Below are 57,671 nucleotides of genomic sequence, written 5' to 3'. Positions count from 1 at the left end.
GTGACCACCGGCGGCTGGGGCTGGGACTGGGTCACCGGGACGATGGCGACCTTCCCCGTGGCGCTGGAGGTGCCGTTGGTGACCGTGTACTCCACCGTCAGGTTGGCTGGCACGGTGCTGGCCGCACTGATCTGCAGCAGGGAGTGGTCCACGACCGTGACGGTGACCCCGGAGTCCGGCGGGGTCTTGACCGACTGCAGGACCAGGATCCCCCCGGAGGGGTCGAAGTCGTTGGTGAGCGGGGCGATGGTCGTCGAGCCGCCGTTGCGCAGCAGGGCGGTGTCGTTCTCGACCTCGGGGGGCACGGTGGCGTCGGCCTTGGGCGTGACGTCCACGCGCACGATGCCCTGGGCCGTGTTGGCGCCGTCCATGACGTCGTAGGTGAGGTAGTAGGTCTGGGCCTGGGCGTTGGGCTCGGTGGAGAAGGTGAAGACACCGGCCTGCTGGTCGACGCTGATCGAGGTCCCGGCCGGGGCCTCCTGCACCGCGGCCAGGCGCAGGGTCCCCCCGGAGGGGGAGGTGTCGTTGTCCAGGGGCGAGACGACGGCCTTGGAGCCGGCGACGACGCGCACGTGGTCGGCGTTGGCGATCGGCTTGGCCGACTGGGCCGGCTGCACGTCGACCTTGACCACGCCGGAGGTGGTCTCCCGGCCGTCGGAGACGGTGACGGTCAGGTCGCGGGTGCCGGTGCCGGCGCCCAGCTCGCGCACCGTGACGGTGCCCTCGTTGGAGACCTTGGTGTCCAGGCCCTCGCCCTGGGCGGAGACCAGGTAGAGGTCGTCCCCGTCGGGGTCCAGCCAGTGGCCCAGCACGTCCAGGGAGCCGGAGGCCTTCTCGGCGACGGTGAGAGTGGGGGTGGTGATCTGCTTCGGGGCGCCGTTGACGTCCCAGCCGTGGACGTCAACGGTGGCGACGGCGGAGTCGCTCATCCCGCGGCCGTCGTCGGCCGTGTAGGGCACGGAGAAGCTGCCGGAGGCGTTGTCCGGAACGTCCATGCGCAGGGCCAGTCCGCCCTGGGCCTTGGTGGCCTTGAGCGAGCCTCCGTTGTCCTGGGGGGTGGCGGTGAGGACGTCGCCGTCGGGATCGGAGTCGTTGGCCAGCACCGGCAGGAGCGCGGAACGGCCCGGGCGCACGCCGAAGCTGTCATCGGCCGCCTTGGGGGGATGGTTCTCCTCGGTGCGCTCCGGCGGGGTCTGGGAGTCCGAGGTGTTGGCTGAGTCGTCCTTCTGATCGGCGTTGTCGTCGGTCTGGGCGGTCTTGTCCGTCCAGTCGTCGATGAGGACGAGGTCCTCGTTGGGCAGCCACACCGAGCCCGTGTCCAGGTCGTTGAGCACGATGGCGTCGCGGTTGACCCGGAAGACCGGGGCGGAGGAGGCGGCGAGCTTGTCGTCATGGGCGGTGTCGGTGCCGCCGCCGAACAGCCCCGAGCAGCTGCGCACGAACTGGCCCGAGCCGGACCAGGCCGCGTAGACGCACTTGCCCAGGCGCACCGGCTGAGCGGGCACGCCCTCGGGGGCGGAGCCCTCCTTGGCCGACGGCGTCCTGGTGACCTTGCCCCCGTCCATGGGGACGGAGATGAGCTCGTTGCGGGAGGCGACCAGGACCGAGTCGGCATCGGGGCCGGGCTGCTGGAGCACCAGACCGGAGGTCCCCAGGCTGACGGACTTGCCCTCGGGCAGGTGGAGGATGCCGGTGCCGCGCTCCAGGACCACGGGCTGGTCACCGACGGCGGTGATCGCCAGATCGGTGCCGGCGGTCAGCTTCAGGGAGGTGTTCGTGGCCTCCTTCCAGCCCTTGTCGCTGGTCTCCAGGGAGACCAGCGACTTGCTGGTGGCCGAGACGGCGTGGATGGCGCCGTCCTTGCCGATGGCGGCCACGACGTCGGGCATGCCGGTGACCACGGGCGCGGCTGCGGTCAGGGAGCCGGCCTCCTTGGCCTTGGCGGCGCGGATGGTGCCCTGGACCTTGTCGACCGCCATGACCCGGTCCCCGCCCTGGGCGATGGTCACGCCCTTGGTGAGCTGGGTGCGCCCGGAGAAGGCGACCTGGGAGGGGTCGACCGAGGAGACGGAGGCGTCGCCGGAGTCGGGGACTAGGACGTCCTCGGCGTTCTGGGTGACGTCGAAGGAGGACGAGGAGGTGCGGATCGCGCCGTCGACCTCGCGGGAGGGGTAGTTGAGGCGGGCCACCAGGTGCTTGGAGGTGGAGGTGACCCACACGCCGCCGTCATTGAGGTGCAGGTCGGCCTGGGCCACGCCCTCGTGGAGCCAGGCGGCCGTTCCCAGGGCGGTGACGCAGACGACGGCGGCCAGGGTCGACAGGCGCTTGCGCAGCCTCACGCGCTGGGCGCGCGACTGGGGGATGCGGAAGGTCGCGGCCAGCCGGGAGGTGGTGGTGCCGGAGGTCAGACCCGAGTCGACGTCCTGAACGTCGTCGGACCGGGAGGTCCGGCTGCGCCGCCGGGGGCGCAGGGCGCCGGCGGCACGGGTGAGCAGACCGGGACGGTCCGCGGCGGACAGTTCGGTCTGAGCGGTGCCGGAGTCGGATCGGTTGCTTCCGCCGTCACCGGCACCGGAGGTGGCTGCGGCGGAGTCGATGCTGCTCGACGGGGTGTCGGGCGTCTCGAAGTCGTTACGTGAAGTGGTCACTTGGCCCCTTGGGGACTACGGGATGCGACCTCCTGGACGAGGGTGCGGCGCAGCATCGTCGAGGAGGTGGTGGGTGTGTAGGGCAGGTAGATCACCGAGGCCCCGACCTCGGCCATCTCGGCCTCCAGACGGCGGCCCTTGTCGGTGCCCTCCCAGTCGGTGCCCTTGAACAGCACGTCGAAGGGGGAGCGCTTCCAGGCCAGGCGCTTGTCCTGGTCATAGTCGGGGACCACGGAGTCCACCATGCGCAGGGCGGCCACCATGGCCATGCGCTCGGCCAGGGGCACGATGGGACCGCGTCCCTTCATCCGCTCCAGCGACTCGTCGGTGGCGACCCCCGCGATGAGGTGGTCGCAGCGCTTGGCCGCCTCGGTGAGGATGTTGAGGTGCCCCACGTGCAGCATGTCGAAGCCGCCGGGGACGTAGCCGGTAATCATCAGTAGGCTCCCTTTCCGCCGATGACCGCGCGCAGCGTTCCGGCGAAGATCTTCGCGTCCAGGGCTCCGCCCCGGTTCTCCACGTAGTGACGGTCCAGGGCCACGGTCGAGGCCCAGGACAGGTCCGAGCGTCCGGAGATCTGCCACAGGCCGGTCAGCCCGGGCTTGACCAGGAGACGACGCAGCGCCTCGGCGTCGTACTTGGCGACCTCGACGGGAAGTGCGGGGCGGGGCCCCACCAGGCTCATGTCCCCGCGCACGACGTTGATGAGCTGGGGGAGCTCGTCAATCGACAGGCGGCGGATCCAGCGGCCCACGCGGGTGATGCGCGGGTCCTGACGGTCCTTGAACATGACCTCGTTGCCGGCGTCGCCGCCGGCCTTGACCACCGAGGCGCGGCGCGCGTCGGAGTCGATGTACATGGAGCGGAACTTCCACATGGTGAAGGGCTTGCCGTCCTGGCCCACGCGGGTCTGGGTGTAGAAGACCGGGCCGGGGGAGTCGATGCGGATGGCGAGCGCGGTGGCCGCCAGCAGCGGCGAGATGAGGGTCAGCCCGATGGCGCCGGCGAGCCGGTCGAACAGGGCCTTGCCCGCGGCGCGGGTGCGGCGGGTCTTGACGGCGATGAGACCGGTCCAGCCGTGCGTGACGGTCAGGGCCCGCATGCGCCCGGGCACGACGTCCTGCAGCCCGGGGGCGACGACGAGGCGCACCTGGGTGCCCTCCAGTCCGCGCATGAGGGTGACCAGGTCCTCGGGGATGACCGAGCCGACCGTCATGACGGCGTCGATGCGCTCGGCGTGCAGGGTCTGGGCGATGTGCTGGGGGCTGCGCACGGGCTCAGCCGAGTGGAAGGCCCGGTCCTGCCCGGAGGACAGGTAGCCCACGATGAGGAAGCCGTCCATGGGGTGGCGGCGCAGCTGGGTGAGCATGGGCTGGGAGCCCGAGCCCATGACGATGAGGGTGCGACGCAGGGCGTGCCCCTCGAGGCGGCGGCGACGCAGCCACCCGGCCTCGATGGAGCGTCCGGTGACGGCCAGGAGGAGCTGGGCCGCCAGAGTGGCCAGCAGGGTGGTCCGGGCGACTCCGGACAGGTCGGCCAGCAGCAGGGCCACCGGGACGCTCACGGCGGCCGCGGCGACGAAGCGGCCCGTACCGGGGCCGGCCTGCTCGACGGCGTCGATACCGAGCGCTCCCAGGAACCAGGCGATGAGCACCATCGTGATGCCCACGGTGGTCGCGGACCAGACCAGTGGCAGGTGGCCGCCCAGGAGGGCGAGCCAGAAGGGGACGGCGACGGCGAAGAGGTCGGACAGGACGAGCCAGATGACGAGGTCATGGCGCGTGCGTGCCCAAGGACTGCGCGGAGCGGTGGGGGAGGTGGCGTCGGCTGCTGCTGTCGAGGGACGCCGGTGCTGCTCGCGCTGGGGCAGTGTCAGGGTCGAACTAGACAAGGTGGACTCCGCAGGGATGATCGTGGGTGGGCAATAACTGGTCGGCTAGTGCTGACGGGACGTCGTGAACAGCAGCGTTTTAGAATGCTACTAAGTCTTGCGGACGTTATTTGTGGGAAGTGGCCAAGATCGCAGGGGCAAGATGAGGAGTCGAGAGGTTTCTGAGATGTCCGTATGTTACAGGTGCACAACGATATGGGGGTGTCAATGCGCCTCTGAGGGACCTTTCAGGGTTCTTCCAGCAGGCGGCATTGTTGCAGGTCAGGGCCGGTTTGCTGGGGTTGTGCCAAGGAGGGTGGGTGGGGGACCGTCTATGTCACAAGACGATAAACAAAAGATACCAGGTCGCCGGCCTTGATGCGTCTACTCTCGTGCCTGTCTTCAGGTGTCTTTCCGATGCCGGATTGTGACCTTCCTACAACATCAGGAGTGCTACGTGACCCAGTCGAGTTCTTCGGCGTCCCGGTCGGCTTCCGGGCCGGCCGAGGCGCAGTCGGCGGACGGCGCTGCCCCGACGGGCGCCGTTGAGTGTGGGCGACCTGCCGATAGCTCAGTTGCCGCAAGCCTCTCGGCGGTTGAGGTGAGTGATGGGGCGGCCGCGTCCCAGGGCTCTCGACGTTCTCCGCTGCGGCGGCTCGGCGGGGTCCTCAGGCGGGGGTCGTCGTCAGGCGCCAGCTGGTCGTCTGTGGGAACCACAGCCGTGGCCAAGGTGGTGGTCATGGGGGTGTCCGGCGTCTTCGGTCTGGTCAACACCAGCCTCATCATCAGGCACTTCGGGGCCGATGCCTTCGCCCAGTACGGCCTGCTGGCCACCTTCCCCACCCTCATGCCCTTCACCGACCTGGGGATCGGCGCGGTCATCCTCAACACGGTGGCGAGCTCGAACGACCCGGCCCACGACTCGACCGTGCGGCGCACGATCACGACCGCCGTCCGGGTGCTGCTCGGCTCCGCCCTGGTCATCAGCACCGTCGGCGTCGTCATCCTGCTGCTGGGCGCCTGGCCCGGGCTGCTGGGGGGCAAGCTCATGGAGGGCGGCGGACTCACCGCCACCGTCTGCCTCATCATCTACGCCACGGCCCTGCCACTGTCCGTGGGGCAGCGGGTCATCATCGGGCTGGGGCGTTCGACCACCCAGGTCATCAGTCAGGGGGTCGTCTCCCCGGCCATGTCCTGCTTCCTGCTGCTGGCCATCGTCACCGGGCTGGGGCGTGGCAACGCCGTGTCCATCTACTCCTACATCGCCAACGCCCTGGTGTCGGTCATCTGCATCGTCGTCGCCTGGCGCGCCACCCGCCCCCTGTTCAAGGGTGCCCTGAGGGACGTACCGCGGCTGCGCAGTGTGCGCGGCGTGCGCATCGTCAACACCGCGGGCCCCCAGCTGCTGCAGTCCCTGGCCATCCCGATCGCCTTCCAGACCGACCGCCTCCTCCTGTCCCACCTGGGGCAGTCTCAGGCCCTGGCCGAGTACAACCTGGCCAACAACCTGTTCAACATGCTCACCCAGACCGTCATGGCGGCCGGCGTCGCCATGTGGCCCATGTTCGCCAGGGCTCGGGCCGACAAGCGCATCGAGAGCCCCTTCAAGCCGGCCATCGCCTTCAGCGGGGGCGGTCTCCTCCTGGCCCTGGCCCTGGTGGCCATCACCCCCTGGGCCGCCCGAGTCATGTCCCACGGCAAGATCGTCCTGCCGGCCGCGCTCGTGTGGGCCTTCGCCGCCTACGTCGCCGTCGAGGCCGGCAAGCAGCCGCTGGGCATGTACATGACCGACCCGCGCGGCCTGCAGTTCCAGGTCATTCCGGTGCTCATCCTGGTGCCGATGAATCTCGCCATCTCCTGGGTCCTCATTGGGCCCTTCGACGCCGCCGGGCCTATCCTGGGATCGGTGATCTCGGTGGTCCTGTGCCAGATCCTCCCGTATGCCTGGTGGGTGCGCCGGGACGTGGCCAGGCGTCGTCGAGAACTGGCCCAGCAGTGAGCCCCTCCTCGTCGGCCGTCGGTGCTGAGCCGGCTCACGCAGCCCGGGAGCCGACGCCGCGCCCCCACGCCCGACCGCTGCCCCACGTCCCCCGACTCCCTCATCTCGCCGTTCCTCATCTGTCCAACACCCGGCCCGGTTCCCCGGGCCCCGCTCAAGGAGAAGCCTCATGAGCTCCCCTGCTGGTTCCCCCACCATCGCCGAGAACATCAGGGCCCTGTCCCGGGCTCAGAAGTCCAAGGCCGGTGCCCCCCTCTACTCCCGCATCATCAACCGCCCCGCAGGCCGGGTCCTGGCCGCGATCGCCCACCGGCTGGGCGCGACCCCGGACCAGGTAACGGTCCTGTCGGCACTGTGCACCTACAGCGGCATCGCCCTCATCGCCCTGTGGCGTCCCACAGTCGTGTCCGCCGTCGCCACCGCCCTGCTGCTCATGTTCGGTTACGCCCTCGACGCCGCTGACGGACAGCTGGCGAGATTGCGAAACGGTGGTTCCAAAGCCGGTGAATGGCTCGATCACGTTGCCGACGTCATCAAGCTCTCGACAATTCACGGGTCCATTGCGATCTCACTGTTCCGTTTTACGGAATTACCGTCCCCGGTCCTGCTTATTCCGCTGGCTTTCGGAGCGGTTCAGAATATTCACTTCTTCAGTTACATCCTGACGTATCAGCTGCGTTATCACGGTGGGACGCCTTTGGCTAAGGACGAGTCCCGACCGGGCATTCTCAAGTCGGTTCTGTCGGCCCCCACGGACTACGGGCTCATGTGCTTCGTGCTCATGACCCGTTTCGCGCCCACGGTCTTCCTGTGGGTGTACGGCATCATGCTCCTGGGCTACGCGGGTTACGTGGCGCTGGCTCTGCCCAAGTGGTACCGCGACCTGCGCAACGACCTCCAGTAGGCCCTCGTCGTCGGCCCTCATCGGGCCTGGGGAGGCCGACCCGTGACGGGCTGCGGCGAACCGATCACCGGCACTCCCGCTGAGATCTCCCTCTATTCCCCCTCATATCTGTTAAGGAATCTTATGGCTCTGCTAACCGGACGCAAGGCGCTACTGGTCTATACGGGACGCAAGGACGGGTTGGGCAACCGTGTGCGTGCGCTGCTGTCCGCCCAGGAACTCGCTCGGGTCGAGGACCGCGACCTCTACTACGTGTGGAGCACCGACGAGTACTTCGGCCCCCGGATGGATGAGCTCTGGCGATTCGAAGGGGGCAGTGCCGTATCGCGCCTGACCTCCCGGGCGCTCCTGCCCGTGGCCCGGTACCGTCAGCCCAAGGGGGTCCGGATCACCTCCGATCTGCGCCGCCGCCACCTGTGGCAGATTCACTCCCACGGCCTGCCCGTCACCTGGGAGGACCCGGCCTGGAAGGGGGGCGCCGCGGAGGGGACGGCGCCCGCTGGGCCGCGCCCCTGGACCGAGCGGCTGCGCGAGCTGACCCCGGTTGACGAGATCGCCGATGAGGTCCGCTCCCTCTACGACGCCCACCTGCGGGGACGCCCCTACGTCGGCATCCAGGTACGCACCCACGCGGTCTCCCACGCTAAGACCATCGAGTCCTCACCGGTGGAGTGGTTCGCCAACCGGATGCGCCAGATCCGCGCCGACCACCCCGACGTCCCCTTCTTCCTGTCCTGCGACACCCCCGAGGCCCAGGAGCATCTGGCCGGGGAGTTCGACGGCTGCGTCTTCCTGACGGACAAAGGTGGTTACAACACCGTCAAAGGTGTGCGCTCGGGCCTGGTCGACCTTTACCTGCTGGCCAGCTCCCAGCACCTCATCGGGGCCTCCTTCTCCAGCTTCGTGGAGATGGCCGTCTTCCTGTGCGACGGCGTCGTCCCCTTCGAACGGCCCGACCAGCCCCTCGACGGCGAGTTCAGCCTCTCCCTGGGGCTGGCCGAGGACCCGCTGCGCCCCGCCCAGCGCTGACGCCGCCCCGCACCTCGATCAGCCGGCAGGACGCCTGCCGGCGGGGCCGGGCGGGAGGGGTGCTCCCGCCCGACCCGGTGGAGCGGGGGCCTCAGGGCCTGACGAGCTCGTCGATGATGCGGGTCATGGTGGCGCGGTACCCGGCCACGGAGAAGCGCTCGGCGGCCTCGCGCTCACCCTGCGCGGCGAGTCGGGCTGCCAGGTCTGGGTCGGCCGCCAGGGATCCCAGGGCGTCGGCCAGGGCCTGCGCGTCGTCGGCGGGCACGAGCAGGCCGGTGGCCGAATCGGTGACGACCTCGGCCAGCCCCTGGACCCGGGAGGCCACCAGCGGCCGGGCCGCGTGCATCGCCTCGATCGCCGTGTTCCCGAAGGGCTCGGCCCGGGAGGGCACGACGACGGCGTCGGCGGTCTCTAGCACCGGCCAGGTGGGGTGCACGTAACCCAGCAGCTCGACGTGCCCCTCCAGGTCCGGCCGACCGGCGCGCTCACGCAGCTCGGCCTCGTACCACTCGTAACCGGGGAAGACCGAGCCGCACACGCTTAAGGAGGCATCCACCCCCGAGCGGCGCAGCAGCCCGACGGCGTCGAGGGCCACGTCCACACCCTTGCGCGGGGACAGTCGCCCCACCATGGCGATCCGGAAGGAGTCCCCGGGCCGCCTGGAGCGCAGGGGCTCCATAGGCCGGTCCGGTCCGGCGACCCCGTTGTGGACCACCTCCGTGCGTGAGGCCAGTCGCGGCTGGGCGTCCAGGAGCGCGTCGCGGGCCGCCCCGGAGTTCGCCACGATCCGGGAGGCCGTCAGCAGTGGGGCGTTGAGTCCGGCGCGGATGATCCGGCGCTGGGTGTCCTCGGCCTCGTGCACGTGGGCCAGCACCGGGACGCCGGCCGCGCTCGCGGCCACTGGCCACCAGGGGATGGTCACCGTGTTGCTGAGAACCACGTCGGCGCGGCTGGCACGGATGACCGACCGCAGGCGGGCGATCTCCGGGGCGGCCTGAGCGGAGAGCCTCGCCAGGCCGGAGGGGCTGAGCAGGGCCTTGCGCAGGACCGTGAAGGGCATGACGGCCACGCGGGCGCCGGCGTTGCGCAGCACCGCCACCAGGGGGCCGTCCTGGGGCAGGGCTACGAGGACCTCGTGGCCGGTCTCGGTGAGTCCGTGAATGGTCTCCACCAGCTGCCAGTCCGAGCCGTACAGGTCGGGGGAGGGGTGGGCCACGAGGACTCGGGCGGCACCGGTGCGGGCGCCGGCCGCCCCGCCCCGGCTCACCAGCCCGCCTTCCCGGTGCGGCGTCCGGAGGGACGACGGCGGACCGGGCCCTCGAGCGCGAGGCGTCGGGCCAGGGCCTCATAGCCGGAGGCCACCTCGTCCCAGTCGTAGAGGGCCGCACGCTTGCGGGACTCCTCGCCGCGCGCGGTCTGGGCCTCCACGTCGGACTCGGCGGAGACGACCAGGGCGGCCACCTCGTTGGGCGTGGTCCAGTAGCGGCCGGCCTCGCCCAGGACCTCCCGGTTGAAGGAGACGTCGAAGGCGTCCACCGCGGCCCCGGCACCGATGGCGCGCAGCAGGGAGGGGTTCGTACCGCCCACGGAGTGGCCGTGGAAGTAGACCAGGGCGCCGGAGTAGAGGGCGTCGAGCAAATCCTGGTCCCACAGGCCGCCGAGCAGGCGGACCCGGCCGTCGGCCAGGGACTCGATGCGGGCGGTGTAGTCGTCGGCGTAGGGGGCCGATCCGACGACGACCAGGGGAAGCGTCGCCCCGGAGCGCACGTAGCCCTCCACGATGACGTCGACGTGGTTCTCCACCTCGAAGCGGGCCACCACCAGGTGGAAGCCCTTGGGGCTCAGGTCCAGCTCGGCCAGGCGCGAGGTGTCGGCGCTGATGCGGGGCGCCCCGTAGGCGAGAAGGTCGGTGGGGGCGTTGAACTCCTCGGTGTAGTAGTCGGCGATGCCCTGGGCGTCGGCGATGAGTGCGTCGGAGTAGCGCACGGCCAGGGCCTCGGCGGCGCGGTAGTAGCGCTTGCCGGTGGGGCCCCACTTTCCGCGACGCCACTCCAGGCCGTCGACGTGCGTGGCCACCGGAATGCGTGCGGCGCGCAGGGCCGGCAGGAAGGGGGAGTTGGCGGCGTTGAAGACGAAGGCCGCGTCCGGGTGGGTGCGGCGCAGCAGGTGGGCCACTGACAGGGCTGTGTGTGACAGGGTCTCCAGGCTGCGGTTCTTCACTGAGGGCAGCTCAACCAGTCGCATCCCCAGGTAGGTGTGGGGCAGCGGGGTGCCCGGCTCAGGGTTGCGGCAGTAGACGAGGACCTGGTGGCCGCGGTCGGCCAGGCGCCGGCCGACCTCCTCGATGGCGGTCTCGAAACCTCCGTAGCGGGCGGGGACGCCTCGCGTCCCGATCATGGCGATACGGAGCCTGTCCGGGTTCACAGCAGTCAACGGAGTCCTTTCGAAGGGCGGCGGGGCCGCTCAGGGATGGGAACCAAAGGTCCTCTTCGATGCGACTGCCAGTCACGGTGACGGCGGAGGATCATCGACGAGGCGGATGGGGAGGCAGTGATGATGGTGGTGATCATGGCGATGAGGCAACGGGCGAGGAGGTGGAGGCTTGGGCTCTTGCCCTTGAGGTCGCAGGTTCCCGCGGAGCGCCTACGAGCTCGTGGTACCGCGCCTGCCCGGTACACCCGGTCAGCAGTCTAGGGGCAGTCGACCGCGGGCATGTGCCGAAGGGAGCGTCACGTGAATATCTCCGGTGCACTGGAGCGTGGGCTCGGGGTGCCGCACTGGTGATGCGCCAGAACTATGGTGGAGGGATGGCGTCCGACTGGTCCACACCACCTGGGCGTGCGCTGAGCATTCCAGCCAAGAATCGGGTGTGGAACTGCGCGGCGGTTAATGAGAGTCTATCTGTGAGAAAAGTGGGTGGGGTGAACCCTGTCGCATGAGAAGTGATTGATTGCACAACAGGAGCTGGAACAAAGGCCCCTGGAGTCGTTATCAAAGCGTTATCGCTGTAATACTCTCGTGACCGGCGCCGGTCTTGCTGAGGCAGGGCCGTCCCGTCATACCGCGCCACTTACCCACGTTCCCTCACGTCTTAAGAACGGAGCACTCGTGCATCCTTTCCGTGCTGCCTCCAGTGTGGGGGCGGTCCTGACCGCCCTCCCCCTCGCCCTCGGTGCGCTCGTCGCCCCTACTGTTGCGCCCCCGGCCGCCGCCGCCCCGGGGCAGGTCGCTCTCGCCTCCCCGCAGCCTCTGCCCACTGCTCAGATGGACGGCATCGTTCTGGACCAGGCGGTGGTGGGCAATACCGTCTACGTCGTCGGAGAGTTCAAGAACGCCCGCCCGGCAGGGGCGGCCGCCGGCGAGAACGAGTCTCCTCGTTACAACGCCATGGCCTTCGACATCACGACCGGTGCGCTGCTGGACTGGGCCCCCAAGGTCAATGGCAAGATCAATGCGGTCGAGGCGTCGGCCGACGGCTCCACCATCTACCTCGGCGGCAACTTCACCTCGGTCAACGATGAGACCGTCTACCGGGTGGCGGCGGTGGACGCTGCAGGCAAGCGCAAGCCGCTGGGGGCCTCGGCCAACGGCGCGGTGATGGATCTGGAGCTCTCGCCCGACGGCTCCACCCTGTACCTGGGTGGTTCCTTCACCCAGATCAACTCCTCCGCGAGGCAGCGCGCCGGTGCTGTGGATCTCAAGACGAACAAGGTCACCAGCTTCGCCCCTCAGGTCGACGACTCCCTGGTTCGTTCCATCACGGTGGCCGCTGACAACTCCGCTGTGGCGATCGGCGGGTCCTTCACCTCGGTGGACGGATCGTCCGACGCCTATGGAATCGCCGTTCTGGAGAAGGATGGTTCGCTGCGGCACACCAACATCTCCAGCGTCATCCGCAACGCGGGCACGAACTCCGGCATCATGAGCCTCAAGTCGGACTCCCGAGGCCTTTACGGCACCGGATACTCCCAGGAGGGGACCTTCGAGGGGATGTTCCGCGCCAGCTGGACCACCGGGGACATCGACCTCATGGCCGACTGCCACGGCGACACCTATGACGTGCTGCCCACCAACGACGTCGTCTACATCGCCAGCCACACGCACGACTGCAGCAACATCGGTGGCTTCTCCGATGGGGAGCAGAGCGGTACCTACCATCACGCCGTCGGCTTCTCAAGCACGGCGACGGGCACCGTGCGCTCCAACACGGCTCGCGGCTACAGCGACTACTCGGGAATGCCCGCCCCCACGCAGTACAGCGGCTTCCTGCCCGGGTTCCAGATCGGCGAGTACAGCGGCCTGAGCCAGGCCGTGTGGACCGTTGAGGGCAACAGCCAGTACATCGTCTACGGCGGTGAGTTCCTCGCGGTCAACGGCACCAAGCAGCAGGGGCTCGTGCGCTTCGCCGCTAGTGGGGGCGACGCCAACGCCGCTGCGCCCGGTGACGAGGGTGGCAACGACAATGGCGACAACGGCAAGGACAACGGCGACAACGGCAAGGACAAGAAGAACAAGGATAAGAAGGACAAGAAGAACAAGAAGAAGAACAAGAAGAAGCAGGACGACTGGGACAACCAGGACGACTGGGACAACCAGGATGGCTGGGGCCAGGGCGGCTGGGGCCAGGATGGCTGGGGCCGGGGCGGCTGGGACAACCAGGACGATGAGTGGTGATGATGGCCATGAGAACCGTTCGGTCTGCGGACCTGCACGGCGTATCTCCTGAATCCTCCGGTTCTATCGGCAGTGGTGGTGTGCTTCCCGACTCAGTGATCGCTGAGGACGGTGCGGCGCGCGACGGAGGTCGTACGCTTCGGCACGTGTCACGAACTCGAATGCTGATCCTCCCCGCTGTCCTGGTGCTGGGTCTGGGGCTGGCCGCCTGCGGAGGCGGAAAGTCTCAGAGCACCGCCAGTCCCTCCGCTTCTACTGCAGCCTCTGCCAGTGGCTCGGCCTCCGCTCAGGCCGTCCCCTCGAACGTCGCCACCCCGACGGTCCAGACCGCGAAGCCGACGGCCGCGCCTGCGTCCCCCTCGGAGGATGTCTCCACTCCGGACGCCTCCTCGCTCGACCCCAAGGCCGTCGAGACCGGTGATCTGTCGAAGGATGAGTACCCCGAGGTGGGCCTGGACAAGTCCGTCCGCGTTGACGGGGACCTGGTGATCTCCCTGGGCCAGATGCAGGCGAAGGACTTCGCCAGTGGGCCCGGCGAGGTGGGGGGTGCTGGAGTCCTGGTTCCGGTGACGGTGACGAACAAGTCCAGCCAGGACCTGCCGCTGGCCAGCGTGCTGTCCACCACCGTCAACTACGGTGAGGGTGCTGGTACGCCCGCCAGCGAGATCGTCTCGGCCTCGGACGCGGTTCCTGCCACGCTCGCGGCCGGTCAGACGGTGACTGTCAATCGAGCCTTCGTCATTCCGGCGGAGGGGCGAGGAAACGTCAAGGTCGTCGTGGACCTGGGGGCGGGCCGTGGGGCCGCCACCTTCCGGGGGTCTGCCGGCTGATCCGGGGCGAGCCTTCCAGGGCTCGACCCCTCTTCGACGGGTCTGTTCCAGGCGCCGTCCGGTACTCATGAAAGTGAGTGTCGGACGGCGCCTTGGCGTGCGGGGTGATCCGCTCGGGCGGCTCGGCTCGGGGGTCTGTGTCGTTGCTTCGCTGTGACATGAGACGAGCCGGTGCCGAAGGCAACCTGAGTCGCGTCTATATAGAAGGCGGCACCAATGTCGGGTACTTATGAGTGTCCCGCAGTCCTTGAAACGCTTGGAGTGTGGCGGGATTTGAACGAAGGGTCAGTGTCTGGCGGATTTGTTCTGCTCTGTGGTGTGCACCAAAACGGGGGCGCGCAAGTTGTCGACGGTGTACGATGAGCGCGCCCGTCGACCTGTGCCGGGCGCGGAATACCAGCCATTCGTAAGGTTGCGTGTCCGTGATCTGAGTATGTTCTGAATGGAATACCTGTGAAGCTCCCCCGCCGACTCCTGAGCGGCCTGCTGGCCGCGGCTCTCGTTCCCCTCGGTGCCGTCACGCTCGCTCCGGCCTCCCCTGCCGCCGCGGACCCGGCCCCTGCCCCAGCCGGCGCCGCCGGTACTCCCAGCACCGTCTCCGCCGATGCCCTGCCCACCGCCCAGATCAATGGCATTGTCTGGGACCAGGTCGTGGTCGGCGACATCGTCTACGCCGTCGGGAAGTTCTCCGCGGTCAGGCCGGCAGGATCGCCGGCCGGCCAGAACGAGTCCCCGCGCGGCAACGCGATGGCCTACAACATCAACACCGGTGAGATCCTCAACTGGGCGCCCACCACCAACGGCACCATCAACTCCATCGCCGCCTCCGCCGACGGCCAGACCCTCTACCTGGGAGGGGAGTTCACCACGCTGAACAACCAGACCGCCTGGCGCGTCGGCGCGGTCAGGGCCTCCGACGGTCAGCGGGCCCCGCTGGGCGCCGCGGCCAACGGCAGTGTCAAGGCCCTGAGCGTCTCCCCCGACGGACAGACCCTCTACATCGGTGGCGCCTTCACCCAGATCAACTCCTCGGCCCGTCAGCGCGTCGCGGCGCTCAACCTGGGCAGCCAGCAGCTGACAAACTTCGCGCCGAAGATCGACAACTACTACGTGCGCAGCATCGTCGAGGCCGTGGACGGTTCGGCCGTGGCCATCGGCGGCGCCTTCGAGTCCGTCGGTGGCAGCGACAAGCCCGGGCACGGCATCGCCATCTTCGAGAAGGACGGCAGCCTGCGCAAGAACAACGCCTCCAGCGTGGTTCGCGGTGCCGGCGCCGAGGCCTCCGTCATGAGCGTCAAGGCCGACGAGCACGGCCTGTACGCGGCGAGCTACTCCCGACTGGGCACCTTCGAGGGCGTCATGCGCCTGAACTGGGTCACCGGCGACATCGACTACATGGCCGACTGCCACGGCGACTCCTATGACGTCCTGCCCGCCGGCGACGTCGTCTACGCCGCCAGCCACTCCCACGACTGCTCCAACATCGGTGGCTTCCCGGACGTCTCGTATCACTACCACAACGCGGTGGCCTATACGAATGCCGCCACCGGAACGGTGGAGGAGAACCACGGCGCGGGCTACAAGAACTACGCCGGCCAGAACGCCACCACGAACCTCAACTTCTACCCCGACTTCACGCCGGGCAAGATCTCCGGCGCCATCCAGGCGACCTGGACCGTTGAGGGCAACGACAAGTACGTCGTCTACGGCGGCGAGTTCCTGGCCGTCAATGGCACCGCCCAGCAGGGACTGGTGCGCTTCGCCCGCCGCGACATCGCCCCGAACAAGCAGGGGCCCATGGACAAGGGCGGTGCCTTCAAGGTCTCCGGCAGCTCGCCGCGCGCCGGGGTCGTCTCCCTGTCCTTCAAGGCCAACTGGGACCGGGACGACAAGACCCTGACCTACAACGTCTACCGTGACGCCATGAACGGTCAGCCGGTCACCAGTCAGACCGCGACCGCCGGCTTCTGGGAGCGCCCCGATCTGAGCGCCACCGACGTCGTCGAGCCTGGAAGCACGCACCGCTACCGGGTCCAGGTAACCGACCAGTGGGGGGCCTCCACGGTCTCGGACTGGGTGACGGTCAAGGCCGCTGAGGGCCAGGGCCTGAGCAAGTACGGCGCCCGTGTCCTGGCCGACGGCGCCGCCCACTACTGGTCCTTCGACGAGACCAGCGGCGACAAGGCCGAGGACTTCGTGGCCCAGCGCAACCTGACGATTCGCGGCAAGGCCTACAAGCGCGGAGCCGGGTCCGTCCTGGGCTCGGGCGCCTCGCTCGGCCTGACCTCGGACAGCGCCAACAAGTCGCACGCCGCGACGCGCGTCGCCTCCCAGGCCCCCACCGCCTTCTCCATGGAGGCCTGGGTCCGCACGACCTCGACCTCGGGCGGCGAGATCATGGGCTACGGCTCCTCCGCGGCCAACCAGTCGTGGAGCCGTGACCGCATGGTGTACATGCGCAATGACGGCACGCTCAGCTTTATGCTCTACCCGGGCAAGCTGACCACCATCACCACTCCCAAGAGCTACAACGACGGGCAGTGGCACCACATCGTGGCCTCCTTGAGCCCGACCGCCGGCGCCATGCTCTACGTGGATGGCAACCTCGCCGCCTTCGACGGCGCCATGACTGCGGGGCAGAGCTACTCCGGTTACTGGCGCATCGGCGGGGACGCCCTCAGCGGTGTCAACGGCCAGCCCTCCAACACCAACATCCAGGCCGACATCGACGAGGCCGCCGTCTACAGCACCCCGCTGTCGGCGCGCCAGATCGGTGAGCACTACACCGCCGCCACCGGCAAGCAGGTCGAGCCGGACAAGGGCGACGACAAGGGCAAGGACAACGCCGGCAAGGACAACGCCGGCAAGGACAAGGACAACGGCAAGGACAAGGGCAAGCAGCCCGAGGGCAAGGCCCTGCTGGACGACACCTTCGAGCGCAGTGTGAACGGCGGCTGGGGCAAGGCCCAGGCCGGCGGTGAGTGGAAGACCACCTGGAACGCCGCGGCATTCTCCGTCGACGGCACCAGCGGCCGGATCGCCATGGCCGGTCCGCGCTCCTCGGCCTCCATCATCTCCGACCCGGTCAAGTCGACCTCCACCGACGCCGTCGTGGACTTCTCCCTGGACGCGGTGCCCACTGGAAACGGAGCCTTCATCTCCTACGCCGCCCGCACCACCAAGGCCGGCCAGTACCAGGCCACGGTCCGCATCGGCAGCACCGGCAACCCGGTGGTCACGGTCTCGCGCGTGGTCAAGGGCAAGGAGACCTCCCTGGGCTCCTACGTGATGAAGCAGCCCTACACGGCCGGTCAGCCGCTCCACCTGCGCATGGTGGTTGACGGCGCGGAGTCGACCAACATCCAGACCAAGCTCTGGGCCGGAGACGCCGAGCCCGCCGAGTGGGGGATCGAGGCCGTCGACAACGACAAGACCCTCAACGAGGCCGGAACCGTCGGGCTGACCACCTACATGTCCGGTTCGGCCGGACCGGAGACCGTCACCCTGTCAGTCGACAAGGTCACCATCAAGCAGCACTGACGCCGTCGAGCGCAGCGCGCATACGGGGCGGGCCGGGAAGAGCTGATCTTCCCGGCCCGCCCCGTTCTGCTCGCGTGCCTCGAGTGGGTGTCGCCGAGGTGCGATACCGCTCGTGTCATACCAAAAACTGGTAGGTTAAGGGCATGTCGGTGAACACCTCCGTCAGCCTCGATGACCACTTCGTCGGATTCATCGCGAGCCAAGTCGGGTCCGGACGGTACCGGTCCGCGAGCGAGGTCATCCGCGCCGGCCTGCGCCTTCTGGAGGACCGGGAGACAGAGATGTCGGCGCTGTGCGAGGCGCTCGCATCCGGTGAGGCGAGCGGACAGGCGGAGCCCTTCGACTTCGACGCCTTCATCGCCGCCAAGTCGGCAAGGACGTCGTGAGCACCTACCGTCTGACCCCGGCTGCGCGCCGCGATCTGTCACGTATCTGGGACTACAGCGAAGAGCGCTGGGGGCTGCAGCAGGCCGAGGTCTATCTGCGTGATCTTCAGACGTGTCTGGAAAGACTCGCAGACGATCCTTGTCGAGAGCATCCCAGAGACAGCACACCAGAGACGAGGTACGTCCCGGCTACCGAAGCCGCGCCGTCGGAAGCCATGTCGTCTTCTACGTCATCAGTGATGGTGGCGTTGACGTGATCCGTGTGCTCCACCAACGCATGGACCCCGACAGGCACGTGTAGCCCTGTCGGTCAGACGGTCACTCCCCGACATGTCACACGCAGGCAACACGGGGCGTCCCTAGGATCATCCTTGTAGTGAGAACCCACTAGGAGGAACCATGCTCAGGGTAGCGATCAACGGATACGGCAACCTCGGCCGCGGTGTCGAGCAGGCCATCACCAAGAACGCGGACATGGAGGTCGCCGTCGTCTTCACCCGGCGCGACCCGGCCACCGTCACCACCCAGGGGGCGCCCGTCGCCCACGTCGACGACATGGCCGCCTGGGCCGACAAGGTCGATGTCTGCCTGAACTGCGGAGGCTCGGCCACCGACCTGATCGAGCAGACCCCGGCCGCCGCCACCCTGTTCAACACGGTCGACTCCTTCGACACCCACGCCCGCATCCCCGAGCACTTCGCCGCCGTCGACGCCGCCGCCAAGGCCTCCGGCCACGTCGCCCTGATCTCCGCCGGCTGGGACCCGGGCCTGTTCTCCATGCTGCGGGTCCTGGGCGAGGCCGTCCTGCCCGACGGCGCCACCACCACCTTCTGGGGGCCCGGCGTCTCCCAGGGGCACTCCGACGCCCTGCGCCGCATCGAGGGCGTCGTCGACGCCAAGCAGTACACCCGCCCGGTGGAGGCCACCGTCGCCGCCGTCAAGGCCGGTGACGACGTCGAGCTGACCACCCGCTCCATGCACACGCGCGACTGCTACGTGGTGGCCGAGGAGGGAGCCGACCTGGCCCGCATCGAGCGGGAGATCGTGGAGATGCCCAACTACTTCGCCGACTACGACACCACCGTCACCTTCATCACCGCCGAGGAGCTGGCCGCCGAGCACGCCGGGATCCCGCACGGCGGCTCCGTCATCCGTCGCGGGCACACCTCCGAGGGCGTGGCCGAGACCGTGAGCTTCGAGCTCCAGCTCGACTCCAACCCGGAGTTCACCGGCTCGGTCCTGGTCGCCACGGCACGAGCGGTGGCCAGGCTGGCCGCCCGCGGTGAGACCGGTGCGCGCACCGTCTTCGACGTGACGCTCGCCGACCTGTCCCCGACGAGCCCCGAGGAGCTGCGCGCCCACTACCTGTGAGGCGGGCGGACAGCCCGAGGCGTCCCGCCGCCGGCACCGCGCCGGTGGCGGGACGCCTCGCCTCCGGCTGAGTCAGTCGCGGATGAGGGGGACGTCGACGTCGGGCAGCTCGCCGCGGCGGGCGGCACGCAGGAGCCTCATCCCGTCACGGGTGGCCTGCGCCGCCGTGATGAGCGGGCGGCGAGTGCTCAGCAGCTGGCGCCTGCCGCCGCGCAGGACGATCTCGCGGGCGGCCCGGCCCGCCGTGGCCACCCACCGGCGCTGTGTGGCCCGATCCAGGTGCAGCCCCGCGTACAGCAGCCGGTTGCGCACGTTGTAGTAGTAGTAGATGTCCGACTTGGCACGGTCGGACTGGTCGTCCTCGGAGTGGGTGCCGCCCTCATCGTGGACGGCCACGGCGTCGCGCACCAGGGCCAGGCTGCCCCCGGCCGCCAGCACCCGGGCCGAGAAGTCCACGTCCTCCCAGTACAGGAAGTAGCGCGCGTCCAGGCCGCCGGCAGCCTCGAACAGGTCCGCCGACAGCGCCAGGCAGGCCCCCGAGAGCCACGGCTGGGTGCCGCCGGGGGGAATCGGGCGCGGTGAGCGGCGCGAGCGCATCGAGCCGTCGGCCAGGCACACGACGATCCCGTCGGAGACGATGCGGCCACTGGAGTCCTTGAGCACCGGCGCCACCAGGGCGAGCCGGTCCGCGTGTGCCCTGGCCGCCAGGCGGATGAGGTCGGCCCGGGCGATGACGGCGTCGGGATTGAGCAGGACCAGCAGGTCGGCGCCGAGCTCGCGCGCCCGGGCCACCCCCAGGTTCATGCCGCCGCCGAAGCCGGTGTTCGTCTCCGGCAGGACCGCCTCCCAGCCCCGCGAGGAGGCCAGCGCCACCAGCTCCTCGCGGGCGGCGGGCGTGGAGTAGTTGTCGACGACGATGATGCGGGCCTCGGGGGATTCCTCGGCCACACGCGCCAGCGTGCGCTCCAGCAGCGCCGCCGAGTCGTAGCTGACGACGATGACCGCCGTGCGTGAGAGCAGCTCGCCGCCGGAGAGAGCCTCGGAGGCCTCGGTGATCTCAATGGCCTGGGCGGGGGCGCCGGTGGCGGGACCGATCGGATCGGCGGCCTCGGGGGTCTCGGCGCCCTGGGCGGGGTCAGGGGTGGAGGTCATCGGAGCAGGAGCCTTCCGGGTGCGGGGCGACGTCGTGGCTCGGGTGCTCCCACCGTGGGGCGCACCCGCTTCGTGATAGTACCGTTAGACCCTGATATCAGGCCGCGATCCGCCGGCAGGCGGGAGGAAGGACGGGGCTGGACGTGCACCTGACCATCGCGATGCTCACCTACCGCCGCAACGACTACCTCGCGCAGGTGATCCCCGAGCTGCTGGCGCAGGCCGACGACGTCTGTGACGCGCAGACGACGGCAAGCGTGCTCATTGTGGACAACGACCCGCAGGCCGGGGCGAGGGCCGTCGTCGAGGCCGCCCGGGCGGCGCTGGCCGGCGGGCAGTTGGAGGCGGCGGAATCGTCCGGGCAGGCAGGGCCCTCCGGGTCAGCTGACTCGGACGCGGTGGCGGCGTCGCGGCTGGTCTACGTTCACGAGCCCGAGCCGGGCATCGTGGCCGGCCGCAACCGGGCCCTGAGCCAGGCCCACGGCTCTGACGCCCTCATCTTCATCGACGACGACGAGATCCCCTCACCGGGCTGGCTCAAGGCCCTCGTGAGCACCTGGCGCGCCCAGGGCTGCGCCGCCGTCACCGGCCCCACCCCGCCGACCTTCGAGGTCGCCCCCTCAGCGTGGGTGGTCGCTTCAGGTGCCTTCGATTCCTGGGAGGCCGCCGACGGCGCCCAGGTCCGCAGTGCCGACACCGGCAACCTGCTCCTGGACCTGGCCGTCGTCGAAAACCTGGGGCTGCGTTTCGACCCGCGCTACGGGCTCACCGGTGGCGAGGACTCCCTGTTCACCCGCCAGCTCACCCGCGCCGGCGGCGTCATCCGCTTCGCGGCCGGGGCGGTGGTCACCAAGCGCGTGCCCGCGGCCCGCGCCCGGCGCACCTGGGTGCTGGAGCGTTCCCTGCGTTCGGGCTCGTCCTGGGCCCGGGTGCGCATCGACACGGCCGGGCCCGCCGACGGCGGTGCCTCCGGCAGGCTCGCGCGCCTCAGGCTGCGCCTGGGCTACGGCGCCAAGGGACTGGCCAAGGCCGGAATCGACGGGGCGCGCGCCGGCGTGGCCCGCATCCGCGGTGACGTGCCCGCCCAGGCCCGCTACGAGGTCTCCTCGCGCGGGGGACTGGGCATGGTCGTGGGCGCTCTGGGCGTCCACGTGCGCGAGTACGGACGCCCCCGGCGCCGGAGGAGCACAGCACGCCCCGGCAGGAGGAACGCATGAACCGGCTGACGATCGCCATCCCCACCTTCCGTCGCCCGCAGGACCTCAAGCGGGCCGTCCGTGGGGTTCTGGAGCAGGCCGGGGAGCTGGTCGGCGGCTCGAGCGTCGAGGCCCGGGAATCCGAGGGTGATGCCACGGGTGCGGCCGACGGGGACGGGGGAACCGGGAGGGGCGTGAGCGACGTCGAGGTCCTCGTCATCGACAACGACGCCCAGAGCACCGGGCGCGAGGCCGCCCTCGCCGCAGCAGCCGACGCCGGGGTACCGGTGCGTTCCTCAGCGGAGGCGCCGGAGGAGCCCGGGGGCGTGGGCCTGCGCTATGTCGTCGAGGAGAGGCCCGGGGTGGCGGCGGTGCGCAACCGTGCCCTGGATGAGACCGGCGGGCGTGACCTGCTCGTCTTCATCGACGACGACGAGGAGCCCGAGCCCGGCTGGCTCGCCGCCCTCGTCGGGCTGTGGGCCTCGACCGGCTGCCAGGCGGTGGCCGGACCCGTCATCCCCGTCTACGAGGTCGAGCCCGAGACGTGGGTGCGTCAGGGCGAGTTCTTCGTGCGCAGGACCTGGCCCACTGGCACGGTCCGCCCGGTGGCGGCCTCCAACTGCCTGCTGCTGGACCTGGGTTTCGTGCGCCGGGCCGGGCTGCGCTTCGATGAGGCCTTCGGCGCCACCGGGGGAGAGGACACGCTCTTCACCCGCCGGCTGAGCGCTGCCGGCGGCGTCATCCGCTGGTGCGATGAGGCGCGCGTGCGCGACCACGTGCCGGCCTCGCGCCTCACTCGTCCTTGGATTCTGCGGCGACAGCGCTCCCACGCCGCCACCTCGGTGCGCGTGGAGCTGGCCCTGGCCGGTGGTGGGGCTCAGCCGGCCATCCGGGCTCGGGCCGCTGCCGGTGGCCTGGTGCGCATCGTCGTCGGCGGCCTGCGAACCGCCGGTGGAACCCTCATCAGGAGTCCTCAGCATGCGGCTAAGGGGGCTCGGCTGCTGGCCCGGGGCCGCGGCATCCTGGCGGCCAGCGTCGGAGGCGGCGTCCACCGCGAGTACGACCACTGAAGGCCGGGGCCCGAGCTCGGCGCGGTGCTGGCTGAAGGGCCCACATCGGGCAGCACCAAAGGCTCGACCTTCGTTTCCCGGACGATCCGCTCCAGCCATCCTTCGAGCACCAACTCTTGGGCGACTTCGGCCGGGATGTGCACGGTGGGCGTCAGGCGGTAGATGGTTCCAGTCTGGTCAACAAGCCGGGCGTCGGACTTAATCGTCTTTGATGCTTGCTGTGGTTGAGGAAAAGGTCAAGGCAGATATCAACGCCGCAAAGCCAATACCAACTCCGCCGAGCACAAAAACGAAAGGCGTTGAAGTAAGATCGGCGACCACGCCTCCCAGGGCCAGGCCCACCGTCGTGCCGAGGCTGACAACCGTACCGATGACCGCATAGACCCTGCCGAGGAAGCGTCGATCGATCGTCAACTGTATCTGAGCTGCCAGCGCGCCGCTCAGCAGCACCAGCGGGATTCCTTGAACGAAGAAGGCCACCGCAGCGACCCAGAAACTGGGCCAGATTCCCGGAACAGCAAGAGTCAGTGCGTAGACTCCAAGAGCCAGGACGGTCACCCAACGAACGCTCACTGTGTCGGGGGTTACTAGCAGTGCAAGTCCACCGACCAGTGCGCCGACGGACGTGATGGCTAGCAGAAGGCCGTAGGTGTCGCCGCCACCTTCCAACGCCTCTATGACGTAAACGACGAGAATAGACTCCGGCATCCAACCGAAGAGGTTCCAGATCCCGAATACCGCCACAATGTTGCGCGCGAAAGGATTTCGCCAAGTCACAACAAGGCCGTCCCGCAATTCCTTCATGAAGGTGCGCGTGCGAGTCTCAATAGTTGCGGCCTTCGGTTGGTTGTTAACTTTCGCTGCGCATTCTTCCCGCGCGTTCTCCTGCCTGCTCTCGTCGTGTTGTCCCTCGGCTGACGACTGGTCGGGCATCAGTACGTGTGAGCGCTGAAGAGAGTGTAGTGCGAGCGCAATGATGAGCAATATTCCCGCACTCAAAGTAAATGGCGTTGTCGTGGACCATCCTACCAAGGTGGCGCCAACAAACGGCCCGATAGCTCCGTTGCCAAGCTCTTGCACCCACCGAACGGTGGCATTTGATTTCAGATATTCGTTAGGTTCTGTTAAATCCGGGACAATCAGTACTGACGCTGCGTCATAGAATTCTTCTAACGTGCCGAAGAATAAGGCGAATGCACAGAGCAGCAGGATTGACCCGGCGCCAAGGTGGAGCGCCACGGCGAGCCCCGCTAGAATGAGTGCGCGGGCTAGGTTGACCAGGTACAGGGTGCGCAACTTGCTCCATCGATCGAGCATGACGCCGATCGGTATGGAGAGGAACGCCTTAGGTAACGTTGCTACGGTGGCAACTAGTGCGACCTCCAGCGCCGAGTCGGCATATGCGGTGGTCAGCACGGCGAAGGCAGCGACTCGGATCCCGTCGACGATGTTCGACCCCAGAGACACTGCGGCGAGCCGCACAATCGGCCCGCGTACTAAGGTTCGTGCGCTCATGAGACTAATTCCTTGCGTATTCAAATACCTGGTACTGCCCGTCCATCCATACAGCGATAGAATTTGGTAGGTCCGGCATGTTCCGGACCGACGCATCGGCATCCTTGAGGTGTCCTCCTTGGAACAATAAAGCCGTGCGGATGTGGGATCAATCCCGGGCGTCGATAGGCGAGCTAGCGAATCTCCCGTGAAGGGGTGGCGACTACCTCGTCGTTCACTGTGCGCGGCATACATGTGCGCCACGGTGGCTGCGTCCACCGCGAGTACGATCACTGAGGGCTCGCGGTCGGGATCACGCCTGCTGGGCGGGCGCCGCAGCGGAGTCGGTGGGCTCATCCCGCGGTGGGGCGGCCGGCTCGTCGTCGATGCCCAGCTGGGCGGCCTCGCGCAGGGGAGGTTGCAGGACGGCGGCCCCCAGCACGATCGGTAGGTAGGCGGGCAGCACCGTCCAGGGCCCCACGAACACGTTCTGCACCACGGTCAGGGCCGCGAAGAACAGCCAGGGCGTGGCCTTGAGGCGCCCCAGGTCGCGCATCATCGCCGCCAGCGCCATTCCCGCAATGAGCAGCAGCAACAGGCCGCCCGGGATCGAGGCCGCCGCCCACATGTCCATGAGACCCGAGTGCAGTTCGATGCGGCCGCCGAACATGAAGTTCTCGACGTAACCGTTCTCCGGGTCGTAGCCCAGGGCGGCCATGCCTTGCTTGGCCACCCATAGATCCTCGAAACGGGGCTTGACGCCGGCGCCGTACCCCCAGGGCCGGTTCTGGAACAGCGCCCAGGAGGCCCCCAGCTCGGGGCGGGCGGACAGGAGCAGGCCCGCCGAGCTGGAGGACTGGGCAATGGTCCGGTTCTGGGCGTCCTCGCCCAGGGTCCCGGACTCCGAGGCCATGACCACCCCAACCATCGCCACGATCCCCACGACCGCCAGAACGAGGATCTGGGAGATCGCCAGGCGCCGGGGAGTGGGCACGTGCCAGCGGGCCCAGGACGCCAGGGCCTGCCAGATGACTGTGCCCAGGATGATGGCCAGGAAGGCCAGGGTGGAGCGCGAGTCGGAGACGAGGAAGACGCCGCTGAGTACCAGCAGGGCCACGATCTGCACCAGCCGGCGCTGGTCGGCCACCAGGCTGAGGACCATGATCGTCACCGCCGCACCGATCCCGAACTTCCACGGGTTGGAGCTGGTCTGCAGCAGGGGCAGCGCGTCCAGGAACATGCCGAAGCCGACTGCCAGGGCCGCGCGTCTCGCGCCCAGCCGGCGGGCCCCCCACACGAAGACGGCCACCGCGCAGGGCACCGCCAGCAGGCTCAAGGTGGTGACCCGGCGGGCCCAGGCCTCGACGACGAAGCTGCTCTCGGCCAGCAGGGACATGATGTAGGCCGTGCCCGACGCCAGGATGGACAGCACGAGCAGTAGCGAGAAGCGGCGCGCCTTGCGCACGGCCGTCCAGGTGATGGGGACCGAGGCGAGTGCGACACAGTCCCCGACACTCAGGGCTGCCGCCAGTTCCCGGCGCACACCCACGCAGACCAGCAGGACGACGGCGATCGCCATCTCCAGCCGCCGCCATGTCGTCCCCGGTTCGCGGCTCGATTCAGGATCAGCGTCCGACGGCGTCCGTGAGTCCTGGTGGGAGGTGCCCTGCGACCATGTCTGGGCCACGGCCGGTCAGGCGTCTTCCCGAGAGCGACGACGCCCGATGATGAGCAGCGGGTCCTCGACCTTGTCCTGCGGGTTCTTCTGACTCAGGAAGTACAGCAGGATCGCCATGATGGCGCCGGCGGCCAGTCCGATGGCGGTCCCGATGAGCGCGGTGGACACGGCCGACAGGCTCGAGGGGGAGGAGGGGGTCGTGGGGGAGTCGACCACCTTGAGGGATGCGGTGGTGTTCCCCGCCTGCCCGGAGCTGGACAGGTCGCGGGCCACCGAGTCCAGGGCGCTCAGCTCGGCCTCGGCGATCCTGTGAGCGCGCTCGGGATCCGTGCTGGTGCCCCGGATCTCCACCAGCGTGGTGCCGGTCTTGCTGGTCACCGACACGGACTTGCGTAGCTCCTCCTGGCTGATTCCTGTGTTCTTGGAGACCTCCGCGAAGGTGCTCTCCGAGGTTCCGATCTCCACCAGCGTCGGCATGACGGAGGTCAGGTAGTTGAAGGTGTTGGGGAGGTTGGCCTCACCGTTCTCCACGTACAGGTTCGCGTTGGCAGTGGAGGTGTACTGCGCCGGCGTCAACAGGCCGAAGACAGTGCCGATGATGGTGCCCAGCACAACGTGCATGACCACCAGGACTGCGTTCTTGCGCAGCGCGATGATGAGGGTTTCCGGGTCCATGGGTTCCGTTTCGGTGATTGCGGGAGCAACAGAATAGCGCGCCGTTTGGGGCGAGAGCCGGGCACGGGAAGTGAATCACCTCCTTCCCGGGCAGTTCTCAGAACTCGTCGGGGCGTTGGGGCTCGAGGATTGCAGGCACGTGCAGGATGATCGACCGGTCGGGTAGTGACCAATGCGACGGGACTGCGCCAGGCGGAGTAGGGCCCACGACGACGCAGGTGTGAATGACTCCTCGGCGGCGCTCAGGGGGCGCCGGGGGGCTCGGTGGCGCTGTGGCGGTGGACGGCGCTCTCGGTGCGCGAGTCGGCTCCCTGCCCCGAGGCGTCCTCGGAGCCGTTTGAGTTGTCTGCGGGGCCGGAGTGGAGGGTGGGCTCGGCCTTCATGCCGCGCAGACCGTTCCAGGCGAGGTTGACCATGTGGGCGGCCACCTCCTCCTTGCTCATCGATCGGTTCTCCAACCACCACTGAGCCGGCATGGCCACGATACCCACCAGCATCTGGGCGTACAACGGGGCCGTGCGCGGGTCCAGGTCGTGAGCGGCGAACTGCGAGGCGAGGATCCCGGAGACCTCGATGGCGACGTCGGCCAGCAGCGTGGAGTAGGTGCCGGCGGCGCGGTCCGAGCCGGCCGAGAGGATGCGGAAACCGTCGGGGGAGTCCTCGATATAGGTCAGCAGGGCCAGGGCGGCCCGCTCGGCGACCCGTGAGGCCGAGCCGGAGGCGCCGGATCCTCCTGTTGCGTGACGCTCGGCCTCGGGCGCCGTTGCGGCGTCCGAGGCCGGGTCTGCGATCGCCGAGGAGATTGCGGCCGAGATCGTGGTGATCTCCCGGTCGACGACGACGGCGTACAGGCCCTCCTTGCCGCCGAAGTGCTCGTAGACCACCGGTTTGGACACCTGGGCGCGGGCCGCCACCTCCTCCACACTCGTGGCGTCGAAGCCGCGCTCGGCGAACAGCCCGCGGGCCACGGCGATGAGCTGCTCGCGCCGCTCGCTGGCGCTCATGCGGGTGCGCTTGGCCGCCATGGCCCTAGCCCCTCTCGCTGTGGTCCGCCGGCCGGGTGGGGCGACGACGCTCGGACCACTGGGCGAAGCGCTCCGAGGCCAGGGCCCCGGTGCGGCGGGCCAGCCGGTGGCTGGGGGCCTCGATGAAGCGCTGGAACAACCAGGTCAGCGGCGCCGAGACCACCGGCGCCAGGATGAGCACCCACCACGGAGACATTGGCTGCGCGAGCAGTCCCTGTGGAACGATGGCAAGTCCTTCCACCAGGTGGAGACCAAGCAGTGCCACCGGGGAGAGGAGGCTGAGCACCCACCACGGCGAGATCGAGTGCGTCAGCAGCCGCAGCGAGACCACGACCGGCTCGTGCACCAGGTACAGGGAGAAGGACATGAGCCCCAGGTACTGCACGGTGCGCGAGCGCAGCAGGCCGCGCAGCGCCCCGGCCCTCACCACGAGGTGGACCAGGTAGGCCGCTGCCGCCAGGGTGACCGCGTTGGCCAGGCGCTGGGCCGTGTGGCTCTCCATCCCCGGCCACCAGGCCAGGGTGATGAGCAGCAGGCACACCAGGGCCTGCGCCGTCGCCCAGGGGCGGGGGCGCTCGGGGACCGGGGCGGGGTTGTGCCCCCAGGCCCAGCCCATGACCGCGCCGACGGTGAAGACCGGCAGGTAGCTGCCCGAGCCGGGGCTGGCGGTGATGACGGGCACCGCCAGGGCCGCCACCACCGGCAGCCAGGAGATCCGCCAGCGGGCGCACAGGGCCACCCCGAGGATCATCAGGGGCAGTACGAAGGAGAAGATCGCCTCGGCGTGCAACGACCACAGGACGGTGTTGCGGTAGGCGTGCTTGGGGATGAGCAGGTACTCCATGAGCATCTGGCGTGCCCCGAGCCCCACGGGGTGGGTGACGGTCATCCAGTGTCCCAGCGCCGGATCCTCCGAGCGCGGCACGAGCAGCATCGCGATGACTGCGAAGGTGGTGGAGGCCGCCGCCGGCAGCCACAGGCGCACGAAGCGCCTCGGGGCGTAGTCGACCCAGTCGAAGCGCCGCCCCTGGGCGTGGCGGCGGGCCACCGGGTAGGTCAGGGCCACGCCGGACAGGACGAAGAAGATGAGGACGGCCTCGTGGCCCGCCCACAGCAGGTGGAGGGGGCTCTGGGTGAGGATCCGGTTGAAGGTGCCGGTGGGGACGGTGCCGGGCCGCGCCCCGACCTCCGCCAGCGCGGGGACGGTCTCCAGGGCGTGATGGATGAGCACGATGACGGCGGCCAGCCCGCGCAGCCCGTCGAGCTCGATGAGTCGCACCGCTGCCGGCTTGCCGGAGGAGGGAGGGGGAGCGGAGGGGGAACTGGACATGCCCCCATCCTGCCCTGTCCTCCCAGCCGACCGCGAAGCCCAAGGAGTGTGGCATACGCCCCGCGCAGGTGGGAGGCTCGGTGCCAGGTCCGGTCCTGGAGGCGACCGGGACGCAACCGGGCGCGACCGGGGCGCGCTGAACCGCCGCGTAAGGTGCCGAGTGCGACCGGGACATGAGAGACTGTCCCGGCGTCTCGCCCCTCGCCGTCGGGCCCGGGTCGGGATGTGTCCTTCCGCCCTGGTGTAGCGGCAGCACGCAGGCCTTTGGAGCCTTGAGGCCCGGGTTCGAATCCTGGGGGCGGAGCGGCGTAGCATGAGCGGCGTTGGGGTTCCCTCGCTCTCACGCCCGACGGCGGTCACCCGGCCGCCGGCGGTATACGCGCCAACCGTCCATCCGTACCTGATTTCAGAAACCGTTGGAGTCCGTCCCCGGCCTCCGCCCGGTCGCGGCCGGAGACGTCGGGAGCCCGGGCGCGAACCTGTGAGAAGAGGACACGTGACGCCAACCGCACCCGCCGCCGTCATCGTCATGGCCGCAGGCAAGGGAACTCGTATGCGATCGGTCACCCCCAAGGTCCTGCACCGGATCGGCGGTCGCAGCCTGGTGGACCACGCCGTCACCGCGGCCAGGGGGCTGGAGCCCCAGCACCTCGTCGTCGTCGTACGCCACGAGCGCGACGCCGTCATCGCCCATCTCGCCGAGGTCGCCCCCGACGCCGTCCCGGCCGACCAGGACGAGGTCCCCGGCACCGGGCGGGCCGTCGCCTGCGGGCTGGCCGCCATCCCCGAGGACCTCACCGGGCCCGTCGTCGTCACCAGCGGGGACGTCCCGCTGCTGGACACCGCCACCCTGAAGGATCTCCTGGCTCAGCACCATGAGCGCGGGGATGCCGTCACCCTGCTGACCACCGAGCTCGAGGACCCCACCGGCTACGGGCGCGTCGTGCGCGAGGCCGACGGCACGGTCTCGGCCGTCGTCGAGCAGCGCGACGCCAGCGAGGCCCAGCGCGCGATCCGCGAGATCAACGCCGGCGTCTACGTCTTCGACGCCGCCCACCTGCGCACCGCTCTGGCGACCCTGGGCACGGACAACGACCAGGGCGAGGTCTACCTCACCGACGTCGTCGCCCACGCCCACCGGGCCGGGCGGTCCACCAGCGCGCTGGTCGCCACCGACCACTGGCTCGTCGAGGGCTGCAACGACCGCGCCCAGCTCGCCGAACTCGGCGCCGAGCTCAACCGCCGCGTCCTGGCCGACTGGATGGCCCAGGGCGTCGGCGTCGTCGACCCCTCCTCCACCTGGGTGGACGTCACCGCCGAGCTCGCCCAGGACGTCACCCTCGAGCAGGGCGTCCTCGTGCGCGGAACCACCCGGATCGGCCAGGGTGCCCGCGTGGGCGCCTACGCGATCCTCACCGACGCCGTCATCCCGGCCGGCTGCGTCGTGGCCCCCTTCAGCCAGCTTGACGCCGACGCCGCCCAGGCCTGACGCATGAGCGCAGCGCAGCTTCGGCCCCGACCGGTCCGGCCGTCCGGGGCGTGCCGGCCGGGGCGATCACTGACCTTCACCTCCGTCTCCAACAGTCACATCGAGGGCCGCACCGGCCGTGAGAAGGGAACCACGTCATGACGGGCATCATTACCAAGGGTGAGAAACGGCTGGTCGTCGTCTCCGGACGCGCCCATCCCGAGCTCGCCCGGGACGTGGCCAGCGAGCTCGGCACCGAGGTGCTGTCCTCCACGGCCTACGACTTCGCCAACGGGGAGACCTACGTCCGCTTCAACGAGTCGGTGCGCGGCTGCGACGTGTTCGTCGTCCAGTCCCACGGCGACCGCGTCAACGACTGGCTCATGGAGCAGCTCATCATGGTTGACGCCCTCAAGCGCGCCTCCGCCAAGCGCATCACCGTGGTCGCCCCCTTCTTCCCCTACGCCCGTCAGGACAAGAAGCACCTGGGGCGTGAGCCCATCAGCGCCCGCCTCGTGGCCGACCTCTACAAGACCGCCGGCGCCGACCGCCTCATGAGCGTGGACCTGCACACCTCCCAGGAGCAGGGCTTCTTCGATGGCCCCTGGGACCACCTGTGGGCCCAGCCGGTGCTCGTGGACTACGTGCGCACCCGCGTCGACCCCGCCAACGCCGCCGTCGTCTCCCCCGACGCCGGCCGCATCCGGGTGGCCGAGCGCTGGGCCAACCAGCTCGGCGGCACCCCGCTGGCCTTCGTCCACAAGACCCGCGACGTCACCCGCCCCAACGAGTCGGTGGCCAACCGCGTCGTCGGAGATGTCGAGGGACGCTCCTGCGTCCTGGTCGATGACATGATCGACACCGGAGGCACCATCGCCAAGGCCGTCCAGGTGCTCCTGGACTCCGGGGCCAAGGACGTCATCGTCGCCGCGACCCACGGGGTGCTCTCCGGGCCGGCCGTGGACCGGCTCTCCACCTGCGGGGCCCGCGAGGTCATCGTCACCGACACCCTGCCGATCCCCGCCGGCAAGCGCTTCGAGCAGCTGACGGTTCTGCCGATCGCGCCGCTGCTGGCGCGGGCCATCAAGGCCGTCTTCGACGACGGCTCAGTGGCGGAGCTCTTCGACACCGTCGGCGTCGCCGGCGACTGAGACAGTCGGGTCCGCTCCTCGCAGGACCCCCATGAGCCGTCGCGCACCGGCTGAGGCCTGTGCACTCCCGCCCTCGTCGGGCCCCTCACCGGGCCCGACGAGGGCGTCTGTCATGGGGCGGGCTCCCCATGACGGCGAGTCGCGCTCGGGGCGTGCAGTAACCTTCAGATAACGATTTCGTTGCAAACCGACCTCACGGTCACGTAGCGTGGCGCCGTCATCGAACTGTGTTCCTTTCGTTGCCTCTTCGTGTTCCGCTTGGTCGGAGGCGCTCCCCGAACCAACAGGCGCTACCAGTTAAATTAATCGTTATCGCAGACATTCAACCGGCGACTCATGTGGGCCTCATCCGACCCGGTACCAGCGATGATCTGTGATCCGCTTGCGCGTTGCTCGCCATATGTACCGGAGGTTTTCGTGCGTCGTCTCTCTACCATCCCCCGTCTTGCCATCATTGTCTCCCTCCTGCCGCTCCTGCTCGCCTCGATGGTTGTCCTGACCCCCGCCGCCCCGGTGGCCACGGCTCAGGAGGCCGAGGCCGATGCCGACGGAGGCGACCGGGGCGACGGCTCCGGCGACGTCGGTGACAATGAGGCCGCCGCTGCCGCTGGTACTGACCCCTCCGGCCAGTCCTCCCGGGAGCCCGCCTACACGGCCGCACCCTTGCCCACGGTGCAGATCGACGGCGTCGCCTGGGGGCAGCTCGTCGTCGGTGACGTGGTCTACGTCGTCGGCAACTTCAATAACGCCCGCCCGGCCGGGGCCCGTGCCGGACAGCAAGAGGTCCCGCGCTCCAACATCCTGGCCTACGACCTCAACACCGGGAAGCTCATCGAGGACTTCGCCCCCACCCTCAACGGCGCGGGACGAAGCCTGGCCCTCTCCGAGGACGGCAAGACCCTCTATGTCGCCGGGGAGTTCGACAAGGTCAACAACGAGTGGCACAGCCGTCTGGCCGCCTTCGACATCTCCCACGGGCACGGCACCCTCATCTCCTCCTTCCAGCCCGTGTTCAGCACCACCGTCAAGGACATCGCGGTGGCCGGCGACACCCTCTACGTCGGGGGCTACTTCACCAAGGTGAACAATCAGCAGCGGACCCGTCTGGCCGCCCTCAAGGCCTCCACCGGTGAGCTCCTGGACTGGACCGCCTCCGCCGAGGGCCCCAACGCCCAGGTCTACGCGATCGAGGTCTCCCCGGACCATTCCAAGGTCGTCATCGGTGGCTCCTTCTCCACGGTCAACGGCTCGAGCAAGCCCGGATACGGGATGGCGCTTCTGAGCGCCTCCACCGGTGAGGTGCTGCCCATGCCGGTCAACGACACCGTGCGCACGGCCGGTGAGAAGGCCGCCATCTTCGACATCGCCGTCGACGAGGACGGTTTCTACGGCACTGCCTACTCCGCTGTCGGGCGCCTCGACGAGGCCAACCTCGAAGGGAGCTTCAAGGCCGACTGGAACGGCAACCTTGTCTGGCTCGAGCCCTGCCACGGTGACACTTATGGGATCGCCCCCACCAAGGACACCGTCTACACGGTGGGGCATGCCCACTCCTGCGAGACCATCTACGGGTTCCCCAACATGCCCGAGGTGCGCAAGGACGGTCAGCACCCCCTGTACGTGCGGGCCATGGCCTTCACTAACAGCCCCGATATCACCATCCGCCACCAGGGGGTGGTCGACGGGTACCAGGACTGGTCGACCTCGGGTCTTAAGAGCCCCACGATCATCGGCTGGTACCCGGACCTGGAAGCGGGGAAGTTCACGAAGACGTCCCAGGCCGCCTTCAAGGTCGACGTCACCGACTCCTACATCCTTATGGTGGGCGAGTTCATCGAGGCCGACGGCAAGGTCCAGCAGGGGATTGTGCGCTACCCCAGGCGCGCGGGCCAGCCCACGCTGCCCCCCGAGGGCAAGGCCGAGACCCTGGCGGCCAAGGCGGAGGTGACGACGTCGGGCACTGTCAAGGTCTCCTTCACCGCCACCTGGGACCGCGACGACCCGACCCTGACCTACAGCCTCTACCGGGATGACGAGACCACGCCGGTGGCCACCGAGAAGATCAGCGACACCCGCTGGGCCCTCAAGAGCCACAGTCTGGAGGACACCACCTGCTCGCCCGGCGATCACACCTACCGCCTGGTGGTCTCCGACCCCAGCGGCAACACCATCACCGCCCAGATCCCGAGCCTCACGGTCCCCAAGACGGCGCAGAACAACAAGGAGAAGGGCAAGAAGGCCAAGCCCGCCGCTGAGGCGAAGGATGCCGCCAAGAACGCGGACCCGGACCAGGACGGCAACCAGCAGGCCGCCGACGAGGACCAGGCCACCGATGAGGAGGACGACAACTGAGCGCTCCGGCCAGGCGGGTCCTGGCCGGGAACCTGCCTGGTCCGGTGCAGATATGAAGGGCGGGTCCGATGCTTTGAGCATCGGACCCGCCCTGACGCTGGTGTCGGCAGCCGGCTCACCAGGAGCGGCGCGTCGGTTGCCTGCGGCGACCGGCCGAGGCCGCAGAGGCAGCCGAGGCGGAGGCTGTGTGCCGGGCCGAGGAGGCCGACGACGCCGAGGCCATCTGCTGACCGGGCTGGATCGACGGCGGAGGAGGCGGGGGCGGGGCGTCCGGCCGATCAGGACTGCGGTGGCGTCCACCCGCTGACGCCGACACCGGCGTGAGATGGCGGGTCTGCTCGATGGAGGACTCCTCGGACAGCGGCGTCACGAGAGTCAGCCGCGGCTTGGACATCCGCCGGCGTCGAGCCAGGGTCTGCCGGCGTGAGGGTGCCTGCTGACGCATCGACGTCGAAGGGGAGGGGGAGCCGGTCTCAGAGGCCGAGTCCTGCGTGCGCGCCGCGACGCGTGAGACCTCAGCGGCGGCCGGAGACTCGGGGGCTGAGGGAGTCGGCTGGGCCCGGCGTCGGCCCGTCGTCGTCGGCAGGGCAGAGGCATCCTGCCAGCCGGCCGATGTCACCGAGCGGTCCGCTGAGGGCGAGGTGATGCGCCGTCGGACGGGCGTGCTCGGCGCGGAGCTCGACGTCGGTCCCGAGACGCGCCGGCGCCCGGTGGCCGGCGTGGCGGAGGCCGGGGAGCCGGCGGACGAGGTGATCGGTGCCGGGGCCGACGTCGGAGCCGGCGGGTACTGGTAGGAGGGTCCCACCGAGGGGACGGAGGAGGCCGGGGAGGCTGAGGAGCCCGAGACGGTCTGCCCGGTGGGCAGGGCGGTGCTGCGGCGGGTGGGACCGTCGGGTGCGCCCGGGAAACGGTGGCTCCCGGACGTCGGGGCGGCCGTGTAAGGCTGCACCGCGATCGACGGGGAGGCCGGCACCGTCAGGTCGGCGGGGGTGGGCAGCGGAGGGGGCAACGGTGCGTGCCTGTAAGGGGCGCTGGCCTCGGAGGCCGACTGGGACGAGTCGGTCCCGGCCGAGATGGTGTCGGCCGAGGCGCTTGGCGCCGACAGGTCGGCCTGCTGACGCTGCATGGCGGAGGTGATGCCGGAGGTGAAGCTGTGCGCCGGGTCCGGGGTGGAGGGCTGGACGGACGGCTGTGCTGAGGACTGAGCGGAGACGGAGGCCGCCGAGGGTGACGACAGCGGCGCCGCGCTCATGGAGACGGGGCTCTGCGAGGCGGGGGACGTCGGCACCGGGGAGGCCGGCGACGGCATCGGCGCCGGGGCGTGGGCCGGCTCCTGGGCGGAGGGCGCCGGCTGGGCTGCCGGGTTCGCGGAGTCGGAGATCGCAGGCATCGCGGTCGTCTGCTGGGGCGACTGGGGCGACTGCGGGGCTGAGAAAGTCGGGGCCGGTGCTGATGAGGCCGTCGGCTGAGAGGCCGGTACTGGGGCCGACGTCGAGCCCGGCAGCATGGGCGCGGAAGCGGGCGACGGCATCGAGGCCGGAGCCGCCTGCGGGGCCATGGCGCCGGGGGCCGGGATGACGGAGGCCTCGGGGGAGGCCGGGATGACGGAGGCCTCGGGGGAGGCCGGGACCGGAGACTGGGCCGGGAGCTGCTGATACTGGTAGGGCGGCTGCGCCTGCACCTGAGGCTGCGCGGGCGGCTGGCTCGGTCGCAGCAGGTCCGAGGTCTTCTGCCTCAGAGCGCTCAGCGTGGTCGCGGTGCGCCCGGGGCGGATCTCTGCGCCCCTGTCGGCGCCGTGGCCGCTGTCGCGCCGGTGACGGAACATCGCGTAGGAGACGGAGGCCAGAAGCCCCAGCAGCAGTCCGGAGATCGCCGCGGCCCGGGCGCCGGGGCGCTCCATGGTGGTGTTGGCCGTCGTGGCGGGCGAGGTGGTGCTCGTCGTCATACCCAGGGCCTGCTTGCCCAGCAGCTCGCCGGAGGTGAGCTCCTTGTTGAGCGAGTCGGCCGTCGCCTGGGCCATGTCGACGGCCTTCTGCTTGCTGCCGGCCTTGGCGGTGATGGACAGGACCAGGGTCTCGGGCGGGTTGGTGACCGTCAGCGCGTCCGACAGGTCGGTGGTCTCCATGTTCAGGTCGGCTGCCGCCGGCTCGAGGACCTTCGGGCTCGTGGAGAGCTCCACGAGGGTCGGCATGAGGTCCTTGGCCTGGGTGGAGAAGGAGGGGGTCTCCTTGGACTTGGGCTGGATGCCCAGAGTCGTGGTGGCCATGGCCACCGGCTTCGTCGACAGGGCCACTCCCAGCCCGGCCAGGATGCATACGAGCAGGATGACGAGGCAGGCGACTAGGTTCCTGCGGATGGCGTGAAGGATCTGCGACGGCTGCACGCTGCTCCTCATCTGGTCTGGGGAAGATCTGGATCTGGTCGATACCGGCGGCCCGTCGGGCACCGCGGGCCGTGTGGCCCGGCGGAGGCTGAAAGGCTACGGCCCAACCCTAACTGTAAGATCACGCTCAGGTCTCGGTGACTGTAGTAGCCTTCGCTGCGCCCCCGGCCACGCCTGGAATCCTCAGACGTGGGGGAGCGGGCGATGTGGTGAGTCTTTCACTGGAATCGTGTGATGGGTGAGGGTCCTGAGGACCCCCGTCCCCACAGTGAAGAAGGCGTCGGGGTCGGCCCAATCGGGACGACGTCGACGGATTTCTTCCGGTCGGCCCTGACCTTGGTCAGGGCCGCCGAGGCCCTCCCAGCATCTTCCCGGGCATTTCTCACAGCAGTCCTGTCGCGGCTTGCCGCCCCGCCGGCCGGCCGCCGACAAACCACCTATCGACCACCGACCGACCACCGACTCGACCGCCGTGACATCACCGCGGTCATGACACAACAAGGGAGGAACGATGTCCTTCGCCAGGACCCTGTTCATCGTCCTCCCTATGGTGGGCGTCGCCCTGGCGGTCCTCATCTTTGTGGCCGACCGCATCCACCGCCGCCCCATCGCCGGGGCCGCACTGGTCATGGGCGCCATCGGTTTCGTGCCGGTGTGGGTGATGATCCCCTTCGAGCCCAATGTGCCTCCGGCCACCCTGGCCTGCTTCCTGGTGGTTCTCTCCCTCCTGCCCGGCTTCTCGTGGCGGCTGACCAGCGGTGACTTCATGGTCGCCACCGCCTGGTGCCTGGTGGGCCTGTCCGTCGCCGCGGGCTCGCCGCTCAACTACGTCCTGTCCGACGTCGTCTTCGGCGCCCTGCCCGCCTACCTCGCCGGACGGCTGCTCGTGGAGCGGCTCGGGCTGCGGCGAGTGGCCGAGGTCCTGGCCATCGTGTGGATCGTGGTGGCCGTGCTGGCGCTGTTCGAGGCCCTCACCACCATCAACCCCTTCAGCTACATCGCCATTGAGAACAACCTCTACGAGGAGTGGGCCCCGCCCTTGGCCCGGGGCAGCTTCACCCGTGTCGAGGGGGCCTTCGGTCACCCCATCGCTCTGGGGGTGTGCCTGGCTGCCGGGATCCCGCTCATCCTGGCTGCGCGGTGGAGGCCCGGCTACCGGATCGCGGCCGGTGCCCTCGTCCTGGGGGCGACCATACCGACCTTCTCCCGCTCGGCGATCGCCTGCGCCGTCATCGCCGTCATCCTCAGCCTCATGCAGGTGCACATCAACATCCCCGCCCTGTGGAGGATGAGCTTCCTCATGGTGCTGGTCGGTGTGGGCAGCGTGCTGCTGCCCTACGTCCTGGGCGTCTTCGACTCGGCCGGCCGCGAGCAGGAGGACTCCGCCGGCTACCGCGGCGACATCCTCGTCCTGGTGCGCCAGCTCAAGCCGCTGGGACTGTCCTCTTCTTATCAGAAGGTAGGGGACTCAGTGGCCTGGGGCGGCTACAGCTCCATTGACAACCACCTGCTCCTGACCGCGTTGCGCTTCGGGTGGATCCCCGTGGTGCTCGTCATGGTGGGGCTGCTGGTCTACGCCGCCAGGGCCGTCGTCCAGCGCTCCAACCCCGCGCAGATCGCGCTGCTCAGCCTCATCCCGGCCTACGGCACGGTTGCCTTCATCACCCAGATCGGCACCGTTGTGTGGCTCATCGCCGGAATGGCCGCCTCGGCGCAGGTCTCCGTCCTGCTGGAGAGCCGCAACAAGACCACGGGCGGGGGCGTCGGCGTCGTCGCCGGGCACGCCAACCCCTGGAACCAGGTCCGCAGCGGGGACTGGGTCCGCCGGGCCTTCACCGGCCGACCGGTCCGGCCCGCCGGTGGTTCCGGGGCGGGGAGTCACTAGACTCGCGGCCGTGCTCCTGACTGCGCTCCTGCCTCCGCTGCTCGCCGACGCCGACATCGCCCGCACCGTTCGCGCCTCCTCCTCCCGCTCGCGCACCGACCGCAGCCTCGTGGTGGCGCCGGGCGCCCGACCCGCTGTCCTGGCCGCCATGGCCCTGGGCGAGGAGGGCGTCCAACGGGTCGCCGGCGGCGACGCGCCGACGGCCGGCTCCGCCGAGGCGTCTGGCACGCCCCTGCTGGTCGTCACCGCCACCGGCCGCGAGGCCGAGGAGACGGCCCTGGCGCTGCGCAGCTACCTGCCGGCGGAGAACGTCGCCGTCATGCCCGCCTGGGAGACCCTGCCCCACGAGCGCCTCTCGCCGCGCGCCGACACCGTCGCCCAGCGCCTGTCCGTCCTGCGCCGCCTGGCCCACCCCGAGGAGGGCGGGGCGATCCGCGTCCTCATCGTCCCCGTGCGCGCCCTGCTGGCCCCCGTCATCGCCGGGCTCGGCGAGCTCGAGCCCGTCCAGCTGGCCCCCGGTCTGACCGTCGGTCTGGAGGAGACCGCCCGCCGCCTGGAGGCCGCCGCCTACACGCGCGTCGACATGGTCGAGTCCCGCGGCGAGTACGCCGTGCGCGGCGGCATCCTCGACGTCTTCCCGCCCTCCGAGCCCCGGCCGGTGCGCGTGGACTTCTTCGGCGACGAGATCGACGAGGTCTCCTCCTTCGCCGTCGCCGACCAGCGCACCATCGAGACGCTGGGCGCCGTCACCGCCACCGCCTGCCGCGAGCTGGTCCTCACCGACGCGGTGCGCGAGCGCGCCGCCGCCCTGGCCGACGCCGTCCCCGGCGCCGCCGACATGCTGGAGAAGATCAGCCAGGGCATCGCCGTGGAGGGCATGGAGTCCCTCGCCCCGGTGCTGGTTGAGAAGATGGTCCCGCTGCTGGACCTCGTCGGCGACCGCCTCACGGTGCTGCTGGAGCCCGAGCGGGTGCGCAAGCGCGCCGAGGACCTGACCGCCACCACCACCGAGTTCCTCGCCGCCGCCTGGACCTCGGCGGCCTCCGGCGGCACAGTCCCCGTCGACCTGTCCGCCGCCGCCTTCGCCCACCTGGCCGAGGCCCGGGCCCTGGCCCTGTCCTCCAACCGCGGCTGGTGGTCCTTCACCGCCCTGGCCGCCGGCCCCGAGACCACCCGCCTGGACCTCAGCGACCCCCACACCTACCGCGGCGAGCTCGAGCGAGCCGTGGCCGACCTGGGCCGGCTGGCCCGCCAGGGCTGGACCGTCGTCGTGGCCACCGACGGGCCCGGACCCGGCCGGCGCATGGCCCAACTCCTGGGCGACGGCGACGTCCCCGCCCGCATCGTCGACCAGCTCTCGGAGGTCGGCGAGCTCGGCCGCGACAGTGACTGGGTCCCCGCCCCGGCCGCCGTCGCCGACGAGACCGATGCCGACGGCTCGGCCGGCGCCCCGACGGCGGGCCCCGGCGACGGCGTCGTGCGCGTCACCCAGGCCAGTGCCGGCCACGGCTTCCTCGCCGAGGGCCTGCGCCTGGCCCTCATCGCCGAGTCCGACCTCACCGGCCGGGCCAGCGCCGGCCCGCGCGAGCGCCGCAGCCTGCCGGCCCGCCGCGCCCGCCGCTCCGTGGACCCCCTGTCCCTGCACGCCGGGGACCTCGTGGTCCACGCCCAGCACGGGGTGGGGCGCTTCATCGAGCTGAGCCGGCGCACCGTGGGCGGGGCCCGCTCCTCGGCCACCCGCGAGTACCTCGTCATCGAGTACGCCCCCTCCAAGCGCGGCCAGCCCGGCGACCGCCTCCTGGTACCCACCGACGCCCTGGACCAGGTCACCAAGTACGTCGGCGGCGACAGCCCCGCCCTGAGCAAGATGGGCGGCGCCGACTGGGCCAAGACCAAGTCCAAGGCCCGCAAGGCCGTGCGCGAGATCGCCGGCGAGCTCGTGCGCCTCTACGCCGCCCGCGCCGCCACCACCGGTCACGCCTTCAGCCCCGACACCCCCTGGCAGACCGAGCTGGAGGAGGCCTTCCCCTACACCGAGACCCCCGACCAGCTCTCCACCATCGACGAGGTCAAGGCCGACATGGAGAAGGCCCAGCCGATGGACCGGCTCGTGTGCGGCGACGTCGGCTACGGCAAGACCGAGATCGCCGTGCGTGCCGCCTTCAAGGCCGTCCAGGACGGAAAGCAGGTCGCGGTCCTGGTGCCCACCACGCTCCTGGTGAGCCAGCACGCCGAGACCTTCACCGAGCGCTACGCCGGCTTCCCGGTGACCGTGGCGGCCCTGTCCCGCTTCCAGGACGCCACCGAGTCCGCCAAGGTGCTCGAGGGCCTGGAGAAGGGGAGCGTGGACGTCGTCGTCGGCACCCACCGCCTCATCACCGGCCAGGTGAAGTTCAAGGACCTGGGCCTGGTCATCATTGACGAGGAGCAGCGCTTCGGGGTGGAGCACAAGGAGACCCTCAAGGCGCTGCGCACCAACGTGGACGTCCTGTCCATGTCCGCCACCCCGATCCCACGGACCCTGGAGATGGCGGTCACCGGCCTGCGCGAGATGTCCACCCTGGCGACCCCGCCCGAGGACCGCCACCCGATCCTGACCTACGTGGGCGCCTACGAGACCAAGCAGGTCTCCGCCGCGATCCGCCGTGAGCTGCTGCGCGAGGGGCAGGTGTTCTTCGTCCACAACCGGGTCGAGGACATTGACGCCACCGCCGCGCGCCTGGCCGAGCTGGTGCCCGAGGCGCGCGTGGCCACCGCCCACGGGCAGATGAACGAGCACCAGCTCGAGGCCGTCATCGACTCCTTCTGGCGTAAGGAGACCGACGTGCTCGTGTGCACCACGATCGTGGAGACCGGGCTGGACGTGTCCAACGCCAACACCCTCATCGTGGACCGCGCCGACCGCATGGGCCTGTCCCAGCTCCACCAGCTGCGCGGGCGCGTGGGGCGCGGCCGGGAGCGGGCCTACGCCTACTTCCTCTACCCCTCGGACAAGCCGCTGACCGAGACGGCCCTGGAGCGCCTGCGCACCATCGCCACCAACACGGATCTGGGGGCCGGGATGCAGGTGGCCATGAAGGACCTGGAGATCCGCGGCTCGGGCAACCTGCTCGGCGGCGAGCAGTCCGGGCACATCGCCGGGGTCGGCTTCGACCTGTACGTGCGGATGGTCTCCGAGGCCGTGGCCGCCTACAAGAAGGCCCTGGCCCGCTCCGGGAAGGCCGGGGCCGACGCGATCGGCTTCGAGGAGGGCGACGAGGAGGACGTCGAGCTGCGCATCGAGCTGCCCGTGGACGCCACCGTCCCCGAGGACTACATCCCCCACGAGCGCCTGCGCCTGGAGGCCTACACCAAGTTCGCGGCGGCGCGCTCGGGGGAGCAGGTCGACGACGTCCTGGAGGAGCTGACCGACCGCTACGGGCCCGTGCCCGAGGCGACCGCCCTCCTGGCGGCGCTGGCGCGGCTGCGGGCCCTGGCCGCCGAGCTGGGGGTGCGCGAGATCGTCGCCCAGGGCAAGTCGGTGCGCTTCGCCCCGGTGGACCTGCCCGAGTCGGCGCGCATGAAGGTCACCCGCCTCTACCCGGGCACCGTGCTGAAGCCGGCCACGCGCACCATCGTGGTGCCCGCCCCGGGCACCAACCGCATGGGCGGGGCGGCGCTGTCCGGCGAGGAGGTCGTGCGGTGGGCCGAGGTGCTCCTGCGCGCCGTCGTCCAGGGCGACACTACCTACGAGACCGAGGCCACCACCTACCGCAAACGCCGCTGACGGTGGGCGGCGGCGGACCGGCTGCGTGCGTCGTCGCAGGCGGAACGGTAGGGTCTGGGGCAGAAATGTTGTGACACCATGTCGCCCTCCGGCGTCGTCCCCTTCCAGGAGCAGACCGTGACCCGAAGCCTTGCCGCACGCACGCGCATCCTCGCCGCCAGCGCTGCACTCCTCCTCGCCGTCGGGGCGCTCGCCGGCTGCTCCGACCACCCCGGGCAGGTGGCCGACATGCACTACACCGGCCTGGACGGGGCCCGCCACTCCGTGGTTGTCAGTGAGAAGGACGTCGACGTCGTCGTCAAGGAGCTGGACTCCGCGCTCGGTTGGGAGAACCTGGAGCGTCAGGGTGTGAATCGGCCTCAGATCGCTGGTTTCCTCGTTGAGGCGCCCATCCTGGTAGAGGTCGGTCAGGCCCACGGACTGACCGTCACCGATGCGCAGATCGTGGAGATGGTCAAGAAGCAGGTGGGCTTCGAGCCCCGCAAGCCGGAAACGCTCACTTACCTGCGGGCGACTGTGCTGTCCGGCCACTTCCAGCAGCTTTCTCAGCAGGGGCAGCAGGGACAGCAGGGGCAGGTCGCGCTCGCCGACCTGGACAAGGTTCGCGGCACGCTGGACGGTGACATCTCCCCGCGCTACTCGAATAAGGCTCAGACCTGGTTGACCCGAACCGATCCCCGTCTGGAAGCCGGCAACAGCCCCTTCGGCGGTGGCCTGCAGCAGGCTCCCCAGCAACAGCAGCAGGACCCACAACAGCAAGCCCCGCAGCAGGGCGGCCAGCAACAGGCTCCCCAGCAGCAGGCCCCGCAGCAACAGCAGCAGCCTCAGCAACAGGCTCCTCAGCAGGGCGGACAGCAGCCCGCCGACTCCGGTCAGACCGACGGGCAGGGCCAGACCGGTCAGGCCGACGGTGCTGCGAGAGAGGCCGGCCAGGGCGCCGAGCAGTCCGAGACCAGCGGCCAGTAGGGCCGCACAGAGCCCCCAGGACGACGGCGGAACCGAGAGACCGCCGTCGTCCAGTGTTTCTCGCCGGGCGTGAACACTGTGCAATCCTCAGGACCATGGCCCTCGTGGTGGGGGAGTCGGCCCGCTAGGCTGATCCTGCATTCGGCAGTCGCGCGCGAGCGTGCCCGACGCCGACGACCGCATCACGATCCCCTCAGCAAGGAGCACCAAGTGGCCCTCATCGAGAACGTTCACGCCCGCGAGATCCTCGACTCCCGTGGCAACCCGACCCTCGAGGTCGAGATCCTTCTGGAGGACGGTGCTTCCGCTCGCGCCGCCGTCCCCTCGGGCGCCTCCACCGGTGCCTTCGAGGCCGTTGAGCTGCGCGACGGCGACAAGGGCCGCTACGGCGGCAAGGGCGTGGAGAAGGCCGTCGACAACGTCAACGACATCATCGCCCCCGAGATCATCGGCTTCGACGCCGCCGACCAGCGTGGCCTCGACCAGCTCATGATCGAGCTCGACGGCACCCCCAACAAGGGCAAGCTCGGCGCCAACGCCATCCTCGGCGTCTCCCTGGCCGCCGCCCAGGCCTCCGCCGAGTCCGCCGGTCTGGACCTGTTCCAGTACGTCGGCGGCCCCAACGCCCACGTCCTGCCCGTGCCCATGATGAACATCCTCAACGGTGGCTCTCACGCCGACTCCAACGTGGACATCCAGGAGTTCATGATCGCCCCCATCGGCGCCCCCACCTTCCGTGAGGCCCTGCGCATGGGCGCCGAGGTCTACCACGCCCTCAAGGCGGTCGTGAAGGACCGCGGCCTGTCCACCGGCCTGGGCGACGAAGGTGGCTTCGCCCCCAACCTCGACTCCAACCGCGAGGCCCTTGAGCTCATCGTCGAGGCCATCGAGAAGGCCGGCTACAAGCCCGGCAAGGACGTGGCCCTGGCCATGGACGTCGCCTCCTCGGAGTTCTTCGACGAGAAGACCAAGACCTACCAGTTCGAGGGCGAGGCCCGCGACAACGCCTTCATGGTCGACTACTACGAGAAGCTCATCACCGACTTCCCGATCGTCTCCATCGAGGACCCGCTCTCCGAGGACGAGTGGGACGACTGGAAGGCCCTGACCGACAAGATCGGCGACCGGGTCCAGCTCGTCGGCGACGACTTCTTCGTCACCAACCCCGAGCGCCTCGCCAAGGGCATCAAGCTCGGCGCCGCCAACGCCCTGCTGGTCAAGGTCAACCAGATCGGCTCCCTGACCGAGACCCTCGAGGCCGTGGAGATGGCCCACCGCGCCGGCTACAAGTCCATGACCTCCCACCGCTCCGGTGAGACCGAGGACGTCACCATCGCCGACCTGGCCGTGGCCACCAACTCCGGTCAGATCAAGACCGGCGCCCCCGCCCGCGGCGAGCGCGTCAACAAGTACAACCAGCTCCTGCGCATCGAGGAGGCCCTCGGCGACGCCGCGGTCTACGCCGGCGCCGGCGCCTTCCCCCGCTTCCAGGCCTGAGCCTGACAGCGACCTGCCGACGTCGAGCCGCTGACTGACGCGACGCCTCAGCCGCGACTCGACGACGACGCACCCCACCGCTTCGGGGCAGACGGGTTCTCCCGCCTGCCCCGAAGCGTCGTCTATGGCAGTCCTGTATGTGCGCCCGGCAGGGGCGGGCCATGACCGAAGCGTGAGCAACGCGCCCGGTGGGGTGCGCTGTCTCCTGTGCCCTGGTGAGGCAGGATGCCGGTATGACTCCACGCCGCCCCTCCTCCAGCCAGTCCGGGACGCGCCGCGTCGCCGGCGGCGCCCGGCCCCGCCAGGTACCGGCCGAGAGGGCGGCCTCCGCGGCCGGGTCGGGATCCGGCTCGTCCGGCTCCCGGCAGCGGGGCCTGCCGACGGCGGTGCCCGAGCGGACCCTGCCGCCCCGGGTCGTCATCCTGGCGGTCGTGTGCCTGCTGGCCTTCGTCGTCATCTTCACCTCCCTGCGCGCCTACCTGTCCCAGCAGGCCCAGTACGACGCCGTCGTCGACAGGATCAAGGAGGCCTCCGACACCTCCACCACCCTGGAGAACGAGCTGGCCCAGTGGAAGGACGACACCTACGTGCGCTCCCAGGTCCGTGAGCGCCTCGGCTACGTCATGCCCGGCGACACCAGCTACGTCGTCGTCGGCGCCGACTCCATGAAGGAGAACGAGGCCGGCGGCGGGGCCACCCCGGGCTCCCCGGACGCCCCCTGGTACGAGGAGCTCCGGGACTCCTCGCGGGCCGCCGGCCAGGCCAACAGCACCGCGCCAGCAGGATCGAAGGGTGGGACGGACGGCAAGACCCTCAACCCCGCCGAGAAGGAGCTGCCGACCGGGGAGCCCAACCAGGCGCCGTCGGATCCGCCCAAGACCACGCCGAAACCGGCCGTCACCCCGCAGACGAAGGAGACCCCGTGAGCCCCACGCCCCAGACGCAGGAGCCGGTGTCGTCGGCCGACCTCGAGGCCCTGGCCGAGCAGCTGGGGAGGGTGCCGCGCGGAGTCGTCGCCATTGCGGCCCGCTGCGTGTGCGGGCGCCCCACCGTGGTGCGCACCGCCCCGCGCCTCGACGACGGCACCCCCTTCCCGACCAGCTACTACCTCACCCACCCGGCCGCCGTGAAGGGCTGCTCCACCCTGGAGGCCGAGCACCTCATGGAGACCTTCAACGCCGAGCTGGCCGACGACGCCGAGCTGGCCACCGCCTACGCCTCCGCCCACGACGACTACCTGGCCCGTCGTGCCGAGCTCGGGCAGGTTTCTGAGATCGAGGGGGTCTCCGCCGGCGGCATGCCCACGCGCGTCAAGTGCCTCCATGCCCTGCTCGGGCACACCCTGGCCGCCGGAGCCGGCGTCAACCCCATCGGTGACCGCACGCTGGAGGCCCTGCGCGAGCGCGGACTGTGGGATCCTGAGCGCTGCTTCTGCTGAGCGGCAGGGACGCCCTGCTCTCTCCCTTCCCGACCGAGCCCAGGAGGCCGCCACCATGACCCGCGTCGCCGCAATCGACTGCGGCACCAACACCATCCGCCTCCTCATCGCCGAGGCCCACCGTGACGACTCCGGGCGCCCCCACCTGGAGGTGCTGCGCCGCCGCAACGAGATCGTGCGCCTGGGCCAGGGCGTGGATCGCACCGGCCTGCTCGACCCCGAGGCCCTGGAGCGCACCCTGGCCGCCGTGGCCTCCTACGCCGCCGACTGCGCCGAGCTGGGCGTCGCCCCCGGGAGCGACGTGCGGCGCTTCGTGGCCACCTCCGCCACCCGCGATGCCCGCAACCGCGAGGACTTCGTGGCCGGGGTCAGGCGCCTGCTGGGCATTGAGCCCGAGGTCGTCAGCGGCCAGGAGGAGGCCCGCCTGTCCTTCACCGGCTCGCTCCTGGGCGCCGGTGAAGACGAGGGCGCGTCAGGGCCGGGGGAGCACGCGCCCGCGCCGCGGCTCGTCGTCGACCTCGGGGGCGGTTCCACCGAGCTGGTCCTGGGTGTGGATGCCCCTAGCGCCGCCATCAGCCTGGACACCGGCAGCGTGCGCATCACCGAGCGCTTCCTCGCAGGCGGTGTCACCCCCGAGGCCGAGGCCGCCGCTCGGGCCGAGGTGCGTGGCCTGCTCGATGAGGCCGAGCGGGTCGTCGACCTGTCCGCCCCGGGGCGGCTGGTCGGCCTGGCCGGCACCATCACCACCGTCACCGCCCATGCCCTGGATCTTCAGGTCTTCGACCCGCAGGCCCTGAACGGTGCTGAGCTGAGGCCGCAGGCGGTTCTGGCCTCCTGTGAGGCGATCATCCACTCCACGCCCGAGCAGCGCGCCTCCTGGGGCTACCTGGCCCCCGGCCGCCGCGACGTCATCGCCGCCGGGGCCCTCGTGTGGAGCGAGGTCGTCACCCGCGTCGTGGAGCGGACCGCCGCCGCCGGGCGCCCGCTGGCGCGGGTCACCACCAGCCTCTACGACATCCTCGACGGCATCGCCCTGTCGCTCGTGCCCGAGTCGGGGCCGATCGAAGGGACCCCGGCGTGAGCGCGACGTCGCTGACCTGGGGCGGACGCAGCATCCCTGGCCCCGGTGGCCTGCCCGCGGTGGCCGTCTCCCTGACCGGGCCGAGCCTTGCCCAGGCGCGGACCCAGGCCCGCAGCGCCATCGACGCCGGTGCCGATGTCCTCGAGCTGCGCGTGGACCTGCTGGAGGAGGCCGGCACCCTGGCCGCCCCCGACCCGCTGGACGCGGCCACGGGCGCCGCCCAGGTCCTGGAGTGCCTGCGGGAGCTGGGGGAGGCCATTGCCGCCGACGGTGCTGACGCCGTTGCCGGCGCCCCGGTGCTGCTCACCTGCCGCACCGCCGCCGAGGGGGGCCGGGCCCGTCTGGACGACGCCGCCTACGGCGCCCTTCTGCGCTCCGTCCTCGACGGGCTCGCCGACTGGGCGCCCGAGCGCCGCCCGGCCGCCATCGACGTCGAGGTTCAGCGCGGCTGCCTGCCTCAGGTCTGCGCACAGGCCCACGAACTGGGTATCGACGTCGTCGCCTCCTTCCACGACTTCGAAGTCACCCCTGCCGATGAGGTTCTCGAGGAGGTCCTGGCCCGCATGGCCCGCGGGGGTGCGGACCTGGCCAAGATCGCCGTGTGGCCCACCAGTGCCGATGATGTCGCCCGCCTCCTGGGTGTGTGCGCGCGGGCCACGGCAGGTGCGGGGGAGCGCAGCGGCCTGGGTGTGCCCGTGGCGGCCATGTCCATGGGGGCGCTCGGGGCGGTCAGCCGTGTGGCGCCGGCCTTCGGGACGGCGCTGACCTTCGCCGTCGTCCCCGACGAGCAGGGGCAGGCCCGGGCCTCCGCTCCTGGCCAGCTGCCGATCCAGGACGTGCGCCGCTGCCTGGAGCTGCTGCGGGCCTGAACGATGGTCCGCACCCGCGCGTTCGTAGGGTAGGTCGCGCTGTCGAGGGGTAAGGGTACGATCCCGGCACCTACGGTACGAACGCGCGGAGCCGGTGCGAGTTAGACGTCGAGCCTGCGCAGGAGCTCTGCGGGTGGAAGGGCCCCGTCCTCGATGTAGGCGCGGAAGACGGGGGCTGCCTGCTCGCCGGTGAAGACCTCCTCGGGGTGCAGACGCAGCGAGAAGGGCTCGGGACCCCCGTTGTCCCAGGTGATCGTGGTCCACGCTCCGGGGTCGGCGACGGGCTCGCGGGCCACGGCGTAGTGCTCGTAGGAGTCGTCCTCGTGGGTCACGCGGATCTCAACGCTCATGGCGGCCGCCGAGCCGCCGCACTGGATGAAGGTGGCTCGCGCCGGGGAGGACTCCGGAACCTCGTCGATGTGCGACGTTCCCTCGGGCAGTGCCCACACCACGACGGCGAAGTGCCTTGCGCCGTCCAGGTAGGCGGGTGAAGTGAGTTTGCGGGCGACCTCATCGGCGATGAGCTGCGGGGTCTGGGGCTGCAGGAAGACGTCGATGGGACCGTTCCTGCCGACGATGTACTCGGCGAAGTACCTCATGGTCTGCTCTCTGGTAGTCGGGTGCGGGAGTGCTGCCGGCGTTGTGAGGCGCTGGCGGGCTCGGGGCCGTTGTCCTGCGGATGATCTCAGTTCCCCACCGTTGAGTGTCCACATGGCTGGGATATGGGGACAAGTGCCCGCCTCCGGCCGCCGCGAGCACGGGCCTCCGGCTGCACGGCGCGAGTAGTCTTCGCTGCACCCGCGGTGTCTTGCGACGGGCCTGGTCGCAGGCGGGAGCGAAGGAGGGCGGGCATGGCCGAGCATGGGCGGCGCGGCGTCGTCGGCATGGGGCTCGCCGGCGGGGCGGCACTGGCGCTGGGTGGATGCGCCCCAGCGCAGGCCGGCCGGTCGCGGCCGAGTGCGACGCCGACATCGGATGGTCGTTTCGCGAGCTTCACTGAATACGTCCCCGTGACGCTGGAGATCCGCACCGACCTGGGGCGCCTCGACAGACGCATGCCGGGCGTCACCATCTCCTCGGCTCACTGGGTCATGCAGTACTGGCAGGAGAAACGTGAGGTCCTGCCTGCGCCGGACCGCCCGCTATGGGTGCACGGGGTGATGACCCTCGATCCCGCCGGCAGTCGGGCCCTCGCCGAGGCCTCAAGTGGGAAAGCCGATCCGCTCCCGGGGATCTACCCCGACCTGCGCCAGTACGTCCCCGAGGGAAAGGTCTTCACCACGGTCCCGAAGGAGAAGGCTGATGGGATTCTCGACATCGAGCACGCGATGCAGGATGACCCGAGTCGTTTTGAGTCGTCCTACTTTGACACCGAGCAGGTTGCCATCTGCGCTGACGCCAACCTCCTGATCTTCATCGCGAGGGAATGGCATACGTGACGGGGCTGAGCTGCTGCAAACCGGCGGCCCGCGCCATCGTAGGGTAGGTCGCGAGGTCGTGCCTTCAACCCTCGACCGCGCGACCTAAGGATCGATCGCGCGAGCCGGTCGCTGGCTCTGGTGCAGAGGGGCCAGATCTGGTCGGTGTGTCGTAGTTGGTATGTCAGGTGTCCAGCGGGGTCAGAACGGCGATCTTCCAGCTCTCACTGTCGCGGACGAGCTGGTAGAGGAGTCGCTCACTCGGCACGCCAGCGTCGTGGGTCCAGGTGACATCGGCCCAGATGCTGTGCCCGGTCTCAGCAACGACCTTGATGGTTGCGTGAGTGGTGGAGACGCCATCGTACTGGCCGAACGCCCCGGAGAAGAACTGCTCGGTCTGTGAGGCCTCGGAGACAGCGATGGGGTGATCGGGGAACTCGATCAGCGCGGGCACGGCGTAGTGCTCGGCGATGGCCTTGGCGTCTCGGTCGAGCAGGGTGCGGGTGTAGGAGTCGAAGAACTGCTGCGCGATAGTGCTGTTGGTCATGGCGTCCACGCTACGCACAAACCCGGACAGGCCAATGTCATGGTTACGATGAGTCCATGAACTCGCCTGCAGGACGGGCGTCCGCAGCCTCACGTGACCCGTACCTGACCCTGCGACGGGTGGAGCGTCAGCAGCACCTCATTGAGCGACTGCATACCAGCTCGAGCCGGCTCACCCTCGGTCGTCTCGCCAACGAGCTGGGTGTGACGGAGCGGACCGTTGCCCGCGATGTCGAACGACTGCGCCACTCCGGTGTGCCGATCACGGTCGTCCCCGGCCGAGGCGGTGGTGTCAGCATCGAGCGCGCCACCCCGTCAGGGCGCGTTGAGCTGGATCTTCCGGAGATCGCCGCCCTCATGGCGAGCCTCGCCGCCCTCGGACCGAGCGCCAGCGAGTCCGCGGCCTCCGCGATGCGCAAGCTCACCGCCGCCCTCCGTCCTGGGTAGCGGCCGCCGTCCGTGCGGCCGCGATCGTAAGAGGTTGTGTCAACGTCATCGAGGCCACCGCGACTCGTAGCGCCAGGTGGGGCGCCTCACCGGCTGCGCGGCTGTTCGCGCGCCCCGCCCATGCCGTAGTCTTGCCCACGTTGCCCCGGCGAGGGACGCGCCAGCACGGCGCGCATCCGTGATCGACGTGGTGGTACCTGGCGGTACTGCGCGTCGTCGCGCCCAGCCGGACCACCATCAGCCGCGGGGCACCGGGCCCCGCCTCATCCGCAAGGAGAGCCACATGGCCAACAACGCCATCACCCTCAAGGCCCAGGACCGCACCGAGTTCGGCAAGGGCTCGGCCCGCCAGGCCCGCCGCGCCGGCCAGGTCCCCGCCGTCGTCTACGGCCACGGCACCGAGCCCCGCCACCTCCTGCTCGAGGAGCACGCCACCCGCCTGGCCCTGCGCAGCAACGACAACGCCCTGGTCGAGCTGGACATCGCCGGCGGCGAGACCCTCCTGGCCCTGGCCAAGGACGTGCAGCGCCACCCCATCCGCCCCGGCGTGCAGCACGTCGACTTCCTCCTGGTGGACCGCAACGAGCGCGTCGACGTCGAGGTCCCGGTCACCGTCATCGGTGAGGCCGCCCCCGGCACCATCCACATGATCGAGGCCGCCACCGTCATGGTCTCCGCCCCGGCCGTCTCCGTGCCCGAGGCCATCGAGGTCGATGTCACCGGCGTCGCCGCCGGCACCGTCCTGACCCTTGCCGACATCACCCTGCCCAAGGGGGTCGAGGCCGTCGCCGACGCCGAGACCGCCGTGGTCAACGTGGCCAACGAGCACGCCGTCGCCTCCGAGGTCCCCGAGGACGCCCCCGCTGAGGGTGACGCCGAGGCCGAGGCCGAGTGAATCGCGCGTGACTGACATGTCCAGCCATGACGACGCGCCGGCAGGCGCCTCCCGCACCACCCGTGCCGCCCGCGCCGGGCTCACCCCGGGGCGGGGCGCATGAGTGAGGCCTGGCTCGTCGTCGGGCTGGGGAACCCCGGGGCCCGGTACGCCCGCAACCGCCACAACCTCGGCTACATGGTGCTCGACGTCCTGGCCGAGCGCACCGGGTCCCGGTTCACCCAGCACAAGAAGGCTCGCGCCCGCGTGGCCGAGGGCAGGCTGGGCATGATGCCCGGCGGAGCCCCCGGCCCCCGCGTCATCTTGGCCGAGCCCTCAGTGCTCATGAACCTCTCCGGCGGCCCCGTGGCCGGGCTCGTCTCCTACTACGGGATCGACCCCGCCAGCCGCCTGCTCGTCATCCACGACGAGCTCGACCTGCCCGCCCACGAGCTGCGCCTCAAGCGCGGCGGCGGCGAAGGCGGTCACAACGGCCTGCGCTCCATCAGCAAGTCCGTCTCCACCAAGGACTACGCGCGCCTGCGCGTAGGCATCGGCCGCCCGCCGGGCCGCCAGGACCCCTCCGACTTCGTCCTGTCCGACTTCCCCGGCCGTGAGCGCGCCGACCTCGGCGTCACCCTGGAGCAGGCCGCCGACGCCGTTGAACAGGTCGTCACGGTCGGCTTCGACGACGCCCAGCAGCGCCTTCACGCCCCCCGCTGACGTGCGGTCGCCCGATCTGGGCGGGTGGGGCAGGTGCTCGAAAGCATGGACGGGCCTGGCGGGAGCACCGTGAGGAACGAGCGGTGCGGATGGTTGCCAAGAGCGCCTGTCCCGTCCGCCTCACCGCGAACCGGCTCAGCGATGCTGCTGGGCTCAGGCCATGAGGCCGGTCTCGTAGGCGACGACGACGGCCTGGACCCGGTCTCGCACGTCGAGCTTGGCGAGCACGTTGCCCACGTGGGTCTTGACGGTGGTGGCCGAGACGACCAGGCGCGCGGCGATCTCCGCGTTCGACATGCCCTGACTCATGAGCACGAGGATCTCCTTCTCGCGCGGGGTCAGTGAGTCGATCCGCGGATCCGAGGAGGACTGGGCCGGCGCCTCCGAGCTCGGCAGCGAGCCGGCGAACATCTCCAGCATCCGCTGAGTGATGCGCGGCGAGACGACCGCCTCCCCGGAGGCCACGGTGCGGATCGCCTCGGCGAGCTCGGTGGGCCGGGTGTCCTTGAGCAGGAAGCCGGAGGCCCCAGCGCGCAGCCCGGCGAAGGCGTACTCATCCAGGTCGAAGGTGGTCAGGATGAGCACGCGCGTGCTCGGGCACTCCTGGGCGATGCGCTCGGTGGCCTCGATGCCGTTCATCCCCGGCATGCGCACGTCCATGAGGATGACGTCGGGGTGCAGGGCTTTGGCCTGGGCCAGGGCGGAGGTGCCGTCGGAGGCCTCGCCGACGACGGTGATGTCCTCCTCGGCCTCCAGCACCATGCGGAAGCCCATGCGCATGAGCGCCTGGTCGTCGGCGAGCACGACGCTGACCGGGCCGCGGACCTCGCCGGGGCGCTCAGGCTCGTCGGGCTGGAGAGGATCACCGCTGCTCACAGGGGCGTCTGCCATGAGAAAGTCCCTTCGTCATGCTCGTCCCAGCGCAGGACCGCACGGACTCGCCAACCCGTGGGCGTCGGGCCGGCCTGTACGGTCCCACCATAGACCGAAGCGCGTTCCCGCATGCCGATCAGCCCCTTACCGGATCCGTGCATCGGGCGCGTGCCCGGGGCGGCCTCGTTGTCCACGGTGAGGACCACGGTGCCGATGTGGCGCTCGACGTCGACGCTGACGGCCGGCGTCGTCGGGGCATAGCGCAGCACGTTGGTCAGGGCCTCCTGGGCGATGCGGAACACGGTGAGCTGGAGGGCCTTGTCCGCTGGGAGCGCCGCACCCACCCACCGGTAGGTGACCGGCACCCCCGCCGCCACGAAGCGCTTGACGAGCTCGGTGATGTCAGCCTGTTCGGGGGAGGGGGCCAGGGGCAGGTCTCCGCGGGAGCGGTCGCCCGCGCCGTCGGTGGCCTGCTGGCGCAGGTTGGCGATGGGGACGCTGGGCTCGACCGGCGTCACCGTCCCCAGGGGGGCGAACTCAGGCACCGGCAGGTCGCGGACCTCGTGCTGGCGGGCCGACGACGGCGATTCTCCCGAGGGTGCAGGCGGCTCCGGGGACTGCGGGGCCTGTTCTGCTGCCACCGAGGGGTCCTCCCGCAGGACCCCCACCAGGCGGCGAGTGTCGGCCAGGGCGCTGCGTCCGGCCTCGGCCAGGGTCTCGATGGCCTGCTTGGCCGTGGCTGGATCGCGCTCCACGATGGCGGCGGCGCCGTCGGCCATCGTAATCATGACGGCCAGGGAGTGGGCGACGACGTCGTGCATCTCCCGGGCGATGCGGCTGCGCTCCTCGGCGGCCGCCAGCAGCACCGCCTGCTCGCTCGCCAGGGCCATTCGGGCCGAGCGGAGCTCCATGGCCTTGAGCCGCAGCCGGGCGGAGCGGGCGTTGAAACCGAGCAGGATGCCGACCAGGATGAGGAGAACGAGGATGACGGTGGTGCGCAGGAGCTCCCCAATCGACAAACCAGGAGTTGTCAGGCTGAGGTCCACCATGAGAACCACCAGGGAGATGCCCCCCGCGGTCCATGCGGCGGCCGGCCTGCGGTGCGAGGCGATGGCGCCCAGGGCGAAGGGAACTGATATCAGCTCCATGCCGCTGACGCCGATGGCCGCGTACAGCAGCTGCTCCGCAGTGAGGTGGAAGGCATGCAGCACCGCGAACTGATACGTCTCCGGGATCAAGAGGATGGCGGCCCAGCACCACAGGGGGAAGCGCCGGCGAAGTGACAGCGCGACCCCCATCAGTGCGATCACGATCAACGCCAGAGGCAGGATGGGATAGGTTCTCGCCGGGCTGCTTGGGCGCAGGAGAATCGGGACAGCCACGACGAGGCTGTAGACGCCGACGCCGGCAGCGATCGAGATGTCGATGATCGTCGGATGGCGGTGGTACCACCGGCTGAGTGTGCGCAGCAGGCCCCGCGGCTCGGGCGGGAGCTCGACGTCGTCCTCGGTGGGCGTGTCGGTGGCTGGACGGCCGGGCTGAGGGGCTGGCAGCTGGCTGGACATAGGGCTCAGTGTGTCATTCCAGGGGGTCGTGATCGACGTCGACCTGTGCGGCTGAGGCACCCACCTCCGACGATGGGATTCTTCCCGTGCCTGTCGGAGGCGGGGGCCGGCGGGCTCAGGCGTCGCGCCGGGAGAAGACGATCCAGGCGGTGATGAGCGGGATGAGCGCCCAGGCGGCGAAGACCGCGATGGCCTGGCCGTGGGTGAGGAACTGGGCTCCCTGCCCGCCCCACTCGGTGGTGCGCTGGAACGGGTCGGAGACGGCCTCGGCGACGGTGCTGGGCAGGCAGCCGATGATCTTGAAGATCCATGGCCACTTGCTGGCCGCGAGCTGGAGGGGGCCGCTGATGATGAACAGGAGAGAGACGATGACGGTGATGGTGCCGGCGGTGGAGCGCAGCAGGAAGCCGAGTCCCAGGGCCAGGAGGGCGATGGTGGCGAAGACCAGGCCCGAGCCCCAGATGTAGCCGATGTAGTGCGAGTCGGTGAGGGAGCCGGCGTGCTCGCCGATGAAGGGCTTGGAGATCGCCCAGGACAGGAACACGGACACCGATCCCAGGAGGAAGGAGACGATGGCCAGGACCACTGCCTTGGACACCAAGAGCTGCCCGCGCTTGGGGACGGCGGCCAGGGAGGAGCGGATCTGTCCGGAGGAGTACTCCCCGGTGATGATGAGGGCTCCCAGGACCGCGACCACGACCTGCCCGAATGTCAGGCCTTGAGTGATGAGGTTCTTCGCCGTGTCCTGGTACTCCTCGGTTCGTCCGAGGACGGCGGTGAGGCCGGCGCCGAACAGAACGGTCAGGGCGATGGTGATGAAGGAGGTGATCCAGGTCGAGCGCAGGGACCAGAACTTGATCCACTCGGCGCGCACGGAGCGCAGGAGGGTCTGGCGGCCCTGGATGCGGGAGCGCGCTGGGCGCGGTGCGGGGCCTGCGGGGGCGGTCCCGGCGGCGGTGCGCACCGGGGCGGGGCCGGCTGGGGCGGCGGAGGCGTGGGCGGGGGTGTGGGTACTCATGGCTGACCTTCTGGAGTGAGACGGATGGAGCTTCTGATGGCGGGCGTGGCGCGCTGGCGTGCGGGCCTCAGCCCCGGGCGGAGCCCTGCGGCACGGCCTGGCGCACCTGGGCCTGCTGCATCTGGGCCTGGGAGGCGGGGTCGGTGCGGTACTCCACGGAGTCGCTGGTCAGAGTCATGTAGGCCTCTTCGAGGCTGGCGCGGATGGTGGTGAGCTCGTGCAGAACGATGCCGCCCTGGGCGGCCAGCTCGCCGATGGTGGCGGCGGTGGTCGCGGTGGTCTCCAGGACGTTGGGGGCCACGGGCTGGGCGGCCAGGTTGCGGGAGGCCATGAGCTCGGCGAGCTGGGTGGCCTGAGGGGAGGCCACGCGCACCCGGTCGGTGGTGGCCGAGGCGATGACGTCGTTGACTGGGCCGGCCGTCAGGATCCGGCCGCGGCCGATGACCAGGAGGTGGTCGGCGGTCTGGGCCATCTCGCTCATGAGGTGGGAGGAGATGAACACGGTGCGGCCCTCGCCGGCCAGACGGCGGCAGGTCTCACGCACCCACTTGACGCCCTCGGGGTCCAGGCCGTTGACGGGCTCGTCGAACAGGAGCACACCGGGGTCGCCCAGCAGAGCCGCCGCGATGCCCAGGCGCTGGCCCATGCCCAGGGAGAAGCCCTTGACGCGCTTCTTGGCCACCGAGGTCAGGCCGGTGATGTCCAGGACCTCGTCGACCCGCTTGGCGGGGATGCCGTTGGAGGCGGCCAGCTGGCGCAGGTGGCTGCGGGCGCTGCGCGAGCCGTGCAGGCCCTTGGCGTCCAGCAGGGCACCGACCTCGCACAGGGGGGCCGACAGCTGCCGGTAGGGGCGCCCGTTGATCGTGACCTTGCCGCTGGTGGGCTTGTCCAGGCCCATAATCATGCGCATCGTGGTGGACTTGCCCGCCCCGTTGGGGCCCAGGAAGCCGGTGACGGTGCCGGGCTCGACGGTGAAGGAGATGTTGTCCACCGCTGTCTTCTTGCCATAGCGCTTGGTGAGATTGACTGCCTCGATCATGATGTTCTCTCTTCGACGTGGGCCTCTGGCCAGGGGATGGGTGGTTCGCCGTGGTTCTTCCGGGGGCTGCTCCCACGGAGCAACCGGATGGCTCCAGCCTAGGAGTGCGCCGTCGTCGGTGAATCGGCCGAGGTGACGAACCCGGGGCCGGCCGGGGCGGGTCCGTCAGGGGGAGGGGGTCCTCCTGGAGGATGAGAACCGATCGGTCGATGCGAGCCGCCGGAGGCCACCGAGGAGTCGACGGCGCCCGACGCGCCAGTGGGGATCTCTCCCCAGAGGGCTACGTTGTGAGGGAAAAGGGTTCCCCTGACCGTGTGGGGGCTGCGCATAATATGCGCAGTTTCGGGTGCCGGTCCTCGACGGCCGGACCGGACTGCGAGCGGCGGCCTCCCCGGGCCGACGGTCCCAGCCCCCTCAGAGAGGATGAGAGGAACATGTCCAACCCCTTCTTCAGCCGAAGCACCGCCTTCCAGGAAGGTGGCCATGCGCCCGGGGCCGCCCCGGCCCAGACGCCCAACGGCTACCCCACGATGCCCGGCTACCAGGCCGGCCAGTACGGCCAGCAGGCCGCCGGCTACGGCCAGCAGTACGGTCAGTACGGCAACCAGTACGCCAACCAGTACGGTCAGCAGGCTGCCGGCTACGGCCAGGTGAGTCCCGAGCAGATGGCCGGTCTGGAGGCCCAGTACCAGGCGCCGTCGGCCACCAACGCGGACATGCGCCGCATGACCTACGACGACGTCATCATCCGCACCGCCGGCATGTTCGCCGTCATCCTGGCCACGGGCGCCCTGTGCTGGAACCTGGTGACCAATGAGGCGACTTTCGCTCTGGGTGCCATGGCGGTGTTCGCCGGTGCCATCGGTGCCTTCGTCCTGGGCCTGGTCAACAGCTTCAAGCGGGAGCCCTCCCCGGCCCTCATCCTGGCCTACGCGGCCTTCGAGGGACTGCTGCTGGGTGGCTTCTCCGGCATCATGGAGGCCCGCTACGAGGGCATCGTCGTCCAGGCCGTGCTCGCGACGCTGGCCACCTTCGGTGCCATGCTCGCGGCCTACTCCTTCGGCGGCTTCCGGGTCCAGGGCAGGTTCCGTCGAGTTGTGGTCGTGGCCACCTTCGGCTACATGATCTTCAGCCTCATCAACTTCGCCCTCATGATGACCGGCATGACCACCGGCGCCTGGGGCCTGCGCTCCCTGACCATCATGGGGATCCCGCTGGGAGTCCCGCTGGGAATCCTCGCGGTCATCCTGGCCTCCTTCTTCCTGGCGATCGACTTCGAGTCCATTGAGAACGGGGTCCGCAACGGGCTGCCCCAGCGCTACGCCTGGGCGGGGGCCTTCGGTCTGGTCGTCACCCTCGTGTGGCTCTACGTGGAGTTCCTCCGCCTGCTGAGCTACTTCCGCGACTGAGCGCGCGGCGCGGGGGCGGGCCCGGTTCGTCC

General features: G+C 70.0%; 45 protein-coding genes, 1 tRNA gene and 1 pseudogene (1 of these 47 running past the window's edge). 29 read left to right on the top strand and 18 right to left on the bottom strand.

The features are described 5' to 3' along the window. The 3 genes in view from HMPREF9058_RS11855 to HMPREF9058_RS11845 are tightly spaced (each overlapping or abutting the next) and all read right to left on the bottom strand, a layout consistent with a single transcriptional unit that may run on beyond the window. Positions 1-2,648: the beginning of an Ig-like domain-containing protein gene (locus HMPREF9058_RS11855; protein WP_009407596.1), read on the bottom strand. 3,640 nt of this gene lie to the left of the window's left edge; 2,648 of the gene's 6,288 nt are visible here — the first part of the coding sequence; its start codon is at positions 2,646-2,648; its stop codon lies beyond the left edge, outside the window. Next, positions 2,645-3,085, bottom strand: a complete 441-nt coding sequence (locus HMPREF9058_RS11850) for an adenylyltransferase/cytidyltransferase family protein (protein ID WP_009407724.1) — start codon at positions 3,083-3,085, stop codon at positions 2,645-2,647. Before HMPREF9058_RS11850 ends, HMPREF9058_RS11855 begins: the two co-directional genes overlap by 4 nt. Beyond that, positions 3,085-4,539, bottom strand: a complete 1,455-nt coding sequence (locus tag HMPREF9058_RS11845) for a sugar transferase (protein ID WP_009407628.1) — start codon at positions 4,537-4,539, stop codon at positions 3,085-3,087. The genes HMPREF9058_RS11850 and HMPREF9058_RS11845 overlap by 1 nt, the downstream gene beginning before the upstream one ends. Before the next feature lie 718 nt (positions 4,540-5,257). Here HMPREF9058_RS11845 and HMPREF9058_RS11840 point away from each other — a divergent pair. From HMPREF9058_RS11840 to HMPREF9058_RS11830, 3 genes are all read left to right on the top strand, one after another. Next, positions 5,258-6,517: an oligosaccharide flippase family protein gene (locus HMPREF9058_RS11840; protein ID WP_043538418.1), complete on the top strand. Its 1,260-nt coding sequence runs from the start codon at positions 5,258-5,260 to the stop codon at positions 6,515-6,517. Positions 6,518-6,686: 169 nt separating this feature from the next. After that, positions 6,687-7,421 (top strand): CDP-alcohol phosphatidyltransferase family protein, encoded by a 735-nt coding sequence (locus HMPREF9058_RS11835; protein WP_009407614.1) that lies wholly within the window; start codon positions 6,687-6,689, stop codon positions 7,419-7,421. Positions 7,422-7,544: 123 nt separating this feature from the next. Then, complete coding sequence (locus tag HMPREF9058_RS11830; protein WP_009407777.1) at positions 7,545-8,450, top strand: NodZ family protein; 906 nt, start codon at positions 7,545-7,547, stop codon at positions 8,448-8,450. Positions 8,451-8,541: 91 nt separating this feature from the next. Here HMPREF9058_RS11830 and HMPREF9058_RS11825 read toward each other — a convergent pair whose 3' ends face one another. Together HMPREF9058_RS11825 and HMPREF9058_RS11820 are read right to left on the bottom strand one after the other, a co-directional pair. Next, a complete protein-coding gene (locus tag HMPREF9058_RS11825; RefSeq protein WP_009407654.1) occupies positions 8,542-9,717 on the bottom strand; it encodes a glycosyltransferase family 4 protein in 1,176 nt (391 codons plus the stop codon). Then, the gene (locus HMPREF9058_RS11820) at positions 9,714-10,883 is read right to left on the bottom strand and encodes a DUF1972 domain-containing protein (RefSeq protein ID WP_043538388.1); all 1,170 of its coding nucleotides are present in this window, start codon (positions 10,881-10,883) and stop codon (positions 9,714-9,716) included. The genes HMPREF9058_RS11825 and HMPREF9058_RS11820 overlap by 4 nt, the downstream gene beginning before the upstream one ends. Positions 10,884-11,558: 675 nt before the next feature. Here HMPREF9058_RS11820 and HMPREF9058_RS11815 point away from each other — a divergent pair. The 7 genes and pseudogenes from HMPREF9058_RS11815 (at position 11,559) to HMPREF9058_RS11795 (ending at position 19,251) form a co-directional block, all read left to right on the top strand. Then, complete coding sequence (locus HMPREF9058_RS11815; protein ID WP_009407534.1) at positions 11,559-13,124, top strand: hypothetical protein; 1,566 nt, start codon at positions 11,559-11,561, stop codon at positions 13,122-13,124. A 146-nt stretch (positions 13,125-13,270) separates the two neighbouring features. After that, positions 13,271-13,954, top strand: a complete 684-nt coding sequence (locus HMPREF9058_RS11810) for a hypothetical protein (protein WP_254654154.1) — start codon at positions 13,271-13,273, stop codon at positions 13,952-13,954. A gap of 453 nt (positions 13,955-14,407) precedes the next feature. Continuing rightward, a complete protein-coding gene (locus HMPREF9058_RS11805; protein ID WP_009407756.1) occupies positions 14,408-17,494 on the top strand; it encodes a LamG domain-containing protein in 3,087 nt (1,028 codons plus the stop codon). Between the two features lie 143 nt (positions 17,495-17,637). Continuing rightward, complete coding sequence (locus HMPREF9058_RS11800) at positions 17,638-17,880, top strand: type II toxin-antitoxin system ParD family antitoxin (RefSeq protein WP_009407625.1); 243 nt, start codon at positions 17,638-17,640, stop codon at positions 17,878-17,880. Next, a pseudogene (locus tag HMPREF9058_RS14040) lies at positions 17,877-17,984 on the top strand (type II toxin-antitoxin system RelE/ParE family toxin); the annotation flags it as partial. The gene HMPREF9058_RS11800 and the pseudogene HMPREF9058_RS14040, both read left to right, overlap by 4 nt. Positions 17,985-17,992: 8 nt before the next feature. Further along, positions 17,993-18,181: a type II toxin-antitoxin system RelE/ParE family toxin gene (locus HMPREF9058_RS14035; protein ID WP_368072138.1), complete on the top strand. Its 189-nt coding sequence runs from the start codon at positions 17,993-17,995 to the stop codon at positions 18,179-18,181. Positions 18,182-18,279: 98 nt separating this feature from the next. Beyond that, positions 18,280-19,251 (top strand): diaminopimelate dehydrogenase, encoded by a 972-nt coding sequence (locus tag HMPREF9058_RS11795; protein WP_009407620.1) that lies wholly within the window; start codon positions 18,280-18,282, stop codon positions 19,249-19,251. A gap of 72 nt (positions 19,252-19,323) precedes the next feature. Here HMPREF9058_RS11795 and HMPREF9058_RS11790 read toward each other — a convergent pair whose 3' ends face one another. Continuing rightward, the gene (locus tag HMPREF9058_RS11790; RefSeq protein ID WP_009407577.1) at positions 19,324-20,403 is read right to left on the bottom strand and encodes a glycosyltransferase family 2 protein; all 1,080 of its coding nucleotides are present in this window, start codon (positions 20,401-20,403) and stop codon (positions 19,324-19,326) included. Positions 20,404-20,546: 143 nt separating this feature from the next. Here HMPREF9058_RS11790 and HMPREF9058_RS11785 point away from each other — a divergent pair, with 143 nt between their 5' ends. Next, positions 20,547-21,620, top strand: coding sequence for a glycosyltransferase family 2 protein (locus tag HMPREF9058_RS11785; RefSeq protein ID WP_009407684.1), 1,074 nt, complete (start codon positions 20,547-20,549; stop codon positions 21,618-21,620). Further along, the gene (locus HMPREF9058_RS11780) at positions 21,617-22,669 is read left to right on the top strand and encodes a glycosyltransferase family 2 protein (RefSeq protein ID WP_009407712.1); all 1,053 of its coding nucleotides are present in this window, start codon (positions 21,617-21,619) and stop codon (positions 22,667-22,669) included. Before HMPREF9058_RS11785 ends, HMPREF9058_RS11780 begins: the two co-directional genes overlap by 4 nt. Before the next feature lie 198 nt (positions 22,670-22,867). Here HMPREF9058_RS11780 and HMPREF9058_RS11775 read toward each other — a convergent pair whose 3' ends face one another. The 5 genes from HMPREF9058_RS11775 to HMPREF9058_RS11755 all read right to left on the bottom strand — a co-directional run bounded on the left by HMPREF9058_RS11775 (position 22,868) and on the right by HMPREF9058_RS11755 (position 28,871). Beyond that, positions 22,868-24,184 (bottom strand): MFS transporter, encoded by a 1,317-nt coding sequence (locus HMPREF9058_RS11775; RefSeq protein ID WP_254654153.1) that lies wholly within the window; start codon positions 24,182-24,184, stop codon positions 22,868-22,870. Between the two features lie 292 nt (positions 24,185-24,476). Next, positions 24,477-25,850 (bottom strand): hypothetical protein, encoded by a 1,374-nt coding sequence (locus HMPREF9058_RS11770; RefSeq protein ID WP_254654152.1) that lies wholly within the window; start codon positions 25,848-25,850, stop codon positions 24,477-24,479. Between the two features lie 6 nt (positions 25,851-25,856). Beyond that, a complete protein-coding gene (locus tag HMPREF9058_RS11765; protein WP_009407542.1) occupies positions 25,857-26,516 on the bottom strand; it encodes a chain-length determining protein in 660 nt (219 codons plus the stop codon). Between the two features lie 242 nt (positions 26,517-26,758). Beyond that, the gene (locus tag HMPREF9058_RS11760; RefSeq protein ID WP_009407502.1) at positions 26,759-27,541 is read right to left on the bottom strand and encodes a TetR/AcrR family transcriptional regulator; all 783 of its coding nucleotides are present in this window, start codon (positions 27,539-27,541) and stop codon (positions 26,759-26,761) included. Between the two features lie 4 nt (positions 27,542-27,545). Then, complete coding sequence (locus tag HMPREF9058_RS11755) at positions 27,546-28,871, bottom strand: acyltransferase (RefSeq protein ID WP_009407671.1); 1,326 nt, start codon at positions 28,869-28,871, stop codon at positions 27,546-27,548. 232 nt (positions 28,872-29,103) lie between these two features. Between HMPREF9058_RS11755 and HMPREF9058_RS11750 the strand changes: the two genes are divergently transcribed. The 4 genes from HMPREF9058_RS11750 (at position 29,104) to HMPREF9058_RS11735 (ending at position 33,842) form a co-directional block, all read left to right on the top strand. After that, positions 29,104-29,175: transfer RNA gene (locus HMPREF9058_RS11750), tRNA-Gln, on the top strand. A 192-nt stretch (positions 29,176-29,367) separates the two neighbouring features. Continuing rightward, positions 29,368-30,360 carry a bifunctional N-acetylglucosamine-1-phosphate uridyltransferase/glucosamine-1-phosphate acetyltransferase gene (locus HMPREF9058_RS11745; protein ID WP_009407721.1) on the top strand — a complete coding sequence of 331 codons (993 nt, stop codon included), beginning with the start codon at positions 29,368-29,370 and terminating at the stop codon, positions 30,358-30,360. 137 nt (positions 30,361-30,497) lie between these two features. After that, a complete protein-coding gene (locus HMPREF9058_RS11740) occupies positions 30,498-31,490 on the top strand; it encodes a ribose-phosphate diphosphokinase (RefSeq protein ID WP_003787536.1) in 993 nt (330 codons plus the stop codon). A gap of 417 nt (positions 31,491-31,907) precedes the next feature. Next, the gene (locus tag HMPREF9058_RS11735; RefSeq protein WP_009407657.1) at positions 31,908-33,842 is read left to right on the top strand and encodes a hypothetical protein; all 1,935 of its coding nucleotides are present in this window, start codon (positions 31,908-31,910) and stop codon (positions 33,840-33,842) included. A 115-nt stretch (positions 33,843-33,957) separates the two neighbouring features. Here the strand turns inward: HMPREF9058_RS11735 and HMPREF9058_RS11730 are convergent, their stop codons facing one another. Further along, positions 33,958-36,225 (bottom strand): chain-length determining protein, encoded by a 2,268-nt coding sequence (locus HMPREF9058_RS11730; RefSeq protein ID WP_009407624.1) that lies wholly within the window; start codon positions 36,223-36,225, stop codon positions 33,958-33,960. Positions 36,226-36,736: 511 nt separating this feature from the next. Here HMPREF9058_RS11730 and HMPREF9058_RS11725 point away from each other — a divergent pair. From HMPREF9058_RS11725 to HMPREF9058_RS11690, 8 genes are all read left to right on the top strand, one after another. Next, entirely contained in the window at positions 36,737-38,110 is a 1,374-nt protein-coding gene (locus tag HMPREF9058_RS11725) for a hypothetical protein (RefSeq protein ID WP_009407798.1), read from the top strand. A 10-nt stretch (positions 38,111-38,120) separates the two neighbouring features. After that, positions 38,121-41,876: a transcription-repair coupling factor gene (gene mfd / locus HMPREF9058_RS11720; RefSeq protein WP_009407572.1), complete on the top strand. Its 3,756-nt coding sequence runs from the start codon at positions 38,121-38,123 to the stop codon at positions 41,874-41,876. A 117-nt stretch (positions 41,877-41,993) separates the two neighbouring features. Further along, positions 41,994-42,842, top strand: a complete 849-nt coding sequence (locus tag HMPREF9058_RS11715) for a hypothetical protein (protein WP_043538414.1) — start codon at positions 41,994-41,996, stop codon at positions 42,840-42,842. A 210-nt stretch (positions 42,843-43,052) separates the two neighbouring features. Beyond that, on the top strand, positions 43,053-44,339 hold the full coding sequence (eno, locus tag HMPREF9058_RS11710) for a phosphopyruvate hydratase (RefSeq protein WP_009407666.1): 1,287 nt from the start codon (positions 43,053-43,055) through the stop codon (positions 44,337-44,339). A 233-nt stretch (positions 44,340-44,572) separates the two neighbouring features. Continuing rightward, positions 44,573-45,265: a septum formation initiator family protein gene (locus HMPREF9058_RS11705; protein ID WP_009407472.1), complete on the top strand. Its 693-nt coding sequence runs from the start codon at positions 44,573-44,575 to the stop codon at positions 45,263-45,265. Beyond that, the gene (locus tag HMPREF9058_RS11700) at positions 45,262-45,777 is read left to right on the top strand and encodes a DUF501 domain-containing protein (protein WP_009407660.1); all 516 of its coding nucleotides are present in this window, start codon (positions 45,262-45,264) and stop codon (positions 45,775-45,777) included. The genes HMPREF9058_RS11705 and HMPREF9058_RS11700 overlap by 4 nt, the downstream gene beginning before the upstream one ends. Before the next feature lie 55 nt (positions 45,778-45,832). Next, positions 45,833-46,858, top strand: a complete 1,026-nt coding sequence (locus HMPREF9058_RS11695; protein ID WP_009407602.1) for an exopolyphosphatase — start codon at positions 45,833-45,835, stop codon at positions 46,856-46,858. Further along, a complete protein-coding gene (locus tag HMPREF9058_RS11690) occupies positions 46,855-47,727 on the top strand; it encodes a type I 3-dehydroquinate dehydratase (protein ID WP_009407751.1) in 873 nt (290 codons plus the stop codon). Before HMPREF9058_RS11695 ends, HMPREF9058_RS11690 begins: the two co-directional genes overlap by 4 nt. Before the next feature lie 101 nt (positions 47,728-47,828). Here HMPREF9058_RS11690 and HMPREF9058_RS13875 read toward each other — a convergent pair whose 3' ends face one another. Further along, positions 47,829-48,326: a hypothetical protein gene (locus tag HMPREF9058_RS13875; protein WP_009407668.1), complete on the bottom strand. Its 498-nt coding sequence runs from the start codon at positions 48,324-48,326 to the stop codon at positions 47,829-47,831. A gap of 252 nt (positions 48,327-48,578) precedes the next feature. On the opposite strand from HMPREF9058_RS13875, the gene HMPREF9058_RS11680 reads away from it, so the two are divergent. Further along, complete coding sequence (locus HMPREF9058_RS11680) at positions 48,579-49,166, top strand: hypothetical protein (RefSeq protein WP_009407488.1); 588 nt, start codon at positions 48,579-48,581, stop codon at positions 49,164-49,166. Positions 49,167-49,329: 163 nt separating this feature from the next. On the opposite strand, the gene HMPREF9058_RS11675 is transcribed toward HMPREF9058_RS11680, so the two are convergent. Beyond that, complete coding sequence (locus tag HMPREF9058_RS11675; RefSeq protein ID WP_043538412.1) at positions 49,330-49,692, bottom strand: hypothetical protein; 363 nt, start codon at positions 49,690-49,692, stop codon at positions 49,330-49,332. 56 nt (positions 49,693-49,748) lie between these two features. Between HMPREF9058_RS11675 and HMPREF9058_RS11670 the strand changes: the two genes are divergently transcribed. The 3 genes from HMPREF9058_RS11670 to pth all read left to right on the top strand — a co-directional run bounded on the left by HMPREF9058_RS11670 (position 49,749) and on the right by pth (position 51,735). Continuing rightward, entirely contained in the window at positions 49,749-50,138 is a 390-nt protein-coding gene (locus HMPREF9058_RS11670; protein ID WP_009407474.1) for a helix-turn-helix domain-containing protein, read from the top strand. A gap of 283 nt (positions 50,139-50,421) precedes the next feature. Then, entirely contained in the window at positions 50,422-51,033 is a 612-nt protein-coding gene (locus HMPREF9058_RS11665) for a 50S ribosomal protein L25/general stress protein Ctc (protein WP_009407739.1), read from the top strand. Positions 51,034-51,132: 99 nt separating this feature from the next. Next, complete coding sequence (gene pth, locus HMPREF9058_RS11660; RefSeq protein WP_009407694.1) at positions 51,133-51,735, top strand: aminoacyl-tRNA hydrolase; 603 nt, start codon at positions 51,133-51,135, stop codon at positions 51,733-51,735. Positions 51,736-51,888: 153 nt separating this feature from the next. Here pth and HMPREF9058_RS11655 read toward each other — a convergent pair whose 3' ends face one another. The 4 genes from HMPREF9058_RS11655 to HMPREF9058_RS11640 form a co-directional block, all read right to left on the bottom strand. Next, a complete protein-coding gene (locus HMPREF9058_RS11655; RefSeq protein WP_009407722.1) occupies positions 51,889-52,626 on the bottom strand; it encodes a response regulator transcription factor in 738 nt (245 codons plus the stop codon). Beyond that, positions 52,608-54,173, bottom strand: a complete 1,566-nt coding sequence (locus HMPREF9058_RS11650) for a histidine kinase (RefSeq protein WP_009407580.1) — start codon at positions 54,171-54,173, stop codon at positions 52,608-52,610. The genes HMPREF9058_RS11655 and HMPREF9058_RS11650 overlap by 19 nt, the downstream gene beginning before the upstream one ends. Before the next feature lie 115 nt (positions 54,174-54,288). After that, positions 54,289-55,191, bottom strand: coding sequence for an ABC transporter permease (locus tag HMPREF9058_RS11645; protein WP_009407717.1), 903 nt, complete (start codon positions 55,189-55,191; stop codon positions 54,289-54,291). 67 nt (positions 55,192-55,258) lie between these two features. Then, positions 55,259-56,230 carry an ABC transporter ATP-binding protein gene (locus HMPREF9058_RS11640; protein ID WP_009407619.1) on the bottom strand — a complete coding sequence of 324 codons (972 nt, stop codon included), beginning with the start codon at positions 56,228-56,230 and terminating at the stop codon, positions 55,259-55,261. Between the two features lie 434 nt (positions 56,231-56,664). Between HMPREF9058_RS11640 and HMPREF9058_RS11635 the strand changes: the two genes are divergently transcribed. Further along, on the top strand, positions 56,665-57,639 hold the full coding sequence (locus tag HMPREF9058_RS11635) for a Bax inhibitor-1/YccA family protein (protein WP_009407732.1): 975 nt from the start codon (positions 56,665-56,667) through the stop codon (positions 57,637-57,639). Positions 57,640-57,671: the final 32 nt, after the last annotated feature.

It is taken from the genome of Actinomyces sp. oral taxon 175 str. F0384 (assembly GCF_000223355.1).
GTDB classification, from domain to species: Bacteria; Actinomycetota; Actinomycetes; order Actinomycetales; family Actinomycetaceae; genus Actinomyces; species Actinomyces oris.
The sequence above is the reverse complement of the archived record's forward strand: the minus strand, read 5'-3'. Positions and strand labels throughout refer to the sequence as shown.

Bases quoted from the DNA above. Each gene is read 5' to 3' on its own strand.
- HMPREF9058_RS11830 (WP_009407777.1), top strand. From the start codon at position 7,545: ATGGCTCTGCTAACCGGACGCAAGGCGCTACTGGTCTATACGGGACGC.
- HMPREF9058_RS11665 (WP_009407739.1), top strand. From the start codon at position 50,422: ATGGCCAACAACGCCATCACCCTCAAGGCCCAGGACCGCACCGAGTTC.
- HMPREF9058_RS11640 (WP_009407619.1), bottom strand. From the start codon at position 56,230: ATGATCGAGGCAGTCAATCTCACCAAGCGCTATGGCAAGAAGACAGCG.
- HMPREF9058_RS11645 (WP_009407717.1), bottom strand. From the start codon at position 55,191: ATGAGTACCCACACCCCCGCCCACGCCTCCGCCGCCCCAGCCGGCCCC.
- HMPREF9058_RS11675 (WP_043538412.1), bottom strand. From the start codon at position 49,692: ATGACCAACAGCACTATCGCGCAGCAGTTCTTCGACTCCTACACCCGC.
- HMPREF9058_RS13875 (WP_009407668.1), bottom strand. From the start codon at position 48,326: ATGAGGTACTTCGCCGAGTACATCGTCGGCAGGAACGGTCCCATCGAC.
- HMPREF9058_RS11650 (WP_009407580.1), bottom strand. From the start codon at position 54,173: ATGTCCAGCCAGCTGCCAGCCCCTCAGCCCGGCCGTCCAGCCACCGAC.
- HMPREF9058_RS11725 (WP_009407798.1), top strand. From the start codon at position 36,737: ATGTCCTTCGCCAGGACCCTGTTCATCGTCCTCCCTATGGTGGGCGTC.
- HMPREF9058_RS11740 (WP_003787536.1), top strand. From the start codon at position 30,498: ATGACGGGCATCATTACCAAGGGTGAGAAACGGCTGGTCGTCGTCTCC.
- HMPREF9058_RS11760 (WP_009407502.1), bottom strand. From the start codon at position 27,541: ATGGCGGCCAAGCGCACCCGCATGAGCGCCAGCGAGCGGCGCGAGCAG.
- HMPREF9058_RS11755 (WP_009407671.1), bottom strand. From the start codon at position 28,871: ATGTCCAGTTCCCCCTCCGCTCCCCCTCCCTCCTCCGGCAAGCCGGCA.
- HMPREF9058_RS11670 (WP_009407474.1), top strand. From the start codon at position 49,749: ATGAACTCGCCTGCAGGACGGGCGTCCGCAGCCTCACGTGACCCGTAC.
- HMPREF9058_RS11795 (WP_009407620.1), top strand. From the start codon at position 18,280: ATGCTCAGGGTAGCGATCAACGGATACGGCAACCTCGGCCGCGGTGTC.
- HMPREF9058_RS11695 (WP_009407602.1), top strand. From the start codon at position 45,833: ATGACCCGCGTCGCCGCAATCGACTGCGGCACCAACACCATCCGCCTC.
- HMPREF9058_RS11790 (WP_009407577.1), bottom strand. From the start codon at position 20,403: ATGACCTCCACCCCTGACCCCGCCCAGGGCGCCGAGACCCCCGAGGCC.
- HMPREF9058_RS11765 (WP_009407542.1), bottom strand. From the start codon at position 26,516: ATGGACCCGGAAACCCTCATCATCGCGCTGCGCAAGAACGCAGTCCTG.
- HMPREF9058_RS11705 (WP_009407472.1), top strand. From the start codon at position 44,573: ATGACTCCACGCCGCCCCTCCTCCAGCCAGTCCGGGACGCGCCGCGTC.
- HMPREF9058_RS11775 (WP_254654153.1), bottom strand. From the start codon at position 24,184: ATGAGCGCACGAACCTTAGTACGCGGGCCGATTGTGCGGCTCGCCGCA.
- pth (WP_009407694.1), top strand. From the start codon at position 51,133: ATGAGTGAGGCCTGGCTCGTCGTCGGGCTGGGGAACCCCGGGGCCCGG.
- HMPREF9058_RS11680 (WP_009407488.1), top strand. From the start codon at position 48,579: ATGGCCGAGCATGGGCGGCGCGGCGTCGTCGGCATGGGGCTCGCCGGC.
- HMPREF9058_RS11850 (WP_009407724.1), bottom strand. From the start codon at position 3,085: ATGATTACCGGCTACGTCCCCGGCGGCTTCGACATGCTGCACGTGGGG.
- HMPREF9058_RS11655 (WP_009407722.1), bottom strand. From the start codon at position 52,626: ATGGCAGACGCCCCTGTGAGCAGCGGTGATCCTCTCCAGCCCGACGAG.
- HMPREF9058_RS11835 (WP_009407614.1), top strand. From the start codon at position 6,687: ATGAGCTCCCCTGCTGGTTCCCCCACCATCGCCGAGAACATCAGGGCC.
- HMPREF9058_RS11800 (WP_009407625.1), top strand. From the start codon at position 17,638: ATGTCGGTGAACACCTCCGTCAGCCTCGATGACCACTTCGTCGGATTC.
- HMPREF9058_RS11840 (WP_043538418.1), top strand. From the start codon at position 5,258: ATGGGGGTGTCCGGCGTCTTCGGTCTGGTCAACACCAGCCTCATCATC.
- HMPREF9058_RS11780 (WP_009407712.1), top strand. From the start codon at position 21,617: ATGAACCGGCTGACGATCGCCATCCCCACCTTCCGTCGCCCGCAGGAC.
- HMPREF9058_RS11635 (WP_009407732.1), top strand. From the start codon at position 56,665: ATGTCCAACCCCTTCTTCAGCCGAAGCACCGCCTTCCAGGAAGGTGGC.